This is a genomic window from Streptacidiphilus jeojiensis (assembly GCF_042510965.1).
GTDB classification, from domain to species: Bacteria; Actinomycetota; Actinomycetes; order Streptomycetales; family Streptomycetaceae; genus Streptacidiphilus; species Streptacidiphilus jeojiensis.
Genome location: NZ_JBEUKS010000003.1, coordinates 641,071 through 697,709 on the forward strand (window position 1 = coordinate 641,071; position 56,639 = coordinate 697,709).

49 protein-coding genes (1 of these 49 running past the window's edge) are annotated in these 56,639 nt (G+C 69.8%); 18 read left to right on the plus strand and 31 right to left on the minus strand.

From position 1 onward, the window contains the following. Positions 1-57: the start of a sensor histidine kinase gene (locus tag ABUW04_RS11905; protein ID WP_380564554.1), read on the minus strand. It extends 1,185 nt beyond the left edge of the window; 57 of the gene's 1,242 nt are visible here — the first part of the coding sequence; the start codon lies at positions 55-57; its stop codon lies off the left edge, out of view. Between the two features lie 266 nt (positions 58-323). Between ABUW04_RS11905 and ABUW04_RS11910 the strand changes: the two genes are divergently transcribed. Further along, positions 324-698 carry a hypothetical protein gene (locus ABUW04_RS11910; RefSeq protein ID WP_380564488.1) on the plus strand — a complete coding sequence of 125 codons (375 nt, stop codon included), beginning with the start codon at positions 324-326 and terminating at the stop codon, positions 696-698. A gap of 290 nt (positions 699-988) precedes the next feature. On the opposite strand, the gene ABUW04_RS11915 is transcribed toward ABUW04_RS11910, so the two are convergent. Then, entirely contained in the window at positions 989-1,741 is a 753-nt protein-coding gene (locus tag ABUW04_RS11915; RefSeq protein WP_030261357.1) for an SDR family NAD(P)-dependent oxidoreductase, read from the minus strand. A gap of 416 nt (positions 1,742-2,157) precedes the next feature. On the opposite strand from ABUW04_RS11915, the gene ABUW04_RS11920 reads away from it, so the two are divergent. Further along, on the plus strand, positions 2,158-4,131 hold the full coding sequence (locus tag ABUW04_RS11920; protein ID WP_380564489.1) for a hypothetical protein: 1,974 nt from the start codon (positions 2,158-2,160) through the stop codon (positions 4,129-4,131). Between the two features lie 47 nt (positions 4,132-4,178). On the opposite strand, the gene ABUW04_RS11925 is transcribed toward ABUW04_RS11920, so the two are convergent. The 3 genes from ABUW04_RS11925 to ABUW04_RS11935 form a co-directional block, all read right to left on the minus strand. Beyond that, positions 4,179-4,325, minus strand: coding sequence for a hypothetical protein (locus ABUW04_RS11925; protein ID WP_157623990.1), 147 nt, complete (start codon positions 4,323-4,325; stop codon positions 4,179-4,181). Positions 4,326-4,483: 158 nt separating this feature from the next. Beyond that, positions 4,484-4,867 carry a limonene-1,2-epoxide hydrolase family protein gene (locus ABUW04_RS11930; protein ID WP_380564490.1) on the minus strand — a complete coding sequence of 128 codons (384 nt, stop codon included), beginning with the start codon at positions 4,865-4,867 and terminating at the stop codon, positions 4,484-4,486. 46 nt (positions 4,868-4,913) lie between these two features. Beyond that, positions 4,914-5,822: an NADP-dependent oxidoreductase gene (locus tag ABUW04_RS11935; RefSeq protein WP_380564491.1), complete on the minus strand. Its 909-nt coding sequence runs from the start codon at positions 5,820-5,822 to the stop codon at positions 4,914-4,916. A gap of 87 nt (positions 5,823-5,909) precedes the next feature. On the opposite strand from ABUW04_RS11935, the gene ABUW04_RS11940 reads away from it, so the two are divergent. Next, positions 5,910-6,443 (plus strand): MarR family winged helix-turn-helix transcriptional regulator, encoded by a 534-nt coding sequence (locus ABUW04_RS11940; protein WP_380564492.1) that lies wholly within the window; start codon positions 5,910-5,912, stop codon positions 6,441-6,443. Between the two features lie 79 nt (positions 6,444-6,522). Here ABUW04_RS11940 and ABUW04_RS11945 read toward each other — a convergent pair whose 3' ends face one another. The 3 genes from ABUW04_RS11945 to ABUW04_RS11955 form a co-directional block, all read right to left on the minus strand. Continuing rightward, entirely contained in the window at positions 6,523-6,972 is a 450-nt protein-coding gene (locus ABUW04_RS11945; RefSeq protein ID WP_380564493.1) for a PPOX class F420-dependent oxidoreductase, read from the minus strand. 83 nt (positions 6,973-7,055) lie between these two features. Next, entirely contained in the window at positions 7,056-8,324 is a 1,269-nt protein-coding gene (locus ABUW04_RS11950; RefSeq protein ID WP_380564494.1) for a CopD family protein, read from the minus strand. Between the two features lie 156 nt (positions 8,325-8,480). After that, positions 8,481-10,010: an FAD-dependent monooxygenase gene (locus ABUW04_RS11955; RefSeq protein WP_380564495.1), complete on the minus strand. Its 1,530-nt coding sequence runs from the start codon at positions 10,008-10,010 to the stop codon at positions 8,481-8,483. A gap of 335 nt (positions 10,011-10,345) precedes the next feature. On the opposite strand from ABUW04_RS11955, the gene ABUW04_RS11960 reads away from it, so the two are divergent. Continuing rightward, positions 10,346-10,756, plus strand: a complete 411-nt coding sequence (locus tag ABUW04_RS11960; protein ID WP_380564496.1) for a hypothetical protein — start codon at positions 10,346-10,348, stop codon at positions 10,754-10,756. A 430-nt stretch (positions 10,757-11,186) separates the two neighbouring features. On the opposite strand, the gene ABUW04_RS11965 is transcribed toward ABUW04_RS11960, so the two are convergent. After that, positions 11,187-11,831, minus strand: coding sequence for a flavin reductase family protein (locus ABUW04_RS11965; RefSeq protein WP_380564497.1), 645 nt, complete (start codon positions 11,829-11,831; stop codon positions 11,187-11,189). Positions 11,832-11,889: 58 nt separating this feature from the next. Here ABUW04_RS11965 and ABUW04_RS11970 point away from each other — a divergent pair, with 58 nt between their 5' ends. After that, the gene (locus ABUW04_RS11970) at positions 11,890-12,627 is read left to right on the plus strand and encodes an ArsR/SmtB family transcription factor (RefSeq protein WP_380564555.1); all 738 of its coding nucleotides are present in this window, start codon (positions 11,890-11,892) and stop codon (positions 12,625-12,627) included. Positions 12,628-12,662: 35 nt separating this feature from the next. Here the strand turns inward: ABUW04_RS11970 and ABUW04_RS11975 are convergent, their stop codons facing one another. Beyond that, the gene (locus ABUW04_RS11975) at positions 12,663-14,276 is read right to left on the minus strand and encodes an LCP family protein (RefSeq protein ID WP_380564498.1); all 1,614 of its coding nucleotides are present in this window, start codon (positions 14,274-14,276) and stop codon (positions 12,663-12,665) included. Further along, a complete protein-coding gene (locus tag ABUW04_RS11980; RefSeq protein ID WP_380564499.1) occupies positions 14,269-14,811 on the minus strand; it encodes a DUF6542 domain-containing protein in 543 nt (180 codons plus the stop codon). The genes ABUW04_RS11975 and ABUW04_RS11980 overlap by 8 nt, the downstream gene beginning before the upstream one ends. Positions 14,812-15,085: 274 nt before the next feature. Here ABUW04_RS11980 and ABUW04_RS11985 point away from each other — a divergent pair, with 274 nt between their 5' ends. Beyond that, positions 15,086-15,697 (plus strand): GNAT family N-acetyltransferase, encoded by a 612-nt coding sequence (locus ABUW04_RS11985; protein WP_380564500.1) that lies wholly within the window; start codon positions 15,086-15,088, stop codon positions 15,695-15,697. 114 nt (positions 15,698-15,811) lie between these two features. On the opposite strand, the gene ABUW04_RS11990 is transcribed toward ABUW04_RS11985, so the two are convergent. The 5 genes from ABUW04_RS11990 to ABUW04_RS12010 all read right to left on the minus strand — a co-directional run bounded on the left by ABUW04_RS11990 (position 15,812) and on the right by ABUW04_RS12010 (position 20,866). Beyond that, positions 15,812-16,300, minus strand: a complete 489-nt coding sequence (locus ABUW04_RS11990) for a DUF4265 domain-containing protein (RefSeq protein WP_380564501.1) — start codon at positions 16,298-16,300, stop codon at positions 15,812-15,814. Positions 16,301-16,431: 131 nt separating this feature from the next. Next, positions 16,432-17,007, minus strand: coding sequence for a hypothetical protein (locus ABUW04_RS11995; protein WP_380564502.1), 576 nt, complete (start codon positions 17,005-17,007; stop codon positions 16,432-16,434). 1,598 nt (positions 17,008-18,605) lie between these two features. Next, complete coding sequence (locus tag ABUW04_RS12000; RefSeq protein ID WP_380564503.1) at positions 18,606-19,127, minus strand: class F sortase; 522 nt, start codon at positions 19,125-19,127, stop codon at positions 18,606-18,608. Positions 19,128-19,352: 225 nt separating this feature from the next. Further along, complete coding sequence (locus ABUW04_RS12005) at positions 19,353-19,886, minus strand: hypothetical protein (protein ID WP_380564504.1); 534 nt, start codon at positions 19,884-19,886, stop codon at positions 19,353-19,355. Between the two features lie 296 nt (positions 19,887-20,182). Continuing rightward, complete coding sequence (locus ABUW04_RS12010) at positions 20,183-20,866, minus strand: DUF4328 domain-containing protein (protein ID WP_380564505.1); 684 nt, start codon at positions 20,864-20,866, stop codon at positions 20,183-20,185. A 430-nt stretch (positions 20,867-21,296) separates the two neighbouring features. Here ABUW04_RS12010 and ABUW04_RS12015 point away from each other — a divergent pair, with 430 nt between their 5' ends. Beyond that, on the plus strand, positions 21,297-22,409 hold the full coding sequence (locus ABUW04_RS12015; RefSeq protein WP_380564506.1) for an ROK family protein: 1,113 nt from the start codon (positions 21,297-21,299) through the stop codon (positions 22,407-22,409). Between the two features lie 33 nt (positions 22,410-22,442). On the opposite strand, the gene ABUW04_RS12020 is transcribed toward ABUW04_RS12015, so the two are convergent. Beyond that, entirely contained in the window at positions 22,443-23,600 is a 1,158-nt protein-coding gene (locus ABUW04_RS12020) for an ROK family transcriptional regulator (RefSeq protein ID WP_380564507.1), read from the minus strand. Positions 23,601-23,800: 200 nt separating this feature from the next. Between ABUW04_RS12020 and ABUW04_RS12025 the strand changes: the two genes are divergently transcribed. Beyond that, positions 23,801-26,980: a beta-glucosidase gene (locus ABUW04_RS12025; protein WP_380564508.1), complete on the plus strand. Its 3,180-nt coding sequence runs from the start codon at positions 23,801-23,803 to the stop codon at positions 26,978-26,980. 105 nt (positions 26,981-27,085) lie between these two features. Here the strand turns inward: ABUW04_RS12025 and ABUW04_RS12030 are convergent, their stop codons facing one another. Next, positions 27,086-27,658 (minus strand): TetR/AcrR family transcriptional regulator, encoded by a 573-nt coding sequence (locus ABUW04_RS12030; RefSeq protein ID WP_380564509.1) that lies wholly within the window; start codon positions 27,656-27,658, stop codon positions 27,086-27,088. 96 nt (positions 27,659-27,754) lie between these two features. Between ABUW04_RS12030 and ABUW04_RS12035 the strand changes: the two genes are divergently transcribed. Together ABUW04_RS12035 and ABUW04_RS12040 are read left to right on the plus strand one after the other, a co-directional pair. Beyond that, a complete protein-coding gene (locus ABUW04_RS12035; RefSeq protein WP_380564510.1) occupies positions 27,755-28,714 on the plus strand; it encodes an NADP-dependent oxidoreductase in 960 nt (319 codons plus the stop codon). A gap of 125 nt (positions 28,715-28,839) precedes the next feature. Then, positions 28,840-29,991 (plus strand): damage-control phosphatase ARMT1 family protein, encoded by a 1,152-nt coding sequence (locus ABUW04_RS12040; protein ID WP_380564511.1) that lies wholly within the window; start codon positions 28,840-28,842, stop codon positions 29,989-29,991. A gap of 224 nt (positions 29,992-30,215) precedes the next feature. Here ABUW04_RS12040 and ABUW04_RS12045 read toward each other — a convergent pair whose 3' ends face one another. The 4 genes from ABUW04_RS12045 to ABUW04_RS12060 form a co-directional block, all read right to left on the minus strand. After that, complete coding sequence (locus ABUW04_RS12045; RefSeq protein ID WP_380564512.1) at positions 30,216-31,565, minus strand: sensor histidine kinase; 1,350 nt, start codon at positions 31,563-31,565, stop codon at positions 30,216-30,218. After that, the gene (locus ABUW04_RS12050) at positions 31,562-32,251 is read right to left on the minus strand and encodes a response regulator transcription factor (RefSeq protein WP_380564513.1); all 690 of its coding nucleotides are present in this window, start codon (positions 32,249-32,251) and stop codon (positions 31,562-31,564) included. Before ABUW04_RS12050 ends, ABUW04_RS12045 begins: the two co-directional genes overlap by 4 nt. Beyond that, the gene (locus ABUW04_RS12055; RefSeq protein WP_380564514.1) at positions 32,252-34,414 is read right to left on the minus strand and encodes an MMPL family transporter; all 2,163 of its coding nucleotides are present in this window, start codon (positions 34,412-34,414) and stop codon (positions 32,252-32,254) included. It lies immediately after the preceding gene. Positions 34,415-34,729: 315 nt separating this feature from the next. Next, positions 34,730-35,707 carry an aldo/keto reductase gene (locus ABUW04_RS12060; protein ID WP_380564515.1) on the minus strand — a complete coding sequence of 326 codons (978 nt, stop codon included), beginning with the start codon at positions 35,705-35,707 and terminating at the stop codon, positions 34,730-34,732. A gap of 98 nt (positions 35,708-35,805) precedes the next feature. Between ABUW04_RS12060 and ABUW04_RS12065 the strand changes: the two genes are divergently transcribed. Then, a complete protein-coding gene (locus tag ABUW04_RS12065) occupies positions 35,806-36,399 on the plus strand; it encodes a TetR/AcrR family transcriptional regulator (protein WP_380564516.1) in 594 nt (197 codons plus the stop codon). Positions 36,400-36,487: 88 nt separating this feature from the next. On the opposite strand, the gene ABUW04_RS12070 is transcribed toward ABUW04_RS12065, so the two are convergent. From ABUW04_RS12070 to ABUW04_RS12085, 4 genes are all read right to left on the minus strand, one after another. After that, the gene (locus tag ABUW04_RS12070) at positions 36,488-37,318 is read right to left on the minus strand and encodes an alpha/beta fold hydrolase (RefSeq protein ID WP_380564517.1); all 831 of its coding nucleotides are present in this window, start codon (positions 37,316-37,318) and stop codon (positions 36,488-36,490) included. Between the two features lie 57 nt (positions 37,319-37,375). Further along, the gene (locus tag ABUW04_RS12075) at positions 37,376-37,876 is read right to left on the minus strand and encodes a hypothetical protein (RefSeq protein ID WP_380564518.1); all 501 of its coding nucleotides are present in this window, start codon (positions 37,874-37,876) and stop codon (positions 37,376-37,378) included. A gap of 444 nt (positions 37,877-38,320) precedes the next feature. Then, on the minus strand, positions 38,321-38,953 hold the full coding sequence (locus ABUW04_RS12080) for a TetR/AcrR family transcriptional regulator (RefSeq protein ID WP_380564519.1): 633 nt from the start codon (positions 38,951-38,953) through the stop codon (positions 38,321-38,323). 98 nt (positions 38,954-39,051) lie between these two features. Beyond that, complete coding sequence (locus ABUW04_RS12085) at positions 39,052-40,710, minus strand: MFS transporter (RefSeq protein WP_380564520.1); 1,659 nt, start codon at positions 40,708-40,710, stop codon at positions 39,052-39,054. Between the two features lie 103 nt (positions 40,711-40,813). Here ABUW04_RS12085 and ABUW04_RS12090 point away from each other — a divergent pair, with 103 nt between their 5' ends. Beyond that, positions 40,814-41,458, plus strand: a complete 645-nt coding sequence (locus ABUW04_RS12090) for a TetR/AcrR family transcriptional regulator (RefSeq protein ID WP_380564521.1) — start codon at positions 40,814-40,816, stop codon at positions 41,456-41,458. Here ABUW04_RS12090 and ABUW04_RS12095 read toward each other — a convergent pair whose 3' ends face one another. Beyond that, entirely contained in the window at positions 41,459-42,184 is a 726-nt protein-coding gene (locus tag ABUW04_RS12095; protein WP_380564522.1) for an LmeA family phospholipid-binding protein, read from the minus strand. 197 nt (positions 42,185-42,381) lie between these two features. On the opposite strand from ABUW04_RS12095, the gene ABUW04_RS12100 reads away from it, so the two are divergent. From ABUW04_RS12100 to ABUW04_RS12120, 5 genes are all read left to right on the plus strand, one after another. After that, positions 42,382-43,995, plus strand: coding sequence for a protein kinase domain-containing protein (locus ABUW04_RS12100; RefSeq protein ID WP_380564523.1), 1,614 nt, complete (start codon positions 42,382-42,384; stop codon positions 43,993-43,995). A gap of 108 nt (positions 43,996-44,103) precedes the next feature. Then, positions 44,104-45,249 (plus strand): VOC family protein, encoded by a 1,146-nt coding sequence (locus tag ABUW04_RS12105; RefSeq protein ID WP_380564524.1) that lies wholly within the window; start codon positions 44,104-44,106, stop codon positions 45,247-45,249. Positions 45,250-45,298: 49 nt separating this feature from the next. After that, positions 45,299-46,237: a fumarylacetoacetate hydrolase family protein gene (locus tag ABUW04_RS12110; protein WP_380564525.1), complete on the plus strand. Its 939-nt coding sequence runs from the start codon at positions 45,299-45,301 to the stop codon at positions 46,235-46,237. A 29-nt stretch (positions 46,238-46,266) separates the two neighbouring features. Beyond that, complete coding sequence (locus tag ABUW04_RS12115) at positions 46,267-48,276, plus strand: acetoacetate--CoA ligase (protein ID WP_380564526.1); 2,010 nt, start codon at positions 46,267-46,269, stop codon at positions 48,274-48,276. An 82-nt stretch (positions 48,277-48,358) separates the two neighbouring features. After that, positions 48,359-48,625 carry a DoxX family protein gene (locus ABUW04_RS12120; protein ID WP_380564556.1) on the plus strand — a complete coding sequence of 89 codons (267 nt, stop codon included), beginning with the start codon at positions 48,359-48,361 and terminating at the stop codon, positions 48,623-48,625. 74 nt (positions 48,626-48,699) lie between these two features. Here the strand turns inward: ABUW04_RS12120 and ABUW04_RS12125 are convergent, their stop codons facing one another. The 4 genes from ABUW04_RS12125 to ABUW04_RS12140 all read right to left on the minus strand — a co-directional run bounded on the left by ABUW04_RS12125 (position 48,700) and on the right by ABUW04_RS12140 (position 54,932). Continuing rightward, complete coding sequence (locus tag ABUW04_RS12125; protein WP_380564527.1) at positions 48,700-49,722, minus strand: alpha/beta fold hydrolase; 1,023 nt, start codon at positions 49,720-49,722, stop codon at positions 48,700-48,702. A gap of 50 nt (positions 49,723-49,772) precedes the next feature. After that, on the minus strand, positions 49,773-51,368 hold the full coding sequence (gene mhpA / locus ABUW04_RS12130; protein WP_380564528.1) for a bifunctional 3-(3-hydroxy-phenyl)propionate/3-hydroxycinnamic acid hydroxylase MhpA: 1,596 nt from the start codon (positions 51,366-51,368) through the stop codon (positions 49,773-49,775). A gap of 695 nt (positions 51,369-52,063) precedes the next feature. Further along, on the minus strand, positions 52,064-53,971 hold the full coding sequence (locus ABUW04_RS12135) for a magnesium transporter MgtE N-terminal domain-containing protein (RefSeq protein WP_380564529.1): 1,908 nt from the start codon (positions 53,969-53,971) through the stop codon (positions 52,064-52,066). Positions 53,972-54,710: 739 nt separating this feature from the next. Then, complete coding sequence (locus tag ABUW04_RS12140; RefSeq protein ID WP_380564530.1) at positions 54,711-54,932, minus strand: hypothetical protein; 222 nt, start codon at positions 54,930-54,932, stop codon at positions 54,711-54,713. 433 nt (positions 54,933-55,365) lie between these two features. Between ABUW04_RS12140 and ABUW04_RS12145 the strand changes: the two genes are divergently transcribed. Beyond that, positions 55,366-56,463: an extracellular solute-binding protein gene (locus ABUW04_RS12145; protein ID WP_030265952.1), complete on the plus strand. Its 1,098-nt coding sequence runs from the start codon at positions 55,366-55,368 to the stop codon at positions 56,461-56,463. The last annotated feature ends 176 nt before the right edge of the window (positions 56,464-56,639 follow it).

A 56,639-nucleotide genomic window follows, 5' to 3' on the forward strand; every position in this document is an offset into this window, starting at 1 on the left:
GAAACCGGCGTCCCGCCGCGCCCGCAGGACCGAGCGCCGCAGCCCGGGAGGAATCATCACAGCTCGAACCTAGAACACCACACCCCGTGCGTGCCATGCGCCCAGGACCCGGTCCGATGGTGAAACCAGTACCACCAAGGAGCTGACTCACCGAGCGACAGCCGGGCCGCCCGCCAGAGCCGTCGCCACCCGACAGGTCGCCATGCACGTCTTTCAGACCGCCGAGTACACAAAATGAGTGGGGGACTTCTGAGGTATGTGGGACCGTGTGGCCGGGATCGGGGCGCACATCGGCACCTGTCGTGCGAGAGCGGGGAGGCACAGTGACCAAGCTCATCAGCCTGGCTGACGACGATCCCAGTTGTGACTGGTTCGCAACGTCCGGTCTCTTCGATTGGACCGTGGGCTTCCTGCGTTCGAGGGTGACCGATCCCGCCGTCAGTGAGCAGATGCGCCGCGACGCGGCCTCCGGATACCTGTTCGTGGCAAGCCTTCCCCCCTCGTCCAGGGCGGAAGTGATGAGGGCGCTCCGGAACGAGCTGACCTTGGCCGTCGACACCAAGCTCTATCCCATGCCGCACCGTCGTAACGACGGCCAATTCGCCGATCGGGTCAAGCAACTGGCCACAATAGCCATCCGGCTCGCCGAGCAGGAGTCCGCAGGAGTCCGAGCGGCGGAGCCTGCCCCCAAGCGGTAGCAGGACTCCCTCAGCGGCTTGGCTGGCCAGTTCCAGCCTGACATTACTCAGGTACACCACCATGACCGATCCGCACGACGCCTCCGACCTCGACGCCTTCGACGAGGACTTCGGCCTGTCCGGGCTCACCAAGGAGGGCGTTGAAGGCGTACTTCATGCCCGTCAGCGAGGTTCGGTACCAGCGCTTCCTGACGCTCGGCGAACGGTTCGGCTACCACGAGCTGGTTGTCGACGACGGGAACCTGAACACCTGGTCGGACCTGGTGGACTGAGCCGGGCATGGGGTCCCCTCAGGGCTGCAAACCGCCGTCGACGGCCAGGATGTGGCCGGTGATGAAGGAGGCGTCGTCGCCGGCCAGGAAGGCCACGGCCCCGGCGACGTCCTCGGCGGTGCCCAGCCTTCCCAACGGCGTTCGGGCCGCGGTCTGGTCCAGGACGGCGCGGGGATACGGCGCCAGCATGTCGGTCTCGATCGTTCCGGGCGCGACGGCGTTGACCCTGATGCCCTGCGGGCCCAGTTCCTGGGCGGCGCTGAGCGTCAACGCCGCGATGGCCCCCTTGGCAGCGGCGTAGGAAGCCATGCCCGGTACGCCCAGGGCGGCCACCAGCGACGTGAGCAGCACGATCGAGCCGCGTCCGCGCGGAGCCATGATCCGCGCCGCGCCCTGGAGCACCGCGAAGGTCCCGAGCACGTTGACCTCGACGACGCTCCGCACCTCGGGGGCCGGGATGGAGCCGAGAGCGCCGACGCCCATCACTCCGGCGTTGGCGACCAGGATGTCCAGTTCGGGGTGCTCCTCGGCGATCCGTGCCATCAGCGCCTCGATGCCGGCCGGGTCCGTCATCTCCAGCGACAGCCCGATGGCCGTGGTGCCGTGCCGCGCCTGTACCTCCTCCGCGGCGGCCTTGGCGTGCTGCTCCGAGCGTCCGGTCAACAGCACCGTCGCACCTGCCTGCGCGAGCCGGTGCGCGGTGGCCCGGCCGATGCCCCGGGTTCCGCCGGTGACCAGAGCGGTACGCCCCTGAAGGTGGAGTGAGGTCATGGAGGCCCTGCCTTCCGGAGACGGTCGCGGTGGTGCCTCAGATGGTCGCGTGGTGCCCGCGTTCCGTCCAGGCGCATGAGCCCGCGCTCGGGGTACCGACGGTTCAGCGGTCATGCGCCCCGGCCGCCCGCTGCCGGATCAAGCCCACCGCAAGCCACACCCGGCCCGGGGCTCCTGACACCCCTCGGCCGAAGGACCGCTCTGCTGGTCCACAGGGAAGCCTCCAGGGAGAGAGCGGGGAGCGGCTACAGCGAAACCGTGGATCAGCCCGTACTGCGGGAACAGGAGCACAGCGACGGCCAATGCGGCACGAATTCGCGCGACAGGACGGCGGGTTTCCTGGACCATGACGGTCGAGCCGGAGGGGGACTGCACGACATGGTGGACAGGACGGGGTTCCGGTGACGGGAAGGCCGTTGGACGGGCTGGATTCTGTGGCGTGGCACGAACTGGAGACGGCACATCCGCGCGAAGCGGCCGACGCGGTGCCGCGGGCGCTTCGGCTGCTCGCCCTGGCGGGTCCGGCGGCGACGGAGGAGCACTGCTATCCGCTTCATTCCTCCCTGGTCCCGAGGAACGAGGAGCGGCCGCCGTCCGCGGCGGCAGCTGCCCTGCCGTTCGTGGTCGCCCTCGCTGCCGACCCGGCCATGGGCGCCCGGGTCGCCCTGGTCGAGTTGCTGGTGGCGATGCGGGCACCGGCTTTGGCTGACGAGGACTGGACGCGAGCGTGGGCGCTGCTGGCGGATCCGGACCCAGCGGTGCGGCGCGCGGCGCTACCTCTGGGCGCCGGGATCGTCCGGCTGCTGGAGCGGTGGCGGGTGGAGACCGACCCGACGGTCCGTCTCCCGCTGCTGCTTGCCCTTGGCGGGACGGAATGGGGTGGCGGCGTCGCCGTCCACCAGGCGAGGGCGGCACTGGCACAGGTGCTGGGCGGGGACGATCCGGTGTGGTGGGTCGCGGCCGTGCACGCCTCCGCGGCCGTCGACCGGGATCTGCCGGTCCGTCAGCTGGACCGGCTGATCGAGGTGTTCACCGATCGCGCGCTGCGACCGCGCTTCGAAGAGGTCTGGTACACCCCTGCCGTCGAGGGTCCCTGGACCCGCGAGGACCTGGTCTGGTCCACCGCCCGACTGCTCGCTCACGATCCCGACGCTGAACTGTCCTTCGCTGTCCGGTTGTTGGAGACGGGGGGCCGGCTGGGGGACGTCGAGCTGTGCCAGGCGGCACTGGATCTCGGATGGCGGCTGTTGACCGAGCGGCGTTCGGCGGAGGCTGCCCTGCTGCCGCTGGCCGGCGGCCTGCTGAACTGTGCGGACGGCGCGGTCCGGCTGCGGGCCGCGAACATTCTGGCGGTACTGGGCCCGGCGGCCACCCCGTACGCCGACCGGCTCGCCGAACTGCTCGACGACGACGGGGCCGACGAGTACCTCGACGGAACGGTTGGCGAATTCGCCCGCTGGGCCCTGACCCGGATAGGTGACCCGCGCGCCCTGCCTGGTCTGATGGAGCAACTCCGTGCGCAAGGGGAGGAGCAATTCCGCAGCTACGCCACTGGTGAACCGAGACGGCCGGAGATCGCCGACGTACTGATCCCACTCCGCGAGCACGTGGACGTTCTGCTGCCTGCGCTGCGGGAAATGATGCGGCAGGACTGGCCTCGAGGCGGCCTGCCCTCCGGCTCCCTCGCAGCCCTGGAGGCGTGGGGCCAGGCGGCGTTGCCGGCCTTGCCCGAACTGCTGCCCTTGCTGGCCGACACCCGGACCTCGCTCAGAGTGGCCGGGATCTTGGGAGCGATGGGCCCGGCGGCTGCCTCAGCTGCACCGGCCCTGCGCACCTGCAGGGTCCTGGACCATCCGGCCAATCACAGGTCGATTGCCACGGCTGCCGCGCGCATCAGCGGGGATCGTGCGGCGGCACTACGGTTTTTCGGAGACGCGGTCTTGGCGGCCGAGGAGCCCGAGTACGGGCCGATCGGCGCTCTGGCCGACTTCGGCCGCGACGCGGCACCTTACGCGGACAGGGTCCGGCTCGCCATGGAGCACGGTCCGCGATGGCTCCGGCTCACTGCCGCGATCACCCTGTGGTCGATCACGGGCCGGACCGAACCGAGCCTGCAGGTTCTGGAAGAGTTCGTGCTGCCGATTGCGGACGGTGGTGGCGCCTTCGGGTTCATCCGCGACGCGCTCCGGGCCCTGATCCGCATGGGCGAGCTCAGCCCGGCGATCCGGGCCGCGCTGATGACGGCTCAGCAGACCGACCGTCGTCTGACCATCAATCGGGTATCCCCCTTGGACGGTGGATACCCGATGGTTCTCCAGGATCAGGAACTGCGCGGCCTGGTCGAACAGGCCCTTGCGTGCACAAGCCCGCGCTCGGGCGAGACAGGCTGAAGCCTCCGGAAAGTCCGGAGAGCGGGCCGGTGGCGCCGCCGCCACGGTCATTCCTCTTGTCGCCAGGCCGCCATGAGGCGCTTCCAGGCGCGAAGCAATTCCCCGGCTTGGTCAATGAGCAGTTTCCCGGCGGTCAGCGCTGCGGCCAGAATCCCGGCGATGCCGAGCACCCACAACGTCACCTGATCAAGCATCTACGCGCTCCCTGCCCATGCGGCAGGCTGAGGGCGGGCAGGCCTCAGCCTGGCACCGTGGTAACGGACCACGCTGCCTGCTGAGGTCCTGCTCGACGCTCAGGACACTCTGAATTGCGATTCCACAAGCGAACTACTCGAGCGGATGAGGTCCGGCCCTATCCCATCCGGCTGGTGAACTGATTCATGTCGAAGTAGTCGCGCCAGGAGTTGATCTTGCCGTCGGTGACCTCGAAGGTTCCCATGACCGGCAGTTCGAACGTCTTGTCGGTGAGCGTGAAGACATCGACCCGCTCGGTCATCACGACCGGTCCGTTCGCTGCGATGTTGATGACGCGGAAGTCGATGTGCTCGATACCGGGCGGGCCGGGGCGGATGAACGAGTCGATGGTGTCGGCGATGGCCTCCCGGCCGGTGATCGGCGCCAGCGGGATGTTGTGGTAGACGGCGTCGTCGGTGAAGAATGCGGCCAGTTCGGCGGCCCCGGCGTTGTCCGACCACGCCGCGCAGAACCTGCGCACTACCTCGATCGGGCTCTCCATCCCACTCCTCCCACGGTCGATCCGAACAGTGCGCTGCGACGTGCCGCTAAGCGGTAAGGATGATCTTTTCGTGCGCTGTGCCCGCTTCGAGGAGGGCGTGCGCCTGGGCGGCGTCCCGCATCGGAAGCAGTCGCTGGGCACGCAGCCGCAGGTGCCCGGAAGCGAGAAGCGGCATGGTCTGCTCGACCGCGTCGGGGGCGCGGTCCGGGGTGGGGGCGGAGAGGGCGACGCCGAAGTCGGCTGCGTGCTCGTCCGCGAGGGTGATCACGCGGGCGGGGCCGCCCGCCAGTTCGACGGCGTCGCGCAGGCCGCCCCTGCCGGCCGCGTCGAGGACGGCGTCCACTGTGCCGACGTGCCCGCGCATCTGCGCGAGGAGCGCCGGTCCGTAGCGGACCGGGATCGCACCGAGATCCTTGGCGAACTGCTCATCACTCGGGCCGGTGGCGCTGAAGACGGTCAGGCCCTGGGAGACCGCCAGTTGGGTGGCGATCACCCCGACCGAGCCTGCGCCGCCGAGGACGAGCAGCGTCTCGCCGGCGGCGACCCCGAGCTGGCGCAGGACGCCGACGGCGGCTTCGGCCGAGGCGGGCAGCGCCGCCGCGTCGGCCCAGCTGACGGTGGCCGGCTTGAGGGTCCAGGCCGAGGCGAGGGCGTATTCGCCGTACCCGCCGAGCGTGGGCAGTAGGGCGGCGACCTCGTCACCCGGAGACACGCCGGTCACGCCCGGTCCGAGGGCGTCGACGGTGCCGGCGGCCTCGAAACCGAGAACAGCGGGGTCGGGCAGCGGGAAGACTTTCCGTAGGTCGCCGCGCCGGATCTTCAGGTCGGTCGGGCCGACGCCCGCCGCGTGTACGCGGATCCTGATCTGACCGGGTCCGGGCGCGGGCAGGGCGACTTCCGTCCATACGAGCGTCTGGGGCGATCCGTATCCGGTGAGCACTGCTGCGTACGGCATGGGTACCTCCTGCTCCCGGCGGTCCGCGCGCGATGATGTGGGAGCGGCGCGCCTCGACGGTGGTGCTGGACAGAAAGCTTAGGTGACATGTCACGCAATGACAACAGTGGCGCGCCGGCGCCCGAGGGCGGGTGGCTCGACGGTGAACAGCAGCGGGCCTGGCTGGCGTACATCCGGGTTCAGCTGCGGCTGACCTATGAGATGAATCGTCAGCTGCAGTCCGACAGCGACCTGTCGCTGCCGGACTACGACGTCCTGACGGCTCTGAGTGTCGCCGATGGGGGCCTGATGTCGATCAAGGTGCTGGCCGCGCAGATCGGCTGGGAGCGCAGCCGGGTGTCACACCACGTACGGCGCATGGCCAACCGGGATCTGGTGAGCTGCAGCCTGTCTGCCAACGACCGGCGCGTCACGGAGGTGACGCTGACCCGGCACGGCAGGAAGGTGCTCCAGGACGCGGCTGTGGGCCATGTGGAACTCGTGCGTCGCCTGTTCTTCGACGGCTTGCCGCGCGAGCTGGTCGGGCCGCTCAGCCAGGCCCTGGAGAGCGTCTACGCGAACACGATCGCCCAGGGCACGCTCCCGCCGCCGGTGGACTGGCGCCCGCCCGGGGGCGAGTGACCGGTGGCGGGCGCCGGGCGCGAGTCGGCGACTGCCCCCGCTGCGCGCGGAGCGGGGGCGCGCATCGGCCCGGTTGGGTTCAGCCGCGGCCGGTTTGGCCGTAGGCACGGTCTACATGGAGCTTGAGGACCAGGCGGCGGTCGGCGACCATGGCGCGGCGGTAGTCCTCCCAGTCGGGGTGGTCCTCGCCGCGTACGGAGCGGTAGAGGTCGATCAGTTCCTCGACGGTGGCGTCATCGGGGTCGGCGGCGACCGGGGTCAACTCCGCGGTGCCCTCGGCGACGGTCCAGGACCAGCGGTCCGAGCTGGTGACGTGGTAGCTGGCGCGCGGGTCGCGGCGCAGGTTGCGGGTCTTGGCGCGGTCATCGGTCAGCGAGACCCGGATCAGGCGCTGTTGCGGGTCGTAGTGGTGGGTGACGTTGGAAAGCTGCGGTCGCCCGTCGCGCTTGAGGGTCACCAGTACGCCGCCGTCGCTGTCGGCGAGGAGTTGGAGCAGGGCGTTCTCGGTCTTGTCTGCGTCATCGGTCATGGTGGGAGCAACCGCCGCCGGTTCGGAGGGATTCCTCACTCGGCGGCGGAGGGACAGCAGCTCCAGTCGTTCCTGACCACGGCTCAGCCGGCCTCGGGCACCGGTCGCGAGGCAGGCGTCGGTGCGATGGCGCCGGTGCGGCGGCGGGAGAGGTTGCCGGAGACGCGGTAGCCGCCGGCCATCAGGGCGATCACGGCGAGGGTCTCGGTGGTGCCCCAGGCCCAGGTGGAGGCGGTTGCCTGCTTGGCGGCCAGCTTGGGCAGTGGCCGGGTGTCGCCGGATGCGGCGCCGGCGGTGGCGTGCTTGGCCAGGTCGGCCTGGTAGGCCTGGTTGCGGGCGGAACCGTGCAGGAAGGGGGCGACGAACAGGACCGCCAGTGCCAGCAGCACCTCGACGCCGACCACCACGGGGAAGGTGCGCAGCAGCACGGTGGTGAGCGGGCGCTGGTCGCCGGCGGCGCGCAGGGCCTCGATCCGGGGGTGCAGCCAGAACTGGTTGAACATGCCGAGCAGCAGCAGCCCGCCGAAGATCAGGATCTTCACGCCGAGCACCCGGCCGTACATGGTGGTGAGCAGCTGGGTGGGGCCGTCCACGTGCTCCCAGTACAGGAACAGGCCGGACAGGGCGATGGCGGCCACGCAGCCCATGGCCCAGGCGGAGAAGCGCCGCAGGGTCGCGGACCAGAAGGCGGTGCGCTGCGCGGCTGCGAGCGGGCCGGGGAGTGCGCCGGGCAGTGCGACCAGCAGCAGGCCTGCCAGTCCGCCGAGCCAGACGCCGCCGCCGATCAGGTGCAGCATCCACATCAGCGTCTCGAAGGCGGTGCGGCCCCAGTCGTCGGGCGTCTTGTCGGGGAACTTGGTGGTGCCGAGCGCGACCGTACCCGCCGTCAGGCCGGCGCCGAGCAGCCATCGGCGTCCGCGGCCTGCGGCGATCTGCCGGACCGTCAGCGGAGCCAGCAGCACGGCTCCCAGCAGGGAGAAGGTGACCTCCAGGCCGGACAGCCGGCCGTCGTTGCTGCCGTCGTAGAGGGAGTTCCAGGCGGCCGCGTAGTCGTAGCCCCCGCTCTCGGCCGCGCTGTGGGCGAGGTCGGTGAGCACGGCCGGGACGGCGAGCAGGCCGATGACGACCGCGGCCCGGGCGAGCCGTACGGTCAGGTTCGGAACCGCGTCGGGCGCGGTTCGGGCGGCTGCGGGGCCGACGGCCAGCAGGGCCAGGGCGGTCAGCCCGACGAAGCCCATCAGGGTGACCCAGGTGGTCCATGCGACAGCGCTGTCCGCGAACGGGCCGAGCGGTGTCGAGGGTGCGGCTGCCGCGAACTGCGGCAGGGCAGGGGGAACCAGGGACAGGGGCATGGGTGGCCGACCTCGCTAGTGCAGGGGAGCAGTGAGCTTAGGTTAGCCATACCTAAGTACGCGGCGCCAGTGCACCCCCTGTCCGGTGCCTGTCCGATTGATGTGGATGGTCGGCGCCGTCCAGGCGCGCCCGGATGCAGGCGCGCCGGCGGCGCACTATTCGGGAGTGCTCGTCAGTTTCTGGTAGGCCCTGATGGGCTCCTCGTCCTGCCCGTCGCAGATCGCGCCGATGTAGCCGTCGGGGCGGACCATGATGCGGCCCGACGTCAGGCCGAAGCGCGATGCCGCACGGCGGTCCGGGTCGGCGACCACGGTGTCGAAGCCGGCGACCGCGGCATCGTTGTCCGCCAGCAGGACCTGCCGGACGCCGGGGAGTTCTGTGGCGGCCGCGAGCGGGCCGAGGGTGACCAGGACGTGTCCGGTCTCGGCGGACAGCACCCTGCGCAGGTCTGTGCCGGACACGTCGGGCAGGTGGTCCCCGCTGCGGACCCTCGCGTGCGCCACTGACCCCACGACGGCCGGGCTGCCGTGGTAGGTCAGCGTGGTCTCCTCGGCCTCGTCGGCGAGGGCCTGGCGGGCCGGGCCGATGCCCGTGGCCGTGTGCAGCACGGCATTGCGCAGCTTCTGGGCGACAGGGTTCGCCAGCGTGCTCAGGTGCGTGAGCCTGGTGCTGAATTCGATGACGCGTGCCGCGACCGGGTGGCGTTCGGCGTGGTAGCTGTCGAGCAGGGTCTCGGATGCGGTGCCCCGGTGGGCGGCGGCGAGCTTCCAGCCGAGGTTGAAGGCGTCCTGGATACCGGTGTTCATGCCCTGCCCGCCGGCGGGGCTGTGGATGTGGGCCGCGTCGCCGGCCAGGAAGACCCGCCCGTACCGGTACTGAGGGACCTGGGCATGGTGGACCTCGAAGCAGGTCAGCCACAGCGAGTCGTGGATCCGGAGCCGCCCGGGGGCCCGTTCGTCGGCGATGCGCTGCAGCCACGCCTGGCTGGCCTCGTCCGTGGAGGCGGTGGGGATCTGGGCGATCAGCCGCATCCGGTCGCCCTTCATCGGAAAGACCATCAGCGGGCCGTCGTGCGCGGAGAAGAAGGTGTACGTCGAGCGCGGATCGAAGTCGTGATCGGCGTGCACGTCGCCCATCAGGAACCGCTCGCCGTGGAACGAGCCCTCCAGCGCGGATCCGACCTGGTGGCGCACCGCGCTGCGGGCGCCGTCGGCGCCGACCAGCCAGGAGGCCGCGACGCTCTGGTCGCCGCTGTCCGGGCCGCGTAGGGTCGCACGTACCGTGTCCGCGTCCTGCTCCAGGCCGACCAGGGCGAGGCCTCGTTCCACCTGGACCCCGTGCTTGGCCAGGTTCTCGGTCAGGATGCGCTCCGTCTCGGTCTGCGCCGTCAGGACCGAGTAGGGGTGGGGGCTGTCGACGATGTCCAGGTCGACATGGGTCAGGACGCGTCCCGACGCGTGGATCTCGATGCCGGTGGCCTTGATCCCGGACGCGACGACGTCGTCGAGCAGGCCGATGCGGTCGAGCATTTCCAGGCTGCGGGCGTGGACGACGATGGCACGTGACTCGGTGGTGGGTGCCGGGAGCGCGTCGACGACGCGGACCGGTACGTCCCGCCGCGCCAGCTCGCCCGCCACCGTGAGACCGACAGGGCCTGCGCCGACGACGAGAATTGGGTCACTCATACCTGGGTCCCCCCGACTGGGGCAGCGGGCGCTGCCGGTGGGCCCGGACAAGGGATGTGATCACCTCGACCGGGGCGTGGGAGAGGCTAGTGGGAATCACCCCCGATCTGCCACACGGCGGGTCCAGGACCAGGCCCATCACGACAAGGCACGTCCCGCGCCCGCGCCCGGGGGCGGGCGATCGGGACGCTGCTGAGCCACTGGCATATGCCGAGAAGCCGTTGATCCTTCGGGCGAACCGGTAGCGGGGCGGGCCGGGGCAGGTCAGACTGAACGCGGGGGTGCATACCGGGCAATCCGGTACCAGTGGCGTGCCCCCGAAGAGGGGGATCACCGTGGCAGCACCCGTACCACCCACCGAGTTGACGATCCGGGCCTTCGAACTCGCCGGCGACGACGTCCGGGACTGCAGCTGGGCCTGGGAAGACCGCAACAGCACGACGAAGAAGTCGATCAGAGCAGAGTTCAGGGACGGGACGGTCCTGATCATCAACGTCCACCCAGCGGTCAACCGCCACCCCTGGACGTTCGGCGGTGCGTACATCCGCGATGTCCAAGGCAGCGAGGTGAACATCGACGCGAATACCTCGGTCGACGCCCGCACGGAGATCGGGGCGCTCATCAGCGAAGTGTTCGGCGACGCGATCAACGAAGCCGTAGCCAACGTCAACGCGAACAGCCGGGCGTCGCAGTCGGCCAACTGGCGTGAGAAGCCCGGCAGCAGCGGACAGAAGCCGAAGAGCTGATGCCGCGGTCGCGCATCCCGGGAGGGCGCCCATGGGGATGCGCGACCGTCGCGCTCGTGTACGGGCCCGATGCGTGGAGGTGGCCGCGAGACCCGCAGCAGGGGGTCGCAGGTGCCCGGGATAGGGTGCCGTTGCCCCACGTACCTGCAGGAGCCCTCCATGCCAGTCGTCCGCACACTCGGCCTCAGCCTCGCCGTCGGTGCCCTTGTAGCCGTGCTCTGCGAGCTCCTGTTCACCTTCGTGCAGGGCGTGCCCGCACACCGGGCGTGGGGTGTGAGCCTGGGCCTGGGAGGATGCGCTGCCGTGGTCTACGGGGCGACCCGGGCCTCGGTTGCGTGGAGGTCGCGGTGATCGCGGCCTGACCAGGGTGGTTCGAACGCGGGGCCTCCGCCCGTCCCGGGGACACCCGCCCAAAGCCTGGCCATCACCGTCAGCGCGGTGTCTGGGAACGGAAGCTGTGGCCGAGCTCGGGGCCGAGTCCGTAGTAGTGGCGGAAGTTGTAGATCAGCGGACTCCACAGGGCGGGGTCGACGTGCTGAGAGCCGGGCACGACAATGCGCGGATCTGCGTGGACCTCGAGCACCTGGGCTTCGATGATGAGGAAGCTGCCGGAGACGTCGGGCTGGACCCGGGCGGCACGGGCCTCCAGTTGCAGGGGGCAGTCGGCGACCCGAGGTGGCCGGACCAACGTGGAGGGCATCGGTCGCAGGCCCGCGGCCGCGAACTTGTCGCGCTCGGATCGGAAGGTGCCCTGCTTGTTCACGGGCACCGGAGTGCGCCCGGTCAGCGGCGCCAGCCGCTCCACCGCCGACCACTGGGTCGGCGCGGGCAGGTTGATCACGAGCTCGGGTCGGCTGCGGAGATTGTGCGCGGTCTGCCCCTCGACCCCCACGCCCAGGACGATCACCTGGCCCAGTGCCCAGGCCGAGGACATCGGCGCAAGGTTGAACGAGCCGTCCTCGTTCTCCGTGGAGAGCAGCACGACCGGTGTTCCGAAGTACAGGATGCTCGGTGTGATGGTCACGTGATCCGCCGGAGTCCCGACGGGCGCGCCGCCCGGCGTCAAGGTGTTCATGGGACTCGACCGTAGGACGGGGACGCTTCGGCGCGCGCCGAAGGATCCCAGGTGGATGATGGGCGATGTGAGCATCCGTGACGCGCATGTCGAGGGCCCGGACCTGGCCGCCCTGGCCGGTCTGCTCGCCGACGGTACCCGCGCGGGGTTCTGCCTGGCGCTGCTGGACGGCCGGGCATGGACCGCGATCGAGTTGGCCCGCCATGTCGGCGTGGCCGCCTCGACGGCGACCGAGCATCTGAACCTCCTCGTCGCCGGGGGCTTGCTGGCCCAGGAGCGTCAGGGCCGTCATCGCTACGTTCGGCTGGCCGACCCCGCTACGGCGGAGCTGATCGAGAAGCTTGCCTCGATGGCACCTCGACGCTCCTCCGCACCCCACTCGCTCCCGGCCGTCAACCGGGCGCGGGCGCTGGCCCGCGCCCGCACCTGCTACGACCACCTCGCCGGCGCCCTCGGCGTCGCGGTCACCACGGCCATGACCGATGGGGGACTGCTGGACTGGGAGCAAGGGCTGACGCTCACCGGCAAGGGGACCGCCTGGCTGGAGGAACTCGGCATCACCCTTCCGTCCGACACACGGCGTCCGCCTGTCCGCTCCTGCCTGGACTGGACCGAACGCCGCCCCCACCTGGCCGGAGCCGTCGGCGCCGCCGTATGCCGTCACGCCTTCGACTCCCGCTGGATCACCCGGATCGGCACCAGCCGCGCCGTCGCTCTCACCGACACCGGCCGGCGCGCGCTCCGGGAACACCTCGGCCTGTCCGACGACTGGTCCCGTGCCGACCCGAGTTCCTAGCCCCGGTGACTAGATAATCGCTGGGTTTCCGCCGGTCAGTCGACGCAGGGGATGCCGCCGGCCTGCACGGCCGCCCCCTGCATCGGGACGGCGACCGGCGCGGTGGTGCCGGTGCTGCTCGCGGCAGCGGGATCCGAACCGCTTCCGCTTCCGGTGCCGGTTGTCGTGGGCGGGTTGAATCCGGCCCCGAGGATGACCTCGACATGCCCGGCCCGCACCGCGGAACTCGCGGTCGCGGAGGCGACGCCGAGCTTCCCGGCGATCTGCTGAGCCGCGGTGTCGGCCCCGGTTCCGTACAGCACGGTGGTGTGCGAGCGGGCGCTGTGCGAGGCCACCTGTCCGGCGGTGTAGCCCAGGGCGACCAGCGCCTTGGACTCGGCGGCGGCGCCGCCGGTGACCCCGGAGCCGTTCAGTACGTCCACCACCGCCGGGGCGGCTCGGACCGTTGCCGGGGCGGAGCTGCCGGGGGAGGAGGCGGAGGGTGCCGGGGCCGGGTCGTGGCCGATCAGCTGCTGCATGATGCGTTTGATCTGACTGGGGCTGACGGTATTGACGTCCTCCCCGTTCTCGCGGGCGAACCCGGTGATGGGCAGGGTGTTGAACACCACCTTGCCGCCGGTCAGATTGGGGGCCTGCTGGGCGAAGTCCAGAATGTTCCACTGGTTGTCCAGCACGATGTCCTTCTTGACCACGTCCAGCAGAGCCTGCATCTTGCCCAGGTCGCTGAACAGGCCTTCCTGCTTGAGCTTGTACTCCACCGAGGAGATGAACGCCTGCTGGCGGTGGGTGCGGGCGAAGTCCGATCCGCCGCCGTTGGCGGCGGTGGCCGCGATGTTGTGCCGCTGGCGCACGAACGACAGCGCCTGGGCCGCGTTCAGGGTGTTCAGTCCCTTGTGGAAGCTGGCCCCCGAGCCCTGGCCGCTGATCGCCGGGTCCGAGGTGTCCTCGTTGAGGCACACCGTGATCGGCTGCACCGCCTGCGCGATGTCGTAGAAGCCCATCAGGTTGACCTCGGCGAAGTGGTCGATCCGCACCCCCAGGAAGGCCTGCAGAGTGGTGAGCGTCGCCTCACGCCCGGCCTCCCGGCTCTGCTGCTCCAGCGCCGCCCCGGTGACGCCCTGGGCTTGCAGCCTGGTCTCGGCCGCGGACTTCGCCAGGCCGTAGGCCTCCTTTATCTTGTGCATCCCCTGCGATGATCCGTCGCCGTTCAGCGTCTGGACGTAGTCGTCGCGCGGAATGGAGAAGGCCTGTACCTTGCCGCCGCCGGCCGGGATGTGCAGCAGGATCAGACTGTTGGTGTTGTACCCGCCGACATCGCTGGAGCCGCCGGCGTGCAGCTCGTCCTGGACGATCCAGTCGGGCAGGTTGTTGCCGTTCATGTCCTTGCGGCTGTCCAGTCCGATCAGCAGCAGGTTCACCGAGTTGTCCAGCGCCTTCGGCGGGGCGTTCCTCTGACTGACCGAAAGGGCGTCCGAGGTCTTCATCCCCGTGGTCAGCGAGTGGTAGGTATACCAGGACACCCCCGCGGTCAGCAGCACCCCGGCCGACGCCGCCCCTGCCACAGCTCGGCCCACCAGCAGCAGCTTGGAGCGCCCGCTCGCCCTGCGGGGTGCCGCCCTGCGGGTGCGTTCCGTACGTTGGTCAACCATGTCCCTGCTCCTTCGCACGCCTGTCCCGCACCGCTCGGACCACCGTCACCGCAACCGCCGCACCCGTGGCGATCGCCATCACCGGGAACGCCTGCGCGGTCCATCCCAACAGCTCCGTCGCCAGCTTGGCGGCGGTCGTGGACCCGGCCGGGGCCCCCGCGGCCCTGGCAACGAGCGCGACCAGCAGCACCACGACCGGAGTCGCCGTCACGATCCACCACAGCGCGCGTCGTGCCACCAGCAGCGCCGAGGCCACCGACGCCAGCACGGCGCTGATGGTGAACAGCAGACCCAGCCCGCTGCCGGTCACCACCGACCCCAGCAGCGGGACCAGGATCAGCACCAGAAACCCGATCGCCGTCGGCGCACCCGGCTCAGGGCCGGCCTCCGCCGCTGCGCGCCGCGCCTGTGCGCGCCCCGGCCGGCGCGGCTCGGGCTCCAGCCCTGAACGCCCCTCGGGGCTCTGGCCGAAGTCGACCGCGCCTGGGTGCGCGGAGTCGTCCGGATACTCGTCGGCGAAGAGCGGACCGCTCATCTGCGCCACCTGCTGACCGATCCGGCCAACCGGCCGGGGCGGAGCGCCCGCTCCGCCCGGTCCGGCACCGCCCGGCCAACCCCATGAGTCCGCCATAGCCCCCATCCTTCACACGATGCTCGCGCCATCACCCGCGTTCACAGCGGTATGACGCCGTGCACGCCAGAATAGTTGCATGGTCGCGCAAGTTCGCAATCAACGCGGCGGCATGTCGTCTCCGAGGCGTTGTCAGTGCGTCGTGAGACTTTCGGGGCGACGACTGGGAGGGGACGCCATGACGGATTTCACGGTCAAGCCGCTGGGCCCGGAGACCTGGGACCTGTTCGCTGGGCTGGCCGAACGGCACAACGGCGTGTGGGGAGGCTGTTGGTGCACCTGGTTCCACCGCGGAGTGGGCAAGGACTTCAAGGAGGATCCCGCGGGCCCCGAGGGCAACCGGGAGTGGAAGCAGGCACTGGTTCAGCGGGGGCGTGCGCACGCGGCGCTGGTGTGCGCCGACGCGGTCGCGGTCGCCTGGTGCCAGTACGGCTCTCCGGACGAACTGCCGCACATCTACTTCCGCAAGGAGTACGAGGCCGACCTCGCCGAGCTGCCTCGCTACCGTCTCACCTGCATCTTCGTCGACAAGAAGTATCGCCGCAAAGGTGTTGCCGCTCTCGCCGTCCAAGGAGCCCTCGACCTGATCGCCCAGGCCGGCGGCGGTCTGGTGGAGGCCTATCCGCATGATCTGCAAGGTACGAGGACGTCAGCCTCGTACCTCTACAACGGAACGCGCACCCTCTACGAGGGCCTCGGTTTCGCGTACGAGCGGCCCGTGGGGAAGAAGAACTGCATGATGCGGCGCGCTGTCGAGCCCCTCGACCCGTTCCCGGACCTGATCGGGTGAGGCGCGTGGGAGAGGTCGCCTTGTCGGGCGGCGGCCTACGCGTCAAACGCGGCTATGGCCTCGGACCTGTGCCTGAATGGTCTTGCCCAGGCGCCGAGGGTTCGGGTGGGTCCGCTACCCCGTGGCACCAGCCCGCCAGGCGGCGGTGACGCACCCTTCCTCCCAGTGCCACCACTCCTTCGACTCGCCGTGTTCCAAGAGCTTCCGAATCCTCGGGAGGTCCGCATCTGGTGGGATGTCCAACGCGACCATCCGGTACTGCTCGATCCCCTCACCGGTCGTGCCGAGTCGGCGGAAGTCCTCCAGCACGCTCTGCCGGGCAGGGATCGAGCCCCCGTCCTTCAGCACAATCAGCCGGATCGTGCAATTCTCCGACGCCTGGACCGTTTCCATGGCCCAGCGCACGCCCTCTTCGTCAACCTCTACCCGGATGATGTCGTCACTGGCGACACCACGCGCGAACCAAGGGATGTTGACGAGCCGCACGGTCCCGTCGCCAAGGTCAACCGCCCACAGACTTTCGACGCTCGCCGGCGGCCAGCCATCCTCGTCCACGTCCATCCGGAAGTGGACCTTCACATGGTCCTCGCTGATGCTTGTCACTGCGTCATCATCTACCCAGGCATGTCAGCGCTGAAGAGGGTTCCCAGCGGCGAAGCGATTCCCAGCCGACGAAGCCACCGCTCGCTGGTCTGATCTCTCACTGGACTGACCCGCCGCCGGGATAGACGGCCTTACTCTTCCCGACCGTCACGGTTTGTCAGCAGGCAGACCACGCCTCCCGGGGTAGGAAGTGGGGCAGGTCGTCCAGGGCCTCGCGAGGCACGAACACCGGCCGTGTCAGCAGGTGATCTCCGGCCCGCTGCACATCGACCACGACGCCCAGCGACTCCGACCCAGGAACACCCGCGGCCATGTAAGGAGAGTTCGGCATTAGGCTCACGGGCCTCGGCGCGGTCGAGCATCCACTGCTCTACGACGGAGGGAATCCTGCCGACGGTTGCCATGCCGTCAGCGAGGACCTGCGGGCCGCGGAGCGCGTCTACCACCACGCCCGCCAGACGTTCCTGCCGGTAGTAGAGCTTCAGCTCGAACTTCCGATACTCGCCCTCAACAACCATGGCCATGGGCTCGGCCGCAGGAAGGTGAAGCTTGTGCCGCTGGGATTCCCCCGTAAGGCCGCTCAGCACCTCCACTACCTCGCCGGGGCTCATACCGAAACGCAGTGGCCCCACAGTCACGAACGGATCCAACATCCAGTGCTGCTGCTCGTCATCCGGCACCACATCCCACCACTTGAACATGGCCATGGAGAGTACGGCAGCGACTCAGGCCAGAGGCGACTGGAGCATGATCCGCCGGACGGGCCTGGCGATGCCGTGCCTAGCGAGCGTGCCTTCACCGTCAACACCACACCCACCACCTCACTCTGCGGACCGGTGCCGTAGAGGAATAGTTCTGAGAACAGGTAGCGGCCTATGCGTCAAACGCGGCTATTATCCATGGCTGGCCGTTATGATCCCCACCGCCCGCGCTCCCACTGTTCCCGGGGCTAGTCCAACGAGTTGAGCGGCCCTAAGCCGCTCGGCGAGGCCTCTGGGTACCCGCTTATAGCACATGACATCCGTGACACGTTGAAGTCTTGAGGAAGCCCTGTGTAGCCACCTTTCCTCCGGCGGCATCCACATGCTGGAATGTCTACTGCGGATTGGCGTTCCGGTTTCAAGTGTGATTCAAGTCACACTGCAAACAAGGTCTTGCTTCCTACCTGCGACGACGCGGTGTGGCGGTGTGGTAGTTGGGCCGAAGGGGTGCTCGGATCGCAGTGAAGCATTTCGCAGTCGCGCCTTTTTGGGCCAGGATAGGCACGTCGCCTAGATCTCATGTGAACTGCGTCACATGTTCGGCGTGCCGATACGTCTGGTAGGCCCTTTGGTGCTACTGGCAAAGAAAGAGCCCCACCCCCCGAGTCTTTGGTGGACAGAGGGTGAGGCAATTTCGCAACGCAAGGGCCCCGGTCGTCATCCACGGCCGGGGCCGCGCGATGCTACAGGTGAGGAAGGATCACCTCCCGCGCGATCCTGTAGATCGCGTACGCGGGTCCGATCAGTCCCCTAGCGAGCCACAGGGCCCGCCAGGCCTTCTTGCTTGTGCTGCGGTCTTCTGACTCGTCATCCTTGTGGGAGGTCATTCGCCCGCCCCTTTCTTGGCCCAGCGTTCGTGGACCCCGCGGGATTCCCACGAGCCGATGACGCACCAAGTCAGGTAGTCGGCAACTGTATCCGCACGTGCGGGCGCCTCATCCGCCTCGTCAGGCCTGATGGGTGGCGGCACACGGTGTCGGACGAGCGAAGGTCTAGACCGCGAGTTGCGGCCGGTCATGGCGTTGGCCTGCGCGGGTGTCACCTGTGATTGCAAGGCACCCAGTGCCATCGGGGGTGCCACAGACTAATGCGGGTGCTATGCCAGGCCTCCCCAGTGTGACGCATGGCATATTGACGTCGGCTGGCAACGCGCGTAGATGCCACTCTCTGTTGCGGAAGTGGTGCGGATTCCTTGCTGTCGTCACTGCGTGCGATGGAGCAACCTGCGTAGCCACCCTCTTTCGGGGTGTCAGCTCCCCAGCGGGCAGGGCTAGTTGAAGGTCTGGCGCTACCGGCCCCGTCGGCGGCGGGGGGTGCCAAGTGAATGATCTAGTTACGGGAAGTCATGCAGGCATCGTTCTATAAACAGATTGCGGCTTATGCGCTAAACGCGCGTATTGCCTATTAATAGACGATTTAACCCCTGCTGCCGGTCATCGGCGATCCCGCCGCTCCCGGGACTCCCCGTATCACCTCGGATCGAGCCGACGCCCCCCGGTTCGCAGATGCCAGCTTCGGACTCCGTCTAGGAGTCATGCCATCGCTCACGGGACTGACCCCGTTGAGACGAGGTCGGCGAAGACGACGAGGTTGCCCAGGTAGGTTTGCGCGACGCGGTCGTAGGCACCGCCGCAGGTGATGAGCCGTAGCTGCGCGTTGGCTGTGTGACCGTAGACCTCCGCGGTTGGGAAATCGGACTTGGTGAAGACTACGAGATGGCGTATCCGGAAGACGGCCGTGCTGCCGTCGGCCCGTTGGATCGACATGCTGTCACCCGGCGTGAGCATGGACAGTCCGGCGAAGACCGCGGGTCCGGTCCGCGAGTCCAGATGACCCACGATCACGGCGGCCCCGAGCATGCCGGGCGAGGGACTCTTCGGCCACCATCCGACCGCAGTGTCGCTCGCCGGCGGCTCCAGAGCTCCGTCTCGATTCGTCGTGACTGTCCCCACGCTCGCATCCACTCCAATGACGGGGATGCGCAGCCGGACGGGTGCAGAGACCGGTGCGACACCGCGGGCAGGGCTAGGTACCGTGGCGATGGCGGTTTCCGCGATCTGCGGCACGCTCAGACGGTGCGGCGGCTCTGCCGGAAAGGCGGAGGCGGCGTCCGATGGGGGGTCCGAGAAGACGCCCGCCGGAAAGAGCCCCCACGCCACGCAGGCCGCCGCCACGGCGAACCAGAATCCTGGACGGACAAAGAGCCGCAGAGCCGCTCTCAAGTGCGGTGATCGCCGTCTCATACGCCAACCGGCGGGACTGCAACCACCACTGCTCATGCTGGCGGACATTTAGCGCCGGTTGGCGGCGCGGCGCTTGCGTACGACGAGCACACTACCGAGGCCGGCCGCCAGTGCACCTGCTGCCAGGCCGGTGGGCAGCCCGAGGCTACTGTCCTGGGTGGGCGCGGCCTGCCGGCTCGCGGCCAAGGCCAGCCCGCCCCCACCCGCGGCGATCCCGCCAAGGGGCACGGTCGCCGTTGTCCCGCTCGTGGATGTGCTGCTCTGCCCGGTCGCGGTGCTCGCGGTGGTTCCCGAACCTGCGGCGGTGGTCGAACTGCTGCCGAGCCAGCGCAGGAACTGACCGTCCTGCACGCACTTGATCGCTTCGCCGTCAGCCGCCGTGGTCGACTGTCCAAACTCGGCCTTGCTGCAGAATTCACCGGCTGAGTAGCAACCGCCGGAGGGAGTGGTGATCGAGCAGGCGGCCGCGACTGCCCGCGTGGGCACGACGGCGTGGGCAGCGGATGCGGACACAGGGATGCTCAGGCCGGCGGCAAACACTGCGATCGCCGTAGGTATGAGACGACGCACGAAAACCTCCATGAATACGTTGAGTGACTAGTAGTAGACACAAAGTATTTGAGAGGCTCATCCCCCGCGACCCAGGAGATCCGAACAGGGATAGAACCGCTGCGTGCTGCTGCATCTCCACGGTCCGATGCCACCGTTCATGGGGGAACCCCGACGCGGCGGTCAACAACACGCACACCTCGTCACCCGCTGCGCCGGATTGCCTATGGAGTAGTTCTGCGAACAGGTAGCGGGCTATGCGTCAAACGCGACGATTGCCCGTGTTGCCGGGCCGCATGCGCGGAAGCTACCGCTCGCTGGACTGGCCCTCACATGGCGGCCAGGCTCCCCTGGACTCCTTGAGGACGAGCACTGGGAAGCGGTGCCGATCGCGCCGCATGCTCCAGCATGCTGCTGAGACGTCGGATGACAGCCAGCGTCAAGCAGGCGGCGATGGCGAACAGGGCGTCACAGACCATGACCTGCTGCATCTGGTCGATGGCCTGGGCTGCGTGGGCTCCGTTCCGAACTCGCAGCATCGTCCCGGAGGACCCGAAGGCCACCAGGATCGAGACCCACCAGAGCATCAGCAGCGGGTGGCCGCGGCGGTGCCCAGGGCGTCCAGCGGCCCACAGGTCATTGAGGAACATCTTGGGGACGAACAGGTTCGCGACCGGGAGCCCCCACCCGAAGATCAGCCAGGCTCGGCTGCGTCGTTGTCCTTCAGGCCAGATGCCGTCGGCGAGTCCGCGCATGCGATCCAGCCACGCGACCAGCAGCAGGATGGATGCGACGAGCATCGCGTTTCGCCAGCCCATGACATTGTCGAACCACATCTCGGCCCTCATCAGCGCGTCGGTGCTGTAGGTCGTGGATTGCGGAGGCGCCGCCAGCAGTAGCTGGTACCGATGCCACGCCGCCGCAGCTGCCGCCGCATTCGCCAGCACGCACGCGACCAGCGCAGCGCACAGGATTCGCTGCACCCACGAGTGAGCCCCCACGGGCTTTGCCATCTCCCACCTCCGAAGTGCCTGACCACATCTCCGCAGGTAGGCAGGCTGGTCATCCAACCTTATGGAAGATCACGGGCATAGCTCCGGAGACACCGACAGCCTCAATCGAGAGGCATAGTTCTGCGAACAGGTAGCGGCCTACGCGCGGCGTCCCGACTCCCCGTTCTCAACTTCCCGGCGAACCAGCAAGATAGACGGAAGTAGACACCAGGGAACACAACCGAGGCTCAACCGTAGCGGCAGCGGACCCGACAGCCGCGCTGCGGCGCCAACAGGGGGAGCTGCCGCGCCCGGAGCGCGCACGCCTCGCCGCCGAGGAACGAGGCGCGCCGGGGCCCGGGGGCACTCGGCGCGCAGCGAGAGGCTCCGGCCCCGACTCGACGAAGACTGGAGCTTTGACGGTCCTGGACTGCTCACAGAGGGGAACTGCATGACTGGAGTGCGCGGTCCACGTACCTCGACCATCCTGCTGGAGGCTGTGGTCGCCGACTGCTTCCAGCACGGCATCGCCCTCAATCGTGCGGAGATCGCCGAACGGACCGGACTGTCCAGGACGGTCGTCACGTCACTGGTGAGGACCCTGGTCGCCCGGGGGACGCTGTCGATAGCGCGCAGTGCCCACCTGGCTGGTCCCGGCCGGCCCGCGGTGGCCTACCGGTTGAGCACCGCGGTGGCGCCGGTTGCGCTGCTGCGTCTGGACGACAAGGGCACCTCGGTGACCCTGGCTTCCGATTCCGGCCCCATGTCCACCTTGCGGACCCAGGTACTCCCAGGAGACGCGTCCTGGTCGCGGCAGGTGTTCGACCTGCTGACGCTCCCGCAGTCCACGCCGGTGCGCCGGGTCGTGATCGCCGCGCCGTTCCCGGTGGCTCCGCGCAACTGGGGCAACGGCGAGACCCGATGGCCCGAGCAGGTCGCCCACACCCTCCTGACCAAGGTCCTCGGCGACGTGGAGGTGGTCCTGGTCAACGACGCGCACCTGGCGGCGCTGGGCGAAGCGGTCCATGGCGCCGGCGAGGGCACCCAGGCCGGCATCCACCTGAGCGTGCGTCACGGCATCGGCGCGGGGCTGGTCTTCGGCGGGAACCTGTACACCGGCGCTGACGGCACCGCCGGTGAGATCGCCCATGTACAGGTGGTGCCCGATGCGCCGGGTTGCGGCTGCGGCAACACCGGCTGCCTGGCATCCCAAGTGCGGTACAAGGAGGCCGACCTGGCTCTTTCCGCGTTGTGCGGACGGCCTCTGGACCCGGCCGAGGCCGACGCGCTGGTCGCTGCCGGCGACGAGGGCGCGGTCGGCTACTACCAGGACCTGGCGGAACTGGTCGCCCGGGCGCTGGCCGGGCCCGTGACGGTGCTGGCCCCCGAAGTCCTGATCATCGACGCCGCACTCGGCCCCGCGTACGTGCCCTTCAGCGCGGCGCTTGCCCGCGGCCTGGCCGAGCACTGCCCGCCGGGCCAGCTCGACAGCCTGCGGCTGCTGCGCGGCAGGCTCTCCGACGCTCAGGCGTTCGGCGCTGCAGCCTTCGAACCCGGGACCTGAGCCGCACGGCGAACGCGCCGGGCGCGGAGCAGGCTATACGCGCGCCAGGTCCGCAGCCATCCTTGCGGCGCCCACCAGCTCGGCGTCGGAACCCAGTTGGGCACAGACGATCTCCAGAGAGGCGGCGATCGCGGGCTGGGCGTTGCGCTGCACACTGGTCGCCACACCCTCCAGCAGCGAGCCGCCGGAAGTCCCCAGTTCCCCGCCGATGATCAGGGCCGCCGGGTTGAGCAGGTTGCACAGCACCGACAGCACCTCGCCCAACTTGCGGCCGCCCTCGTCCAGGATCCGCCGGGTGATCGGGTCGTCCGCCTGGTCCAGGCGCAGGGCGGAGGCGTCGGTGTGCGGATGGGTGTGGGCCAACTGGGCCCGAATGGAGGCCACCGACACCACGGCTTCCAGACAGCCGCGGTTGCCGCAGCGACACAGCTCGGTGTAGCCCGGCAGGGGCGTGTGCCCGATCTCCCCGGCGAAGCCCTGCGACCCGCGGTAGGGCGCGCCGCCCAGCACGATGCCCGCGCCGATGCCGTGGGAGGCCTTCACGTACAGGAAGTCCTGGTAGTCGCGACCCGCACCGCTGCGCAACTCGCCGTAGGCGCCCAGGACCGCGTCGTTCTCCACGTGCACCGGGACGCCGACGCGGCGGCGCAGTTCCTCGCGGGGGTCCAGGCCGACCCAGCTGGAGAGGATGGTGGGGGAGCGCACCAGCCCGGAGGCCGCGTCGAGGGGGCCGGGGATCCCGGCCACGACGGCGGCCAGATCCAGGAACCCCGTCTCCTGGCGCAGTTGCGCGAGCATCTCAGCGGCCAGGTCCAGGGCCGGTTCGGCGTGCAGGTCGACGTCGAGGTCGGCGCGCCGCTGCGCGGTGATCCTGCCTGTGGGGTCGATGACGGCGGCCTTGATGTGGGCGTGGCCGAAGTCCAGTGCGGCGGCGGGCATGCCGTGTGCCACGGTCCGCAGTGTTCCGGCAGGCCTGCCGCTGCCGGTTCCCGGGCCCTTGCCGCCGGGGCCTTCCTCGATCATGCGGCCTTCGGCGATCAGGCGGGAGACGGCGTGGTTGACGGTGCTGCGAGGCAGGCCGGTCGCTTCGACCAGATGTGTGCGGGTCAGGCATCGGCCGCTCTCGACGGCACGGTAGATGTCCTCCCGGGTCCGGTTGCGGGGGGAGTGTCGGTCGGATGCCACGTCCATGTGCAGAGCTTAGGACCTGCACCGGGATCGGCCAATGACGAGCCAAACAATAAGACAGCAAGTAACCCAAAACCCTGAGTCGCACTTTCTTTTAGCTTATTGACGGTCAAAAAGGTGGTTCATAGCCTCCTTCTTGCCTGACCACCCCCAGGCAGGACTGAGAGAGGACGTCAATGAACTCCGCTCCCTCGCGTCGACGTATGAAGCCCACGTTCGTGGCCGCGGCCGCCTCGGTCGTCGCCGCCTCGCTGATGTTCGCCGGAGTCGCCCCCGCGTCTGCGGCCAGCACCGATCCCACCCCCAACGCACTGGAGCAGGCCAACGCCACCTTGTCCCGCACGGCGGCGGAGCAGGGCATGGTGCTGCTGGAGAACCACGACCAGGCCCTGCCGATCGCCCGCTCGGGCAACGTCGCGCTGTTCGGCGTCGGCGCCTACCAGACCGTCAAGGGCGGCACCGGGTCGGGCAACGTCAACAACCGCTACACGATCTCGGCCCGCCAGGGACTGGTGAACGCCGGCTACCAGGTCACCACCGGCAGCGCCTACTGGTCCGCGATGACCAGTGCCTACGACACCAAGTACGGCAACACGGCCAGCAGCAGCCCGTTCGGCGTCACCATCGACTACTCGTCGGTCGAGCAGCCGCTGACCGCGGATACGGTCAAGCCGACCGCGCCGACGGACACCGCCGTGTACGTGATCGCGCGCAACTCCGGCGAGGGCGCGGACCGTTCCTCGGGCAAGGGCGACTACCTGCTCGGCGACACCGAGCGCGCGAACCTGGAACTGCTGGGCCGCACCTACAAGCACGTGGTGTTGGTCATCAACTCCGGCGGCATCATCGACACCACCTTCTACAAGCAGATCAACGCCGCGGAGAAGGACCCCTCGGGCGGGCTCGCGCTGGACTCGATGCTGCTGATGAGCCAGGCCGGCCAGGAGAGCGGCAACGCCCTGGTCGACGTCCTGAACGGCACCACCGACCCCTCGGGCAAGCTCACTGACACCTGGGCCGCCGCCTACGCCGACTACCCCGCCTCGGCCACCTTCGGCAACAACGACGGCAACACCACCACCGAGCCGTACAGCGAAGGCATCTACGTCGGGTACCGCTACTTCGACTCCTTCTACAGGACCATCAACGCTGCCAATCCGGCCGCGGCAGTCAACTACCCGTTCGGCTACGGGCAGTCCTACACCGACTTCCGGATCCAGGCCGAGCACGTCTCCGCCGGCGCCAAGCAGGTCACGGTGAAGGCGAAGGTCACCAACACCGGGCGCCGCTACAGCGGCGCGCAGGTCGTGCAGGTCTACGTCTCGGCACCGCAGAACGGCCTGGACAAGCCCTACCAGCAGCTGGCCGGCTACGCGAAGACCGACAACCTGGCCCCGGGCGCCTCGCAGACGGTCACCGTCAGCTTCGACACCTCCTCGCTGGCCTCGTACGACACCGCCCGCGCCGCCTGGGTCCTGGACGCCGGCGACTACGTGGTGCGCGTGGGCGACTCCTCACGCAACACCCACGTCGCGGCGACCCTGCACATGGGCAAGCAGGTCACCACCGAGCAGGACAACAACGAACTCGACGGTGCGAGCACCACCGGCGACCTGACCAGCGACCCGGCCAACTTCTACACCTACCCGGCGGAGAAGAAGGAGATCGCCAACGCGCCGCGGATCAGCCTGGACCCGCGATCCTTCCGCACCGCCGACGACTCCTCGGCCTACGAGCAGAACGTCGGCGTCGACTCCACCTCCCCCTACTACGCCATCGACGGCTCCAAGGTCTCCTCCACCACCGTCTACCTGGACAAGAGCCAGAAGAACTGGGAAGGCACCGGCGCCCCCTACCAGCCCAAGACCGGGGAGAAGGTCAGCTACGTCAGGACCAGCCCCACCGCCACCCTGTTCGACGTCGCCAAGGGCAAGGTGACGATCCAGCAGTTCGTCGCCGGGCTCTCGCTCACCCAGCTGGCCAACCTCGTCGAGGGCGCCAGCAAGGGCGGCACCACCCCGTCGGCGGTCGGCGCCGCCGGCTACACCACCGGAACCCTGGAGAACCTCGGCGTCCCCGCGCTCACCCTGTCCGACGGACCCGCCGGACTGCGACTGACCCAGCAGATCGCCGCCACCAGCACCACCCCGGCCGAGTACCAGTACGCCACCGCCTGGCCGATCGGCACCCTCCTGGCGCAGACCTGGGACCGCGACCTGGTCAAGAAGGTCGGCACCGCCGTGGGCCAGGAGATGAACGAGTTCGGGGTCTCCACCTGGCTGGCGCCGGGCATGAACATCCACCGCGACCCGCTGAACGGCCGCAACTTCGAGTACTACTCCGAGGACCCGCTGATCGCCGGCCTGACCGCGGCGGCCACCACCGAGGGCGTGCAGAGCAACCCGGGCGTCGGGGTGACCGTCAAGCACTTCGCCGGCAACAACCAGGAAGCCAACCGCAACGCCGTCAACGACGTCGTCAGCGAGCGGGCGCTGCGCGAGATCGAACTCAAGGGCTTCGAGATCGCCGTCAAGGCCGCCCAGCCGATGGCCGTCATGAGCTCCTACAACAAGGTCAACGGCAGCTACAGCTCGGCCAACTACGACCTGCTCACCGATGTCCTGCGCGGCGAATGGGGCTACCGGGGAACCGTCATGACCGACTGGGGCGGCAGCCACAACCCCGTCGCGACCATGTACGCGGGCAACGACCTCATCGAGCCCGGCGGCAACCCCGGCGAGATCGTCAACGCCAGCAAGAAGGTGGCTCCCACCGTCGACATCGACGGGCTGCCCGTCTACAACAAGACCACCCAGACCTTCGGAACCTTCAGCTTCACCAACTGGAACCTGCAGCTGGGCGGCTTCACCCTGGCGGCAGGCGGCGCCACGACGATCTCCACCACCGTCGACGCGCACACCGACCTGTCCAAGACCCCGCTGTCCGGTGTGACCACCACGGACGCGATCAACAACCAGGTCTTCACCCCGAACCCGAAGTTCACCTCGGTCGACGAGGCCTACCAGGCCGTGCAGGCCCTGCTCGCACCGACCTCCACCGCGCTGACCGCCGCCCAGAAGGCCGGCATCAGCCTCACCGACGTGGTGCACGCCACCGCGGGCGACGCCACCACCCCGGTCACCGCCTACACGGTGACCCTGACCGGCAACTACCCCGCCGTCGGCTATCCGATGCGCCTGGGCGACCTGCAGCGCAGCGCCATCCGCGTCCTGACCACCGCGTCCCGCACCGAGTCCTTCCAGCAACTCGCCCAGGAGCAGGGCGTCAAGGGCATCAAGGTCGGCCCCTACGGCAAGCTGTTCACCAATCTCGACCCGACCGTCACCTCCTCCAAGGGCGAGGTGAAGAACCCCCGCCACTGACCTGGCCCCACCCGGCAAAGGCCCCAACGGCCGTCCGGGCCGCGGGCAACCGGCGGGCGGATCGCCCCCGCAACGATGCAGGGGCGATCCGCCCGCCGGCGCGCCTCAGGGACGGAATTGCAGGCCGTCCAGCAACAGGTCCAGGAGGCGGTTCGCCCTGGCGTCGTGCTCGGGCGGACGGGCCACGGTGAAGATACCGATGAGGCCGGCGGCGATGTCCTCGGCAGTGACGTCGCTGCGGAACTCGCCCCTCGTGCGACCGGCCTCGAGGAGGCTGTCGATCGCCGCGAGCAGCTCGATCTGCGTCTGGCCGTGGGAGATGCCCCCGGACTCGATCAACGCGAGCAGCGTGTCGAGCATGCCGTTCTTGGCCGCGATCCAGGTGCCGAACAGGTCCATCCAGCGTCGCAGCGCCACGGGCGCGGGGTACTGGGCGAGCAGCTCGCGGGCACCGGCGGTCAACCCGGAGACATGGTCGCGGTAGATCGCTTCGACGAGGTCCTCGCGGGTGGGGAAGTGGCGGTAGAGCGTGGCGATGCCGACACCGGCCTCGCGGGCGATCGCGCGCATCGACGGCTCTGTGTCGGAGGCGATGAACGCGCGGCCGGCCGCCGCCAGGAGCTGGTCGCGGTTGCGGGTTGCGTCCGCTCGTCGTGCGCGACTCTCCGACTCATTCAAAACGGATCACGCTCCGGTTATGGTACGGTTCCCTTAGAAACGGAGCATAGTCCGTTTCTGCTCCCCTCGTTCCGACACCCAGGGAGACAGAGCAGCATGCAGGAACCGAGCGTCCACACATCCGCGGCCACGAGTAGGGCCGTCCTGCTCGACTCATTCGGCGGCCCCGAGGCCCTGAACCTGCGCGAGGTGCCCGCGCCACAGGCCGGGCCCGGTCAGATCCGCGTTCGGGTCACCGCGGCCGGACTGAATCCGATGGACTGGTTCATGACCTCCGACGCGGACACCGCCGCCCGCTTCGGCCTGAGCCTGCCCTGCGGCTTCGGGACCGACTACGCCGGTGTCGTCGACCAGGTCGGCAACGGAGTGACCGGATTCGCGGTCGGCGACCGGGTCTTCGGCGGCGCCATGTCCCGTGCGGTCGCAGACCACGTGGTGATCGACGTGGCAGGGACCATCGCCGCGGGCGGCTCCGTGAACCGCACCCCCGACGGTGTCGAGGACCGCACCGCCGCCACCCTGACCGTTGCCGGCTGCACGGCCGCCGCGGCCCTGGCCGTCGTCGCCCTCGGGCCGGGCGACACCGTGCTCATCGGCGGCGCGGGAGGGGGTGTCGGCGTGTTCGCGGTGCAGCTCGCCCGGCTCGCGGGCGCACGGGTGATCGGCACCGGGTCGGCGACGTCGGCCGATGCGCTGCGCGCGCTGGGAGCCGAGCCGGTCGCCTACGGCGATGGCCTGGCCGACCGGGTTCGGGCCCTAGCCCCCGGCGGCGTCACCGCGGCGATGGATCTGCACGGGACCGAGACCGCGCAGACGGCACGAGAACTCGGCGTGCCCGACGACCGCATCACCACCATCGCAGCCCAGATCGACGGGATCACTCCCGCGAACGGTGCCAACGCCGCTCCCGGCGCCATCGAGGAGATCGCACGCCTGGTCGCGGAGACCCAGCTCCGCGTGCCCATCGCGGCCACTTTCCCGGTGGAGCGGATCCGCGCCGCAGTCGAACTCCAGGCCGGCCGGCACGTGCCCGGCAAGGTCGTCATCGACCTCTAGGCAGTCAGGCCGAGCCTGTCGTCGCCAGGCGCTGCCTGACGTCATCGACCGCCGCATGGATCTGCGGGGGCGGCCCGCAGAATGGACCTCGACCTGAACCGCCGTACGAGAGGACCAGCACCACCATGCTGCAGCAGGCCCCGGTGATCGTGTCGAGTCAGTCGCCCTTCGCCACAGCGGTTTTCACCACCCGGCACCCGGCACTGATCGACCGGCTGACCGATGCCTGGCCCTACACGCCGCAGCAGCACCAGGCGCTGGCTGAGCTGGCACAGGAGAACGTCGACGGCGTCATGCAGCCGCTGCCAGAGGGTGCCGTCGGGGCGGACCGGTGGAAGCGGTGGGGCGAGGGCTACTACGGCCGGCCCTGGGTGGAGGCCCCGTTCCTGTGGGCCGAGGCCTTCTTCTACCGGCGGCTGCTGGAAGCGGTCGACTACTACACGCCGGGCCCGTGGCGAGGCGTCGACCTGTTCGCTCCGTTCAAGCAGGCCGAACTGGCGGGTGAGGTGGTGGGGGCAGAGATCGCGGCCCTCGACGACCTCGCCGGCCGCGCGGAGCAGGAACGCGGCCAGGCGCTGCTGCTCGGCAGCCTGTGGGGCAACCGCGCCGACCTGGCGTTGCAGATCACCGCCGGTCGAGGCGGCCAGGCGAGCGGCCTGGTGGCCGACGACTCAACAGTGCTGTGGGACCTGCTGCACGCGAGGCCCGGGGGAGCGGTGGCGCTGGTCGCGGACAACGCGGGCAGCGAGACGGTCGCGGACCTGGCTCTCGTGGACCACCTGCTCACCACCGGCCTGGCGGAAGAGGTGGCCCTGCACGTGAAGCCGACCCCGTACTACGTCTCCGACGCCACGCTCACGGACGTCGCGGACTGCCTGCGCACCCTCCTGGCGAGCAAGGGCGAAGGCCGAACGGTCGGCGAGCGGCTGCGGACGGCGGCCCGGGCGGGCCGGTGGCTGGTACGGACCGACGACTTCTGGTGCTCCCCGTTCGACTTCACCGCGATGCCGACGGAACTGTGCAGCGAGCTTGCAGCCGCCACGGTGGTGGTGTTCAAGGGCGACCTGAACTACCGGCGTCTCGTAGGGGACCGGTGGTGGAAGCCGACCACCTCGTTCGCCGCGGCGACCGCGTACTTCCCCGGCCGGGTCGCGTCCTTGCGAGCGTTGAAGTCCGACGTGATCGTCGGACTGGAGCCGGGCGAGGTGCAGGCGCTGGAGTCAACGGATGAGGCATGGCGGACGTCCGGGTCCCACGGCCTGGTACAGGTGCGCTGAGAGCCGTCCGGCGCAGACCGGCGCCGTAGGCCGAAGCCAGGCCGAACACCTTCGGGCACCCGCTGACCCTGGGTTCGCAGACCGGGGCGCGGCTGCGCCGCTGCGAGGACGCCAGCTTCCAACTGACGGGCCTGCGGATGCACCTGACCTGTCGTCATCTGTGAGGAGCCGCTTCGTCAGGGGTCAAGGTAGGGGTGTCACAGGGGATACGCTCGCGTTGCGCGTCAGTCGGCGGCGCGAGGCAGGATGATGCGCACCATTGCGCCGCCGCCCGGCGCGTCCGAGATCGTGATGGTCCCGCCGTGTGCGGCTGCGATCTCCTTCGCTAGGCCGAGGCCGAGGCCGCTGGTGCCGCTCCCGCGCTCGCGGCTCGTATCGAGGCGGATGAAGCGGTCGAAGACGCGATCGCGCTCCTGAGCCGGGATCCCCGGGCCGTCGTCGGCGATCTCGATCGCCAGGGTGTCCGGCGCGACCGTGTCGATGCCGAGCGTCACCCGGCTGCGGGCATGGCGGATCGCGTTGTCGAGGATGTTGCGCACCAGCCGCTCCAGTTGCTCGGCGTCGCCGAGGACGTCTGCTTGTGCGGTGGCCGGCCGGAGCACGACGGGTACCCGGGTGGGGGCGGTGCTCGCGCAGACCTCCCGGAGCAGCGGCTCGACCGCGACCCGACTGCGTGCCTGGACCAGGTGCCTGTCGTCGCTGCGGGCCAACAGCAGCAGTTGCTCGACGAGGGACTCGAGCCTGGAGGACTGGCGCATGACGCGTTCGGCGATCTCACGCCACGGTGCGCGTTGCGGGTGGGCGAGGCCGACTTCGAGGGTGGTGCGGATGGCTGCGAGCGGGGTGCGCAGTTCGTGTGAGGCGTCGGCGACGAATCTGCGCTGGCGTACGGCCGAGTCCTCGATCCGGGCGAGCATGCCGTTCATGGTGCGGGCCAGTTCGCCGATCTCGTCGTGGGCGGTGGGTTCGGGCACCCGGCGGGAGAGGTCGGCTGCGCTGATCTCGGTGGTGGTACGGCGGATCTGCTCGACCGGTCGCAGCGCCCTGCCCACTACTAGCCAGACCGTGCCGCTCGCCAGCAGCAGGATGGTCGGGATGCCGATCAGCAGGAGCCGGGTGAAGGTCTCGTTGATCTGGCCCAGGGATGTCGTCGTCGTCAGGGTGACGATGTCGACGCTGCGCCCGTCCACGGTGGTGTGCGTCGCATAGGCGCGTAGTTCTCCGCCGAGTCCGCGGTCGGCTGCGGACTGGCGCACGGGCGTGTCGCTGCCGGGCGCCAGTGTGTAGACGGCCCCGTACTCGGCCAGGCCGCGGGTGGCGGCCAGGACGGTGGTCCCGTCGGCGGCGAGTACCTGGGCTTCGGCGTTCGCGTCCAGAGGCGAGGCGGGCAGTGGGCTGGGCCACCGGCCGGACTGGCCGGACTGCTCGATCTGCGTGGCGTACGTCCTCAGTTGGTTGTCGATGGTGGTGCGCGCGGATCCGAGCTGGACCAGGTACATGATCACCAGGCCGAGCGCGACCGCGGCGGTCAGCGCCGCACCCGCCACCACCGTCACCCGCGTGCGGACGGTCACTGCTGCTCCCCGCGCTGCTCTCCGCGGATGACGTAGCCCTCACCGCGCACGGTCTCGATCAGCGGCGGGCCGCCGCCGGTCTCGATCTTCCGGCGAAGTCGGTGGACGGTGACCTCGACGACGGAGGGCCCGCCGTCGTAGGCCGCGTCCCAGCAGTGCGCGAGCAGTTCGGCCTTGGACACCACGCGCCCGCGGTGGCGCAGCAGGCGTTCGAGGACGGCAGCCTCCTTCGCGGCGACCTCCAGGTCCCGGCCGTGGAGGCTGACGGTGCGGGCGGCCGGGTCCAGCGCCAGGCCGGCGGCCTCGAGGACCACCGGCCTGGCGGCCAGTCCGCGGCGGGTCAGTGCGCGCAGGTGGGCCAGGAGCACCGGGTAGGAGAAGGGCTTGGCCAGGTAGTCGTCGGCCCCGGAGTCGAGCCCTTCGGCGTGGTCGAGGTCCTCGTCCATGGCGGTGAGCATCAGGATCGGGGTCCACAGGCTCTTCTCGCGAAGCCGCCGGCATACCTGGTAGCCGTCCATGCCCGGCAGCATCACATCCAGGATGATCACGTCGGGCGACGTCTCCTGCGCCTTCCAAAGTCCGTCGACGCCGTCGTTCGCCAGGTCCACCACGTAGCCCTCGGCCTCAAGCCCCCAGGCGAGCGACGCGGCCATGTCCGGCTCGTCCTCGACCACCAGTACGCGCATCTACCCAGCATCCCCGATCGGCTGCGGCCGCGGCGCCCGCTCCTCGTGCGGCTGCGGCGTGTCGGGCGGGATCCGCAGCAGACGGGCGCCCCACCCCGGCATCCACCAGTTGAGCGGTCCGAAGAGCGAGACCAGCGCCGGCAGCAGCAGCATCCGCACGACCACGGCGTCCAGCAGCACGCCGGCGGCCAGCCCCGCCGCGATCTCGCGCACGGTGATGTCGTTGGCCGTCGAGAGCGAGGCGAGCGCGAAGAACAGGATCAGTGCCGCGCTGGTGACCAGCCGGCCGGTGTGGGAGATGCCCTCGAGGATGCCCTGCCTGGTCGAGCCGGTGCGCTCGTAACCCTCACGGACCCGCGAGAGGATGAACACCTCGTAGTCCATGGAGATGCCGAACAGGAACCCGAAGATCAGCACCGGGGCGAACCTGTCGATCGCGCCGTAGCTGCGCGCACCCCACAGCGCGTGCATGCCTAGGCCGTGCTGGAAGACCAGCACGAGCAACCCGTAGGAGGCCGCGACGGACAGGGCGTTGAGCAGCACCGCCTTCGCCGACAGCACGATCGACTTCAGACCGCGCGCCAGCAGCAGGAACGTCATGAGCGCCACGACCGTGCACAGCAGCGGGAACGCCCCGTAGGAGGAGCGCGTCACAGCCAGGTTGAGCGCTTCCTCCCCGCCGACGAGCACGCCGTGCGGGACGGTGCGCTGGATGTCGGCGAGCGCGGTGCCGCCCTGCGAGGTGCCGACCTCGGAGTCCGGCATCGCGAAGAGCATCGCCGACCCGTCCTGCCGCCAGGTGTCCCCGCTCGGGGCGACCACCCCGTGCAGGCTGGGCAGCGAGGAGAGCGCGGAGGCCACCGACGCCGCGTCGGCGGCATGCGGGACATAGAGCGGCACCGTGGCCAGCGTGCCCGCGGGGAACCCGTCGGCCTCCAGCTCGTGCAGGCCGTCGGTGTAGGTGCCGCTGGTCGCCAGGCTGCTCGTCGTCGGCAGGCTGATGTTGATGGTCGCGGCGACGCCCGCCAGGATGCCGAGGATGCCCAGGCCCACGACGGCCGCCAGTACCCGGTACCGGATGACCAGCTTGGCCCACCCGGTCCAGAACCGGCTCGCCCCGCTGGAGGCGCGTCGGCGCGGCCAGTCGAGTCGCGGGCCGATCTTCGACAGGACCGCCGGCAGCAGCGTGAGAGCGACCAGGGTGGCGCTGGAGGGGATGAACAGCCCGGCGACGCCGATGCCGCGTACCAGCGAGTTCGGCACCAGGATGAGTGCGAACAGGCCGAGCGAGGCGACCATGCCGCTGAACCACACCGAGTGCCCGGCGCGCTTGAGCGCCTGGTGCACCGCCTGCGCGTTGTCCCGTCCGGCCGCGCGCTCCTCGCGCCAGCGGGTCACCACCAGCAGCGAGTAGTCGATCGACAGGCCCAGGCCCAGCAGTGCGACGATGAACTGCACGGACGGGTTGATCGGCGAGGACGACGGCATGACGTAGGTCAGCGCGTAGATCAGCAGCTGCATCGTCAGCACCGAGATCAGCGCCATGAGCAGCGGTAGTGCTGCCAGCAGCGACCCGAACACCCAAGCCAGCACGACCAGGGCGCCGAGCGCGCCGATGATCAGCTCACCCGTGACCGTCGAGTTGCCGCCGCCGGTGGTGTTCCCGGTGTCCAGGGCCCGCAGGCTCGTGCCGTTCACGCGAAGCGCGGGCGCGGCGGCCTTGGCTGCCTTGGTGATGGCATCGATCTGATCCGTCGACATGTCGTCGTTGGCGTTGGGCGGGTACGCGATCACGACGGTGCTCGTGCCGCCGTGCCCGACCAGGGCCTGCGCACCGGTCGCGGCGTACGACACCAGCCGCATCCCCGGCTCGGCCTTCGCGATCGCCGCGTCGACGGCGTGCAACTGAGCGGCAGCAGCCGGACCGGAGACCGTCTCGCCCGCGGGAAGGCCGAGGACGAGCACCCCCGGGTCCGAGGTCGCACCGCCGTAGCGCGCAGCGATCTGCGCATCGGCCGTGTACGCCGCGCTGTTCACATGAACGCCGCTCACCAGGCGGCTCGACACGGTCGGCGCGACGACGATCCCGATGACGGTGATCACCAGCCAGGCCACCATCACCTTCCACCTGTTCCGGACCACCCAGGCACTGAGTCTTTCCACCGCTTACTCCTCAGGTCGGTTCGTGCGACCTGGAGCCTAGGAATCGGCACCTTACATCCCGCTTACGTGCAGGTCCGGGGGCCGTCGTGACGCTCACTCCCAACTGCTCGCGGAGGCCCGGAAGACGGGCCAGCCGATCTCGGTGGCCCCCTGGGCGGAACCGGGACCGGAACACCTCGGACACCCCTCGCCGGCGGCCAGGGAGCCAACCGCTTGCCGAGACTGGTGACGGGCGCAGGGCTCGGCCGTGACGGCGGCTGAGCCCTGCTGTCCGTATGACGGGCTGTCCGGTGCCGGATCGGCTCTGGCTCCGGGTCAGTTCCAGGTGGGGACGTGGCCTTCGGCGTAGCGGGCGCCGTATCCGCCGGTGGGCAGGATGTGGCTGATCGCGGTGAGGTCGTCCTGGGTGAGGGAGAGTTGGGCGGCTTGGGCGTTCTCCTCGATGCGGGCGGCGCTGCGGGTGCCGGGGATGGGGACGATGTGTTCGCCCTGGGCGAGGAGCCAGGCCAGGGCGAGCTGGGCGACGGTGGCGCCCTTGGTGGCGGCCAGGGCGGCGAGCCGGTCGACGGCGTCGAGGTTCTTCTCGTAGTTGCCGGGCTGCCAGCGGGGGTCGTTGTTGCGCATGTCGGTGGCGTCGTACTGGCCGGCGGGCTTGGCGGTGCCGGTGATGAAGCCGCGGCCGAGCGGGGAGTAGGCGACGAAGCCGATGCCCAGTTCAGTCAGGGTGGGGAAGAGCTGTTCGGCGTCGCGCTCGAAGAGGGAGTACTCGGTCTGCAGCACGGAGACCGGCTGCACGGCGTGGGCGCGGCGGATGGTCTGCGGGCCGGCCTCGCTGAGGCCGAAGTACTTCACCTTGCCCGCGTCGATGAGCTCCTTGACGGTGCCGGCGACGTCCTCGATGGGTACGTCGGGGTCCACCCGGTGCTGGTAGAGGACGTCGATCTGGTCGACGCCCAGGTGGCGCAGGCTGTTGTCGGCGACCTTGCGGATGTTCTCGGGGCGGCTGTCCAGGCCCAGGCCCTGCTGGGTGCGGGCGAAGCCGAACTTGGTGGCCAGCACCACCTGGTCGCGGAAGCCCTGGACGGCCTTGCCGACCAGGGCCTCGTTGTTGCCGGTGCCCCAGCCGTAGAGCTCGGCCGTGTCGAAGAAGGTCACGCCCAGTTCGAACGCGCGGTGGAGGGCGGCGATGCCGGCCTGTTCATCGCCGGGGCCGTAGGCCATGGTCAGGCCCATGGCTCCGTAGCCGAGGGCCGAGACGGTCAGGCCCTGGGTGCCCAGTGTGCGCTGCTGCATGGAATCTCCCGAAGTCAAACCAAACTGTTCGGTTTGACCCTACGCCGCTAGCTGCCCAGAAACCAAACCAAACGGTTCGGTCGGGTAGCGTGGAGTGCATGACCCCTACCAGGAGCAGCGCTGACTCCGCCCGCGAGCGCATCCTCGCGGCGGCCCTGGCCGAGTTCTCCCGGCACGGGATCGCCGGAGCGCGGGTGGACCGCATCGCCAAGGCCGCCAGGACCAGCAAGGAACGCTTCTACGCCTACTTCGACTCCAAGGAGGAGTTGTACCGGCACGTCTCGGCCAAGGAACTGGCTGCCGTGGCAGAAGCGACCCGACTGGACCCCGCGGACCTGCCCGCCTACGCCGGCCGCATCCACGACTACTTCCTGGACCACCCCGAGCACTTCCGTCTCATGCGCTGGGGCCAGCTGGAGCTGGACGCCAACGGACACGGAGCCGACGACGCCGTCCGGCAGTCCGTCGCCGGCAAGGTCGAGCAACTCCGCAGAGCCCAGGAGACGGGCCGGCTGGACACCGCCTGGGAGCCGATCGACATCCTCGTCTTCGTCAACCAGATCGCCATGGCTTGGGCGTCCCAGCCCGACCTGCTGCCACCTGACCCCGACGAGCGCGCCGAGTTCCTGGCCGCCCGTCGAGCAGCGGTCGTCTCCGCCGTCGCCGGTCTCTTCCCGGCACACGCCGGCTGACCACAGTCGATCCACCGCCTCCTGATGTCGTGGTGCAGGGCCTGGGCAGCCCAGGCCCTGCACCCGGTGCGGTGCGGATCGGGTGTTGCTAGTCGAGGAACCTCAGCAGTTGGTCGTTGACTTCTTCGGCGTGGGTCCAGCACAGGCCGTGGTCGGCGCCCTCGATCGGTGCGTAGGTGCTGTCCTTGATCAGCGCGTGAGTGGCCGGCCCGCAGGCGTCGATGGGCAGGATCCGGTCCGCGGTGCCGTGCAGGATGAGCACGGGGATGTCGATCTTCGGCAGGTCGGCGCGGAAGTCGGTGTACCAGCTCGCCACGCAGGCGATCGTGCCGACAGGCGAAGCGGAGACCGCGGCGTTCCAGGCGTCCTGGACTGCTTCAGCGCTGATGCGGGTGCCCAGGTTTTCGTCGAGGTTGAAGAAGTTCTTGTTCCATTCGGTGAAGTAGGCGAACCGGTCGGCCGTCAGCGCGGCCGCGATCTGGTCGAACGCCTCCTGGGGCACACCGTCCGGGGTCTGCGGGGTCTTGAGCAGATACGGGGGGACGCCGGAGATGATCGCGGCCTTGCGGACCCGGGCTGAGCCGTAGGTGCCCAGGTAGCGGGCGATTTCTCCGCCGCCCATGGAATGTCCGGCCAGGTCGATGTCTTGGAGGTCGAGAGCGGTCAGCAGGGTGTTCAGGTCTGAGGCGAAAGTGTCGTAGTCGTAACCGGTGCTGGGCTGGCTGGAGCGGCCGAAGCCGCGGCGGTCGTAGGTGATCACGCGGCGTCCCTGTGCCAGCAGGGCCCGTTCCTGGCGTTCCCAGGCCCGGCCGCTGAGCGGGAAGCCGTGGATCAGGACGATCGGCCGCCCTTGGCCGTGGTCCTCGTAGTACAGCTCGATCGGTGTGGAGTTCTCGTCGCCGACGGTGATGCGGGACATCCTCTGCTCCTTCGTGAGACGCGCCGGGCCAGGGAACCGGTCCCGGCTGAGGCTTGCTCATGCAGGCCGGATGTAGGGGAAGTCCGGGAGGCGCAGTGCCTGGGCGGTGGCGGGGGTCAGGCCCGACGGCACCGCGGTGTTGAGCACCAGCGAGAGCATTGCCTCGGGTGCATTGTCGGCCAGGGTGCGACCGTTGCGCGCGGCGAAGCCGTAGCCGGCCGGGGTGCCCAGGACGTAGGGCAGTACGTCGGGGAAAAGCTCGCCGGCCACGGTGTTTCCGTAGCCGTCCGGGGCAGCCGATGTGCCCGCGGCGCGTACGACGGCGGCAACCTGGTCGGCGATCTGCTTTCCAGCGGCCGCGGCGTCCTGGGAGGAGTGGCGCGTGTTGGCGGGGTTGGTGAACTCGACGTCGGTGGGCCAGAAGATCGGCCACATCATCGGGTCGGAGTTGACGTTCACCACGAACGCGGTGCTGTCCTGGCCGGGGAAGACATACAGATCGTCGATGAGCAGTTGACCGCTTTGTGCGGCGAGAGGGGCGTCGAGGTGGTGGGACATGTAATCGCCTCGCGGAGTCGAGTTACCGGTCGGCCCACGGTGGTCGCAGCGTTGCTTCGGTGGGGGAGCCGACCGAAGTGCTGCGGTCCCGCTGGTGCTACGGCCGTCGCCACTGTTGACGGAGACAGGGTCCTTCGGTCGGCAGGCGATGCGGTATCCGAAGACACCCTGATAGTGATGATTCAATCAGTAGCGATGAAAGTAGTCAACTGTCTTCGATGGTGTCAGAGAGCTCTCGGGAGCTGGCCCCATGGTTGACGCAGCTTCAGGGCCTGGACTTCCAGCCCGGACCCATGGCGGATCCGGCGAAGAGTGCCGGCCTCAGGCGCAGGGACGTGCTCTTCCGGCAGCACCGCGGCCGACCATAGGCATCGCGGAGAGCGTGAGCACCGGCCGGTGCTCCGGTGATGGCCTCGGACTCGGCGCGCGGCTGGCCGCGCGGGGTCAGGGGAGCTGGGGCAGGGGGCGGGTGGCGACCTCGTGGGCCTCTTCGAGCGGGAGGCCCAGGAGACGGAGGATCAGCTCGGCCATCTGCTCGCCGGCCTTCGCGTCGATGCCGGCGGCGGTGTTGAGCTGGAGCAGTCCGATCATCGCGCCGCCCACCGCGCTCAGTGCCACCTTCGTGTCGTCGAGGACGAACCGGCCCGATGCCCTGCCGACCTCCAGGTCGCGCAGGGCACGCGGGCCCAGGCCGGTGTCGGCGTGCACGTGGGGGAGTCCCCGGAGTCGGACGATCTGGGTGACCTCCGGATGGGTGGCCGCCAGGATCAGGGTCAGGCGCACGGAGGCGGAGATGGTCTCGGCCGGGTCGTCGATGTGCTGGGTGACGCTGTCGAGGAGTTGTCCGTACTCCTCCAGTGCGTCGGCGACCGCGGCGTCGAAGAGCTCGGTCTTGGTGGCGAAGTGGTTGTAGAAGGTTCCGAATCCCACGTCCGCACGTGCGGCGATCTCCTGGATGCTCGCCGAGGTGTCTCCGGACTCGGCCAGGATCCTGCGTGCCGCGGTGACCAGTGCCTGACGGGAATGGGCCCGACGGCGCTCGAAGCGGTTGGCAGTCTGCGGGGTCGGCTTCTGCATGTGCTCACCTTAGAGCACGTACTTCACAATTGATGAACCTGTCAGAGGTGGCAGGGATTCAAGGGCTCAGGGGTCGCCGGGGCGAGGAAGCGCACCGCTCATGCACTGCGTACACCGTGGGCGGTGCCCTGGGTTTCACCGGTGTCCGTCTCCGTGTCCGTGTCCGTGTCGGTGGCGCCGACGCGGCCGGGCTGCTCCTGCTCCGAGGACGACCGCCCCGCGGACGGCATGACCAGGGCCACGACGACGGTCCCCACGGCCATTGCGATGCCGCCGATGAGGCTGGTGTGGGCGACGGCGTCGGCGAAGGACTGGTGGGCGGCCGAGACCAGGGCCTGGGCCTGTGTCGGGCCGCCCTGCGGGTTGTGCGCGATGTGCTCGGCCACGCCCAGGGCTCCGCCGATCGAGTCCTTGGCGGTGTCCAGCGCGGTGCCGGGCAGCTTGCCCGCGACCGCGTCGGTGAGCCTGTCCCGGTAGGTGGTGTTCAGGACCGAGCCGAGGATGGCGATGCCAAGTGCGCCGCCGAGTTCGAGCGCGGTGTCGTTGGTGGCGCCGCCGACGCCGAGATCGTGCTCGGGGAACGCCTCCATGATCGTGTCCGTGCACGGGGACACGCTCAGTCCGATGGCGAAGCCCAGCAGGGCGAACGGGGCGACGAAGTCGGTGTAGCCGGAGCCCGGGTCGATCCGCATCAGCAGCAGGACACCGGCGGTGCCGACGGCCATCCCGGCGACCACCATGGGCTTGACGCCCAGCCTGGGGGTGAGCCGTCCGGTCACCGCGGCTCCCACGAACACCGCGCCGGCCAGCGGGAGCAGCCGTATGCCGGTGTCGAGCGGGCTGTAGCCGAGGACGAACTGCAGGTGCTGGGTGGAGTAGTACAGCGCCCCGAAGGTCCCGAAGAAGAACATGAGGACCGCGATCATGGAGCCGGAGAAGCTGCGGATCCTGAACTTGCGCACGTCCAGGATCGGGCGCGGGTGGCGCAGTTCCCAGGGGACGAAGGCGGCCAGGCCCACTGCTGCGGCGACCGCTCCGGCGAGAGGCCCGCCGCTCCAGCCGAAGCGGGCGCCTTCGATGACGGCGTAGACCAGGGCTCCGACGGTGACGACGGACAGCAGGCCACCGATGACGTCGATCCGTCCCCTGCCTTCGGCGCGGGAGGGCGGCACCAGGGCCATCGCGAGCACGATCGCCACCGCGGCGACGGGCACGTTGATCAGGAAGGTCGATCCCCAGGCGTGGTTCTCCAGCAGTCGGCCCGCGAGCAGGGGGCCGAGGGCGATGGCGAGCCCCGAGGTCGCGCTCCAGGCGGTGATGGCCTTGGCCCGCTCGCTGCGGGGGAAGGTGGCGACGAGTAGGGAGAGGGTGGCGGGCATGATCAGTGCGGCGCCGATGCCCATGACGGCGCGGGCGGCGATCACCGCGTCGGCCTGGTGGACGAGGCTGCCCATGACGGAGCCGGCGCCGAAGATCAGCAGGCCGGTGACGAGTCCGCCGCGGCGGCTGTACTTGTCCCCGACCGCGCCGAGCATCAGCATCAGGGCGGCGTAGGGGACGGTGTACGCGTCGATGACCCACTGCAGTTGGCTGGCGTCCAGGCCCAGGTCGCGGGTGAGGTCGGGGGCGGCGACGATCAGCGAGGTGTTGGCCATCACCACGATCAGCAGGCTGAGGCACAGCACGAACAGGGCGGCCCAGCGCTTGGGGTAGGGCCCGGCCATCCGGGAGACGGGAGTGGAGGCGATCAGTGGCATAGCGGGTCCTTCGTGCGGAGCAGAAACTTGCACATCGATGTGCATATTAGTTTCCTGCGCACGCATGTGCAAGTATTGCTGGAGAGCCGAAGAAGGAGATGCCGTGACCACCCCCGCGCCCAGCGCCCCGCTCAGGCGGCACGCCCGCTCCAATCGCGCGCGCATCCTGGCGGTGGCACGGCGGGAACTGGGCTCGAGCCCGGATACGACGCTGGACGAGATCGCGATCGCGGCCGGTGTGGCCCGGCGGACGCTGTACGGGCACTTCCCCGGCCGTGAGGCCCTGCTGGAGGCACTCGCCGAGGAGGCCGAGCAGGCGCTGCGCGACGCCCTCGAGGACGGGCCGGCCCTGGACGGGCGCCCGGAGTACGCACTCGCACAACTGGTGCTGCGGCTCTGGGGAGTGGGCGACCGCTACCGGATGCTGATCTCCGTCGCCCGGCGTGATCTGGGCGTGGAGCGGGTCGAGAAGCTGCTGGAGCCGGCCCGGCATGCGGTGACCGCGGTGCTGGCGCGCGGACAGGAAGAGGGCACGTTCCACCGGCTGCTGCCGGTCGACGCCCTCAACGCCGGCCTGGAGGCCCTCAGTATGGCCCTGCTGGAACGCCTGGATCCGGAGGAGTTCCAGGACCTCCCGGGAGCCGTGGCCATGCAGAGCCTCGTCGCCGCGGGCGTACCTGCGCTTGCGGCCCAGGAGGTCGTGGGGGAGGTCCGCCGAGAGGCCCCCGGCGCACCCCCCGGCGCATGATCAGACCCGGGCGTCCGAGGTGCCGGCGCCGCTGTCGGGGGTGAAGGTGACATCACGTCCCGTCAGGTCCACGTTCACCCCGGAGGCGTCGGTCGTGAGGCCTTGGAGCTTCAGCCCCTGAGGGAGGTTGCGGACGGTGAGCGGCTGCTCCAGGGCCCTGGTGACCATGGACGCGACGCCGGGGGGCAGGTCGCCCACGACACGGGGGTCCCGGAAGGCGATGCCGGTCGGGCCTGCGACGGCGAGTTCGGCGGAGACGGTGACCTGCCCCAGCAGGGGCGCGTCCGCGGTGGCGTCCACGCGTCCCGGGTCGCGGTCGGGCGCGATCCGCAGCCCCAGGGCGTCGGAGAGGTCGCGGTAGGACAGGGACGCGGTTCCCCGCACCGAGTCGATGTGGGCGGCCTGTGCGTTGCCGTACGCGCGCAGCCCGTTCAGGTGCAGGCTCAGGCCGGTGATCGGGACGGGGCGGGAGCCGGAGGCCGGTATCTCGCCCGAGCTGAGGTCGACGTGGGCCAGCTGCCCCGAGAGGACCTGGGTGAGGACGGGTATGCCGCCCACGTGGACCGAGGTCGGACCGGCTGCCCCGGTGGCCTGCTGGAACGCCTCGGCCGTCCGGTGCTCCACCCAGGCGTCGGTGAGCCGGTCCGCGAAGCCCGCGGCCGCCACGGCGCAGAGCAGGCCGAGGGCGGCGAACCGCCGGGCGCGGGGCTTCGGTATCAGACGCATCATCATCGTTCCTTGCTGCAGGGGGAGTTGGGGTGCCCCAGGCTGGCCGGCCCCCGGGGTTGCACGACGCCCGCGGTCGACCCGGGGCCCGGCCCACAGTAGATACTTGCACGTTCATGTGCAAGTATTGGCGGATCATCCGCCCCTGGAGAGGTAGGGCACCGCACATGGAGAGGATCACTCCCCACCAACGGGGCATGGCCGTGATCCCCGAGGACCGCGCCACGACGACGTCCGGGAGCAGCCGGGCCGGACCGATCGGCGGCCGCTACGCCCTGCGCGAGGTGATAGGCCGCGGCGGGATGGGCGAGGTGTGGCTCGGAGAGGACCTCCTGCTCGGCCGACCGGTCGCGGTCAAGGTGCTGCACGCGGAACTGTCCTTCGACGAGACGGCCCTGGCCCGGTTCCGCCGGGAGGCGCGTTCCGCGGCCTCCCTCAACCACCCCCGCATCGCCACCGTGTACGACGCCGGCGAACTGCCCTGGACCCCCCCGAGGCCCTACCTGGTCATGGAGTACGTCGACGGGCAGACCCTGGCCGAACGCCTGCACCAGGGTCCGCTGCCGGTCCACGATGCGGTCGGGTTCACCATCGGCGTCCTGGACGGACTGGCGTTCGCGCACGCGCGCGACCTGGTGCACCGCGACATCAAGCCCGCCAATGTGATGATCACCGACGGCGGTGGGGTCAAGGTGATGGACTTCGGCATCGCCCTGGCCCTGGGCGGGCCGGACACCACCAGGACCACCACGGGCACCGTGATGGGAACCGCCGCCTACATGTCCCCGGAGCAGGCCTGCGGACGGACCACGGACTCCCGCTCGGACCTGTACTCCACCGGCTGCCTGCTCTACGAACTCCTCACCGGCCGCCCGCCCTTCCGCGCGGACAGTGCTCTCGCCCTCATCTACCAGCACGTCCATGAGACCCCCGAAGCGCCGAGCCGGCTGCGGCCCGCCGTGCCGCCCGAACTGGACGCCGTCGTCCTCGGCGCACTGGCCAAGGACCCGGGCCGGCGCTGCGCCGGCGCCGAGGACATGAGCGCCGCCCTGCGGGGCCTGCGCCTGCCGACAGCCCTGCACCTGCCGCAGGCCCCGCGCCTGTCGACGGACGGGGCGGAGACCGTACGGCTGGGACGCTCCGGTGCGACCGCGCCGGCCGCCCGGCCGCCCGACACCCTGCTGGAGGAGCCCCGCCCCGGAACCGGCCACCGCGCCCGGGTCCTCGTCGCGACGGGCGCACTCCTGGCCGTCGCCGCGGCCGCGGTCCTCACCGGGGCCACGCAGGCCGGGCCGGGGCAGCCGTCTGCGCAGCAGGGGCGCGGGACACCCGGCGCGACCGCCCCCGCCTCCGCCCCCACGACCGGGAACGGCTCGGCCGGCAACCGGTCGACGACGTCGAGCACCGGGCGGGTGCGGATCCCGGGCGATCTGGTGGGCCGCAGGGTGGGGCCGGCGGAAGCGGAACTCGCCGGACTCGGCCTGCGCTTCGCCCTGGCGCCCGGCTCTCCCGCTGGAACGGACACGATCGTGACCGGCACGCTGCCGCCGGTCGGCACCGAAGCGACCGTCGGCGACACCGTCGTCCTGCTTGTCGCCGAGACCGCCACGGCCTCGACGGCACCCTCGTCGACCGGCAGGAGCCCGGCGTCCGCTTCGCCCTCGGCGGCGTCCCCATCGTCCTCGGCGGCATCACCTTCGCCTACGGCGGACCCGCCCTCACCGTCGGCGACCTCCTCGACGCCCACCGGGGCCCCGCCGCGCAGCCCTGCCCCGCCGCTCCCGCCCCTGGCCGTTCCGCCACCCGGATAGACAAGTATCAGTTCTGATAGATGCATCATTTGTTGCCGCGCACACCTTGACGATAAAAAGGTCATGCCTGATGATTTCATCATTGCAGCAATGTTGCTGGGAGGCACCATGTCTGACACCCGCTCCAACGGGGCCGTCGCCACGACGGCCCACCAGGACCTCCACAGCGAGCAGGGCGCCCTGCGCGGGGAGCATCCGGGCCGGTCCAGGAATCCCGTGGTCAAGGTGGCGGACCTGGCCTGGCTGGAGTTCGAGAAGCCCGACCTGGACCGGGCCGAGGTCTTCGCCTGGGACTTCGGCTTCCAGATCGCCGCGCGCACCGAGAACGAGCTGTGGCTGCGCGGCACCTTCGCAGGCTCGCCCTGCACGGTGATCCGCCGCGGGCGCACCTCCCGCTTCATCGGCCCGGCGTTCCGCGCGGCCGAGCGGGCCGACCTGGACCGGCTGGCCCGGGCCACCGGCACCGAGGTGCGCGGCGCGGGCGTGCCCGGCGGCGGCAGTGCGGTCGGCCTGCTCGACCCCTCCGGCCTCCCGGTACGGGTCGTGCACTGCGCCGAACAATTGCCCGAACTGCCGGGACAGCAGCCGCTGCTGCTCAACTCCGGCACGGAACAGCGTCGTACCGAAGCCGCTCAGCGCCCGCCGCGCGAGCCGTCCCGCATCCAGCGGCTGGGCCACGTGGTGCTGGAGACCCGGGTGTTCGCCCAGGCCCTGGACTGGTATCTGGACACCCTCGGGATGATCGTGTCCGACTTCCTGTTCCTGGACGGGCAGCGCGAACGCGGTCCGTCCATGGCGTTCCTCCGCTGCGACCAGGGCGCCCTGGCCGTGGACCACCACACCCTGGCGATGCACCTGGGGCCGGGCAACGGCTATGTGCACTCCGCCTACCAGGTGACCGACCTCGACGCGATCGCGGCCGGCGGCGAGTACCTGAACGAACGCGGATACAAGCGCAGTTGGGGAATCGGCCGGCACATCCAGGGCAGCCAGCTGTTCGACTACTGGCGCGACCCCGACCGGCTGATGCTGGAGCACTTCGCCGACGGCGACCTGTTCTCCTGCGACCTCGAGCCCGGCTGGGCCCCGATGTCGACGAGCGGGCTGGCCCAGTGGGGCCCTCCCGCCACCAGGGACTTCGTCGGCGCGAACCCCTCGCCGCAGCGGATCCGCGATGTCATCGGAGCCCTGCGCGGCGACAACGAGGTGGACCCGGCACGCCTGCTGGCACTGCTCCGCGCCGCCAACTCCTGACCCCCGCGAACTCCTGCCCCCACCCACCCCTTTGACGAAGGCCACGACCATGAGCACCAACATCCTGCGCAGCGCCGAGGGCTGGTGGGTCGTCCTCGGCGACCGTGCCGTCCCGGTCGACACCGCGGCCGTCACCACCGCCGAACTGATCGCCGACCGGGCCGCGGTACGAGCGGCGGCACGCTCCGGCGGGGCGGGCACGTCCCTCACCGACCTGGTGCCGCTCGCCCCGGTGACCACCCCCTGCCGGGTGGTCGCCCAGATGGTCAACTACCGCAGCCACGCCCGCGACTCCGGCTTCACCGGGGACATCCCGCCCGCCTTCTTCCGCAAGGCGTCCGGCTCGCTCAGCGGCCCGCGCCAGGACATCGTCCGGCCGGCGCATGTGCGGCTCCTGGACTACGAGGTCGAACTGGGCCTGGTCATGGGTGCTGCGCTGCCGGTGGGCAGCGTGGTCGAGGAGGCGGACCTGCCGTCGTACATCGCCGGACTCGTGATCACCGACGACGTCAGCGCCCGTGACGTACAGCTGACCCGGACGCAGTTCTACGAGAGCAAGTCCTACTCGACCTTCACACCGACCGGGCCCTACCTGGCGCTCCTCGAACCGGAGGACTTCGCCCGTCTCCCGGACCTGCGGCTGCGGCTGTCGGTCAACGGTGACCTGCGCCAGGACCGCCCGCTCACCGACATGATCGTCCGCCCGGCCCAGGCCCTCACCCTGCTCGCCCGGTTCCAGGCCCTGGACCCCGGAGACCTGCTGCTGACCGGCACCCCCGGTGGCACCGCGCTGAAGGCCCCGCCCAAACCCGTCGAGAAGATCGGCGCACTGCTGCCGCCCGCGGTGAAGTGGAAGGTCTTCTTCAGGAGTCAGGCCAGGAATCCGCGCTACCTGCAGACCGGCGACGTGATCACGGCGACGATCGGCACCGCGGACGGCCGGATCGACCTCGGCGAACAGCGCACGCCCGTCACCCACGCGAAGTAGCGCACCCACAGCAGGAGGAGAGCCGCACCATGACCGCGCCGCACCCCGACCCCCGCACCACACCTGACCCCCGCACCACGCCGGACCCCTTCACCACGCCCGATCCGCAGACCGTCGCCGACAGCCGGATCATGGACTTCGCCCGCCGGGTCGGCGTGGACGGCACCGACTACGCCGCCCTGCACCACTGGTCGGTCACCGATCTGGCGGGCTTCTGGGGGGCGGTGTGGGAGTACTTCGCCATCGACGCGGACACCCCGTATCAGTGGGTGCTGGGCCAGGAGACCATGCCCGGCACCCGCTGGTTCCCCGGTGCCACCCTCAACTACGCCCACCACGCCCTGCGCAACCTGCCCTCCGGCGATCCGGCGATCATCGCCCTGGACGAGACCGGCTCCGGCTACGAGGTGACCGGGGAGCGGCTGCGAGCCCAGGTCGCCTCCGTCGCGGCGACCCTGCGCGACCTGGGCGTGGGGAAGGGGGACCGGGTGGTCGGCTACCTGCCCAACACCCCGCACGCGATCATCGGGTTCCTGGCAGCCGCGAGCCTGGGCGCCGTGTGGTCGGTATGCGGACAGGACTACGCCGCCAAGGCAGCTGCCGACCGGTTCGCCCAGCTCGAACCCACGGTGCTGATCGCCGCCGACGGCTACCTCTTCAACAGCACCGTCCACGACCGCCGGGACGCAGCCGTCGAACTCGCCGGCGCGCTGCCGACGTTGAAGGCGACGCTGCTGGTGGACCACGTGGGCCTGCCGTGGCCGCCGGGGGCGTACCCGTCCCTGGCCGTCCCCTGGGAGGACGCAGCCGGCCGCACCGAGGAACTCGCCTGCACGCCGGTGCCGTTCGACCACCCGCTGTGGGTGGTGTTCTCCTCCGGCACCACCGGCCTGCCCAAGGGCATCGTCCACGGCCACGGCGGTGTGCTGCTGGAGCACCTGAAGACCCTCGGCCTGCACTCCGACCTGGGCCCCGGCGACCGGCTGCTGTGGTACACCACCACCCACTGGATGATGTGGAACCTGGTCGCCTCGACACTGCTGACCGGCGCCACGACATGCACCTACGACGGCAGCCCGGCGCCGTTCGCCCACCTGGACATCCTGTGGGAGCTGGCCGCACGCCACCGGGTGACCGTCTTCGGCACCAGCCCCCAGTACCTGCTGGGCATGGCCAAGTTCGGGATCGACCCGTCCGGACACGACCTGTCCTCCGTCCGCGTGGTCGGCTGCACCGGCTCCGCGCTGCCGGCCTCCGCCTACCCGTGGGTCCGCGACCACGTGGGCGAGCACGTGCTGCTGGCCTCCACCAGCGGCGGCACCGACGTGGTGTCCGGCTTCGCCGGCAGCGCGCCCAACACCCCGGTCTGGGCGGGGGAGTTGTCGGCGCCCAACCTGGGTGTGGCGCTGGCCGCGTTCGACGACGCGGGCAACCCGGTCACCGACCGGGTCGGCGAGCTGGTGGTCACCCGCCCCATGCCGTCGATGCCGCTGTACTTCTGGAACGACCCCGACGGCAGCCGCTACCACGATGCCTTCTTCACCACCTACCCCGGCGTCTGGCGGCACGGCGACTGGATCACGGTCACCGGACACGGCTCGGTTATCGTCCACGGCCGCTCCGACAGCACGTTGAACCGCAACGGCGTCCGCCTCGGCAGCGTCGACATCCACGATGTCGTCGAACGCCTCCCCGAGATCGCCGAGGCCCTGGTCATCGGCGCGGAGGAGCCCGGCGGCGGCTACTGGATGCCGCTGTTCGTGGTCCCAGCGGCCGGCGTGACCCTGGACGACGCCCTCAGCGAGCGGATCCGCGACGCCGTCCGGACCGGCGCCTCGCCGCGCCACGTCCCGGACGAGATCATCCAGGTGCCGGGCATCCCGCACACCCGCACCGGCAAGAAGCTGGAGGTGCCGGTCAAACGCCTGCTCCAGGGCGCCCCGGTGGAGCAGGTCGTCGACCCGGCCGCGGTGGACGACCCCGAACTCATCGACCACTACGCCCGCCTGGGCGCCGCCCGCCGGGAGCGCTCCGCATGACCACCGCACAGGTCGTCCTGGCGACCGTGCTCTGCCTGGCCTTCATCCCCTGGGCCTGGCGAAGATCGCCGCTGTGGCGTTCATGCGCCGGGCCGCGGCGCACCTCGGCATGTCACCGGGCCGGTACCGGGCCATCGGCGCCCTGGAACTGGCCGGAGCCGTCGGGCTGCTGCTCGGACCGGTCTGGGGCCCGATCGCTCTGGCCGCCGCGACCGGGCTGGCCCTGCTGACGGCCGCGGCTGCCGCGGCCCACCTGCGCCACGGCGACCCGCCCGCACGAGCCCTGCCCGCCGTTGTGCTGGCCCTGGCAGCGGTGGCCTACATCGCGTTGGCGGCGGCCGCCGCCTGACCCGTCGTCGCCCCCGGGCCAGACGAACCGCCCGGCGTCGGCGGAACCCCCCGGCGTCGGTCGAACGCCGGGCGTCAGACGAACTCCGGGCGTCGGAGGAACTCCCGAATGACGGCGACCGTTTCCTCGGGAACCTCGAAAGGCCAGAAGTGGCCGGAATCAAAGAGGTGCACGCCGCTTCCCCGCGGGAGCTTCGCGACAACAAGGGGGTCGGTGTAGAACTCGCGGGGCTGGACCGGGTCGTCCGCTCCCTGCAGGAGCAGCACGGGGCACCTCCACCGGGGGATGAGCCGGGTGCGCCGCTCGATCCACTCCTGGCGGAACGACGAGGAGTTGAAGTACCGGGGAACCGCCGTACTGATCCCGTCGTAACTGAACTCCTGCACGGTCCGGACCAGGTCCGACGCCTTCACTTCGCGTTCGGTCAGCAGGGTGTAGGCGGTGACGACCAGTCGTCGGGCGTCGGCCAGCACGGAGGGGGCGTCGGGCGAGGTGAACATCTCCTGCTGGGGATGGAGGTCGGGGTGGAGGTGCCACAGGTGCTGCTGGCCCCGGCCGTAGCGGATGACGCGGTTGCCCGCGCGGGCCGCCAGGTGGTCGCCGACCGGGGTTCCGCGGTCGTGCGTGACCAGGCTGAACCGCTCGATCCGGAGCCGGTCCAGCAGGGCTTCGAGCTGGATGGCGACTCCCTCCTGACGGTAGTCGCCGGTGCCCTTCTCGGACTGGCCGTAGCCCTTCAGGTCCACGGCCAGGCAGCGGTAGTCCAAGCCGAGGGCTTCGAGGGCGTAGTGCCACTGCCACCATGAATCGGGCACGCCGTGCAGGAAGACGACAGCAGGGGCATCGGCAGCACCGGCCTCCACGTAGTGCCAGCGCACGGTTTCGCCGTCACCGGGGGCCTCGACGAAGCGGTGGGTGACGGTGACCTTGCCCAGTCGCTCCTCGTCGCCGTCCGCGTCCGGTGCGCGTGGCGGTGTCGGGGGAAGTTCGGCCAGGAGCCGGTCCACCCCGGAAAGTCTGCCGACGGCCTGCTCCAGTCCGCCGCGGATCCGCGGCGGAGGCGTGGTGTACTCGTGCTCAGTTACGTCGTACGACACGGTGGATCATCCCTCCAGAGACTTCCGGTCCGGGCGCTCCGAACCGCTCTTCACCGCGCGGCGCTCCCGGACAGGGGAGCGGACGCGGTCTCCTCGACCGGCCCGCGGGCGGTGCACAGAACCGGCGCCCAGGCGGCGGCGCCGGTGAAGCCCCGGCCGCCGGCCGGGACGACGTCCATCACGACGCGGTCGGGGCGCACCAGGACGGCGTCGGCGCGGCCGCGCCGCAGCCAGGCGGCCAGGGTGCCGTCGTCGTTGAGTGCGGCCACCGGCACCGCCCGGACGCCGAGCCCCTGGACCAGCGCGTTCAGCGAGGGCGAGGGGTCGGCGGCGGTCAGCACGGCGAAGGAGTCGCCGAGCACCTCGTCCAGACGGGCCCGCCGCCCGTCGGCGTCGACCCACGGCTGCGGGCAGTGGGTACCCACCAGTCGGCTGCCCCGGCGGGTGCGGCGCCCCACCAGGGGCCCGGCGGTCAGGGCCGGGCTGAGGTCCCGGCCGGCCGCCTCGGTCAGACCGGGTATCCGGCAGGCCACGGCCAGCAGCCTGCGGCGCAGCGCGGCGGCGCCGTCCTGGCCGCCGGTCATGGCCCAGCCCATGAGCACCGCCAGCCGGATCACATGCCGTGCGTGCGGCTTGCGCTCGCTCTCGTAGGTGTCCAGCAACCGCTCGTCGCCGCCCTGCCGCAGGACCCGGGCGAGCTTCCAGGCGAGGTTGTAGGCGTCGCGCAGCCCCGAGCACAGCCCCTGTCCGATGAACGGCGGCATGAGATGGGCGGCGTCGCCGAGCAGGAACACCCGTCCGCTGCGCCACCGGTCGGCGGTACGCGCCCGGAAGGTGTACTCCCGCTCGCGAACGACCTCGAAGTCCCCGTCGTAGGAGGGCGGCAGCCACGGAGCGACCAGCTCGCGGACCGGCTGCTGCCCGTCCCGCAGCCGGAACTCCCAGCGGTAGCGGTCCTCGCCGACGCGCATGAAGGTCGCCGGCCGGTCCGGATCGCAGACCTGGTCCACACCCTCCCAGCAGCGGACGTCGGCAGTGGTCCGCACGTCGATGACGGTCCAGCGCTCTTCGAAGCGCAGGTCCTCCCACGCGGCGCCGATGGCCTGGCGGGTGAGGCTGTTCGCGCCGTCGCAGCCGAGGACCGCCTCGGCCCACAGCTGGTGCTCCCCGTCGTCGTCGCGGTAGGTCACGCGTACCGGGCCCCCGGTGTCCGGCCCGATGCCGGTGACCTCCGCCCCGCTCCGCAGTTCGCACTCCGGATGCCGGGCCAGGGTGTCGCGCAACAACCGCTCCAGGGCGGGCTGTTCGAACATGCTGGTCTGCGGATAGCCGTGCGGGCCGTGCTTACTGCGGCGGAACTCGGCCATCACCCGGTGCCGGGCGTCGAGCAGCCGCAGCCCGTTGCCGGTGCGTGCCATCGCGGCGAAGGCCTCGCCGACCCCCGCGGCCTGGAGGATCCTGCGTACCTCGTCGTCCACGACGAGGGCGCGCGGGAGCGGGTAGACGTCCCGGTGGCGTTCCAGCACGATGCTGCGCACTCCGCGCCGGGCGAGGAGGAGGGCTGCGGTCACACCCACCGGTCCTGCGCCGACGATGACCACGGGCACGCTCGCGACGGCGGGTGCGGTCGTACATGTTTCACACATGGTTCTCCTCCCGGCAACGCTGCTGTAATGATGAAACTATCAGTTCTGCTGGATCAATCGTCAATAGAGCAGTCAATGAAATCTGATGCTTTCATCAAAACTGCCGCACGGTCCCCGTCTCCTTGTCGGGTGAACGGTGCGCTGCTCCCGTGGAGAACCCACCGGCTCCCTCGGGCTGCCGGAGCGAGGAAGCGGATGCGGCGCGGGGATCCTGGTGCGCCGAGGGTGTGTACGTCCCGCGGATGTCGTCAGGACATCGTGGTCCTACGGCTGGTGTGGGTGGTGGCCGGGTCTGCGGCGTGGAAGTCCTGTGCCCTCTGTGTCGAGCCGTAGGGTTTCCCGGCAGCGGTGCCCCGCAGGAGTAGGCAGCCGATCCGGCGGGCGTAGGGGCCCCGGGTGGTTGACTGCAAACGGCCTCGGTCGAGAGAACCATGCACACGAGCGGGTGGTGGTCGACTGAGCGTTCGAGTCCGGGTCTCAAAGGTCAGGGCGCCCGGTCACAGTGGACTCCGAGGACATCGGTGTCGTGGAGACCTGGGATGAAGTCGACCAGCTGCTGGCCCGGGCCAAGGTTGGCGACGACGCCGACCTGATCTTCTGGGGGCGGCCCGGATCACTGGGGCTGACCGTGGGCGGCGGTTGGGGACCGGCGCTACGAAGGTCGCTGGTATCCCCGGGCCGCGCCCCGGCTTGGTTCAGTTTGGATCGGAACGGAGCTGAGCTCGTACAGCGGAGGCCTGGTCCGATGCCATCCGATGCATCGCGGCGGAGGCCTGGTCCGATGCCATCCGACGGATCACGACAACGGCGTCGCCTGGCTGCATGTGACTGAGCACAGTGCCGGTCCAGACCAGGTCCATCCATCTCAATATCTCCACGACCTGACCTGGGGCCATGTGGCTGAGCATGGCGGCGGCCCGTTCAGGGTCCATCGGACGGAGTGGGGATTGATCCTCGTCGGTCGGACGGAGAACTCTGGCGGCGTGCTTCGGATCCATTCGGTCCAGTGCAGCAGCTGCAAGCCGTGGATGCAGCCAGGTGAGCGCCCTGGCGGCCCGGACCGGCTCCATTCCGCTGAGTGCAGCCCCGACCGGTGCAGGGGACAGCTTGATCGTGCGTTTGTACTCAAAAAAGCTGCTTCTGTACCACGAAGCCGCTATGTCAAGGGAGTCATGTCGACGGCTGTCAGGCTGGCGTGGGCCCGGAATCAGACCGACGCTGCGTTCGTCAAAGAACCTGTTCCAGGGTTGCTCACGTTCGATGAGGAGGAGTATGGCCGCGATCCGGCCTGAGTCCATCCAACCCAGAAGGGAGACCAGGAGCTTCGTCTCCATCTCGGCGAAGGCGACTGAAGCCCTGTGCGAATCCATCATGTCGCATGCGGCGGCGGCATCCGCTGGGGCCATCGCCTCAAGCGCGGGGCTGATCCGCTCAGGTTCCAGTCCGTCGAGTACCCGGCCAACCTCGGGAGGGGGCATCCTCTGGAGTACATGACCGAGTTTGTCTGCCTCCATTCGACGAAGCGCGACCTTGGCTCGCTGCGGACCCAGCCCAAGAATGATCTCCGTCGCCCGGTCGGCGGTCATGCTACTGAGGGCTGCAGCGGCGGGACCTGACGCCATCTGCTTGATTGCAGTGGTAGCCGGGCTCGCGTCCATCAGGTCAACGATGCCGGCAGCGGTTTGCGAGTCCATCACTTCGAGTGCCGCAGCAGCGTCCCCAAGGTCCATCGCCGTCAGCGTGATGGCGGCGCGTTCGCGATCCATCCGACGAAGGGTAATGGCTGCTTGGTTGGCGTCCATCTGCTCGATTGACCGAGCGGTCTCTTTGGGATCGGTTGAATCGATCATCCTGGGCGCTGGGTACGCTACTCCGCTCGCCACGCTGGTGCCCCGGTCGGCCTCCGCCTCCCAGATATTGACGGTCTGCGCCTCTGGGAGATCTTCCGCGCTGCCGTTCATTTCGAGTTGGCGTTCGAGTTCTTCGCAGCGCTCCTCGGCCGCGAGGCGGCGTTGATGAGCCGTAGCCAGCTCCGCTGCAAGGCGCTCGACCTCCTGCACCAGAGCCTCGCGAACCCGTTGCGCCTCGGCGAAGCCCTCTTGGTAGAGAGCGAGCTCAGCGGTGTGAGCGCCGCGTTCTTCCTCCAGACGGGCTTCAAGTTCGCGTTCACGCACGGCCGCCTGTGCGCCCCGAAGTCGCGCCTCCTGCAGATTCTCTTCGATTTCACGCTCGCGGATGACTGCGCGCGTAGCCGCGCGGTCGGCATCTTCGAGCTGGTCCTGCAGGAGCTGAACGGCGTGGACGTGCGAACCGCCTGTCGCCAAGGCTTCAGTGTGCAGCGCCTTCATGTGGGCGACCACCTCCTGTGTAGGAGCTGTACCGCCCTGCAGCTCAGTGAAGGCAACCAGGAGTTCACGTACGAAGGACCACGGTGGGATCCGTCCGCCGCTGAGATAGCGCGAGACCTGACTCTTGTGCAGATGGACGCGAGCGCCATAGCGGCCCTGGCTGACTCCCAGGGCGGTGAAGTATGTACGCATCGCCTGGACAAGATCGCGTTGCGGCTGCGGCAACGCTTCGTCGAGCGGCTGAAGCTCCCCCATCGAACACCCCGCTTTTCTGACTGCTCATCAACAGGGTCGCGTTGCCTTAGAGGTGGCAACCCGTCTCCTCTGCCGCAACACCTTGGGCCCATTTCACCCTGGTCAGACACCGACACGCAGCCGATTCCCAGAAAGGCCTCTCCATGCGCCGCTATCTGCCTGACCCAACGACCCGGTGCGGAGCACTGTTCTACGGAGTGAGCGGAGCATTGCTCGGAGGAGGGACTCTCGACCTGCTTCACCACATCCAGTTGATCTGGCATTGATCCGTCCCCCTTGCGAACGGCCGAGCGGGCCCGCCGCCAACCGAGATGCCGGGTTGGCGGCAGGCCCGTTTCCGTTCCGCTGCGCGGCGCTGTTAAGCAGTCGCAACGGGTCGATGTCAACGAAAGGGTCGTCGTCCGCGTCTCGCAGCGGGCGGGCGTACACCCGTTCGAAGGCGCACATCTGGTGCAACACCTTCCCCGGCCACAACGACAGTCGATACGGGGCCGTGGTCAACACTGGTGTGTCTAAGGCCACCTGCGACTTGACGGGCAACCCCGTCGCCGTATCCGTGTTTGTCGACGGGTCCTGGCAGGACAAGAACGGGGTCGGTTGGAACTCGGGAACGACCACCATTGATGTGTAGCGCGAGCGCGTCCGCTCACCCTCGGCAGCGCTTTTCCACGAGGCTGCCGAGGGCGAGTTGCTGTTCAGGGAGTGGCACGACGGGCGTTGCCGGCCTGTGCCAGGGCGCTCAGGGGCGTACCCGGATGACGGTCTTGCCTTTGCGTCGCTCGGTCGGGTTCAGCGCGGGGATGGCGTCGTCGAGGGTCGCGACGGTTCGGATGTGCGTGCGAAGGCGTCCGTCCCGCACCCGGTCGACGATCTCCACCAGCTGACTCGGAACGGGCTCGACGACGAAGTCGATCGCGAGGCCGTCGACGGGGCGGGCCTCGACAGGGCCGACTGCCGACACCAGCGTTCCTCCGAGGCGGATGATGCTCGCCGAGCGGCTTTGGATGTCGCCCGCTGGTCGATGTCGATGTCGATCTCGGCGCGGATCGTCGCGTCGTGGGGCACGGGTACACCCAAGGTGGCCCGAACCGCCTTGCTCCGTTCGACTATCACGCCGGGGTTCATCCAGTCTCCGTCGTTGGATGGCTGGTCCACCGTGCACCTCTGCCTGTCAACCCTGGGGTGGCCGCCGGTACCGTATGTCTACATGAATGTAGACGTTTTGCGTTGACGGCTGTCACTGGAGCCATGGAGCTCGTGGGGATGATGCCAGTGACCACAGGGTTGTGTTCGTCGCTCGTTCATGGAGGCGCCATCACAGCACATCCATTTCGTTTCAGTTGTGGCTCCACAGTTCTAACCGTCGTTACACTTCAGACGTGATGGAGCTTGGAATGTCGATTCAGACAGCGGTATCCGCCCGCAGACGCGCAGCCGTGGCCCTGGCTGCGGGGATCGCCGTGGCCGGCCTGGCCACCGGATGCGGCGGCTCGGCCAGGGCGTCGAGCGCCGGCAGCGCCTCCGCCGCCTCCACCACCTCGGGTTCGTCCGCACCGGTGCCGCTGGTGGTCTACTCGGCGCAGGGCTACGACAAGGCCATGGTCACCGCCTTCCAGAAGGCCACCGGCATCCCCACCAAGCTCGTGGACGACAGCACCGGGCCGCTGCTGGCCCGGGTCCAGGCCGAGCGCGGCAACCCGAAGTGGGGCGTGCTCTGGGTGGACGGCGACGAGGCGTTCGCCTCGATGGACCAGGCCGGGATGCTGGTCAAGGGCTTCGAGCCGAACGTCCGGCTGAACGCCGCCGGGCAGGCGGTCGTCCCGGCCGACAAGAGCTACGTCCCCACCGGGCTCACCGTCACCGCCGCACTGGTCTACGACGCGACCAAGACCCCGAATCCGCCGACCAGCTGGCAGGAACTGCTCACCCCGGCCTGGAAGGGGCAGATCGGCATGAACGACCCCTCCGTGTCCGGACCCACCTACCCCTTCGTCGCGGGCATGTTCTCCCAGCTCGGCGGCACCAGCCAGGGCGAGGCCTTCTACAGCGGCCTGAAGAGCAACGGCCTGCACGTGTTCCAGACCAACGGCGACACCCTGCACGCCCTGCAGACCGGCCAGATCAAGGTCGCCCTGATCCAGAGCTCGGCCGGACTCGCCGCCGGCACCAAGAACCACAACATCAGGACCACCTACCTGCCCAAGGTCACCTCACTGCCCAGCGTGATCGGCATCGACGCCAAGGCGTCCGCCCAGGAGCAGGCCGAGGCAGAGCAGTTCGCCTCGTTCGTGCTCAGCGCCCAGGGGCAGCAGGTGATGCTGACCGGGGATCAGAACGGCGACTCGCTGTACTGGCCGATCGTGCAGGGAGTCTCCCCGCAGGCCGCGCTGCCCCCGCTGTCCTCGGTCCCCACCCAGGCGATCGATCCCAAGACCTGGGGCCCGCAGGAGGGGACCATCAACACCTGGTTCACCGACACGATCGTGCACTGAGCCATGACCGACACCACTACCGACTCCCGGCCGCGCCTTCCGGACGCGGCCGGGACGGCGGCCGCCGGCCGGCCGCCGATACGCCCGCCGCACCTGCTCGGCCGGGCCGGGGCCCGCCTGCGCGACAGCGCTCGGGCGCTGCCCTGGCTGTTGTTCGGCGCCGTCCTGCTCCTGCC

What these genes read in the sequence shown, in the direction of transcription:
- ABUW04_RS12145 (WP_030265952.1), top strand. Translation starts at nt 55,366, where the DNA reads ATGTCGATTCAGACAGCGGTATCCGCCCGCAGACGCGCAGCCGTGGCC.
- ABUW04_RS11940 (WP_380564492.1), top strand. Translation starts at nt 5,910, where the DNA reads ATGTCACGCAATGACAACAGTGGCGCGCCGGCGCCCGAGGGCGGGTGG.
- mhpA (WP_380564528.1), bottom strand. Translation starts at nt 51,368, where the DNA reads ATGTGTGAAACATGTACGACCGCACCCGCCGTCGCGAGCGTGCCCGTG.
- ABUW04_RS11950 (WP_380564494.1), bottom strand. Translation starts at nt 8,324, where the DNA reads ATGCCCCTGTCCCTGGTTCCCCCTGCCCTGCCGCAGTTCGCGGCAGCC.
- ABUW04_RS11985 (WP_380564500.1), top strand. Translation starts at nt 15,086, where the DNA reads ATGACGGATTTCACGGTCAAGCCGCTGGGCCCGGAGACCTGGGACCTG.
- ABUW04_RS12110 (WP_380564525.1), top strand. Translation starts at nt 45,299, where the DNA reads ATGAGCACCAACATCCTGCGCAGCGCCGAGGGCTGGTGGGTCGTCCTC.
- ABUW04_RS12025 (WP_380564508.1), top strand. Translation starts at nt 23,801, where the DNA reads ATGAAGCCCACGTTCGTGGCCGCGGCCGCCTCGGTCGTCGCCGCCTCG.
- ABUW04_RS12010 (WP_380564505.1), bottom strand. Translation starts at nt 20,866, where the DNA reads ATGGCAAAGCCCGTGGGGGCTCACTCGTGGGTGCAGCGAATCCTGTGC.
- ABUW04_RS12135 (WP_380564529.1), bottom strand. Translation starts at nt 53,971, where the DNA reads ATGGGGGAGCTTCAGCCGCTCGACGAAGCGTTGCCGCAGCCGCAACGC.
- ABUW04_RS11935 (WP_380564491.1), bottom strand. Translation starts at nt 5,822, where the DNA reads ATGCCGTACGCAGCAGTGCTCACCGGATACGGATCGCCCCAGACGCTC.
- ABUW04_RS11970 (WP_380564555.1), top strand. Translation starts at nt 11,890, where the DNA reads ATGGGCGATGTGAGCATCCGTGACGCGCATGTCGAGGGCCCGGACCTG.
- ABUW04_RS12095 (WP_380564522.1), bottom strand. Translation starts at nt 42,184, where the DNA reads ATGCGTCTGATACCGAAGCCCCGCGCCCGGCGGTTCGCCGCCCTCGGC.
- ABUW04_RS12015 (WP_380564506.1), top strand. Translation starts at nt 21,297, where the DNA reads ATGACTGGAGTGCGCGGTCCACGTACCTCGACCATCCTGCTGGAGGCT.
- ABUW04_RS12035 (WP_380564510.1), top strand. Translation starts at nt 27,755, where the DNA reads ATGCAGGAACCGAGCGTCCACACATCCGCGGCCACGAGTAGGGCCGTC.
- ABUW04_RS11915 (WP_030261357.1), bottom strand. Translation starts at nt 1,741, where the DNA reads ATGACCTCACTCCACCTTCAGGGGCGTACCGCTCTGGTCACCGGCGGA.
- ABUW04_RS11945 (WP_380564493.1), bottom strand. Translation starts at nt 6,972, where the DNA reads ATGACCGATGACGCAGACAAGACCGAGAACGCCCTGCTCCAACTCCTC.
- ABUW04_RS12040 (WP_380564511.1), top strand. Translation starts at nt 28,840, where the DNA reads ATGCTGCAGCAGGCCCCGGTGATCGTGTCGAGTCAGTCGCCCTTCGCC.
- ABUW04_RS11995 (WP_380564502.1), bottom strand. Translation starts at nt 17,007, where the DNA reads ATGGCCATGTTCAAGTGGTGGGATGTGGTGCCGGATGACGAGCAGCAG.
- ABUW04_RS12105 (WP_380564524.1), top strand. Translation starts at nt 44,104, where the DNA reads ATGTCTGACACCCGCTCCAACGGGGCCGTCGCCACGACGGCCCACCAG.
- ABUW04_RS11980 (WP_380564499.1), bottom strand. Translation starts at nt 14,811, where the DNA reads ATGAGCGGTCCGCTCTTCGCCGACGAGTATCCGGACGACTCCGCGCAC.
- ABUW04_RS12065 (WP_380564516.1), top strand. Translation starts at nt 35,806, where the DNA reads ATGACCCCTACCAGGAGCAGCGCTGACTCCGCCCGCGAGCGCATCCTC.
- ABUW04_RS11925 (WP_157623990.1), bottom strand. Translation starts at nt 4,325, where the DNA reads ATGCTTGATCAGGTGACGTTGTGGGTGCTCGGCATCGCCGGGATTCTG.
- ABUW04_RS12060 (WP_380564515.1), bottom strand. Translation starts at nt 35,707, where the DNA reads ATGCAGCAGCGCACACTGGGCACCCAGGGCCTGACCGTCTCGGCCCTC.
- ABUW04_RS11975 (WP_380564498.1), bottom strand. Translation starts at nt 14,276, where the DNA reads ATGGTTGACCAACGTACGGAACGCACCCGCAGGGCGGCACCCCGCAGG.
- ABUW04_RS12120 (WP_380564556.1), top strand. Translation starts at nt 48,359, where the DNA reads ATGCGCCGGGCCGCGGCGCACCTCGGCATGTCACCGGGCCGGTACCGG.
- ABUW04_RS12020 (WP_380564507.1), bottom strand. Translation starts at nt 23,600, where the DNA reads ATGGACGTGGCATCCGACCGACACTCCCCCCGCAACCGGACCCGGGAG.
- ABUW04_RS11955 (WP_380564495.1), bottom strand. Translation starts at nt 10,010, where the DNA reads ATGAGTGACCCAATTCTCGTCGTCGGCGCAGGCCCTGTCGGTCTCACG.
- ABUW04_RS12050 (WP_380564513.1), bottom strand. Translation starts at nt 32,251, where the DNA reads ATGCGCGTACTGGTGGTCGAGGACGAGCCGGACATGGCCGCGTCGCTC.
- ABUW04_RS12080 (WP_380564519.1), bottom strand. Translation starts at nt 38,953, where the DNA reads ATGCAGAAGCCGACCCCGCAGACTGCCAACCGCTTCGAGCGCCGTCGG.
- ABUW04_RS11965 (WP_380564497.1), bottom strand. Translation starts at nt 11,831, where the DNA reads ATGAACACCTTGACGCCGGGCGGCGCGCCCGTCGGGACTCCGGCGGAT.
- ABUW04_RS12115 (WP_380564526.1), top strand. Translation starts at nt 46,267, where the DNA reads ATGACCGCGCCGCACCCCGACCCCCGCACCACACCTGACCCCCGCACC.
- ABUW04_RS11930 (WP_380564490.1), bottom strand. Translation starts at nt 4,867, where the DNA reads ATGGAGAGCCCGATCGAGGTAGTGCGCAGGTTCTGCGCGGCGTGGTCG.
- ABUW04_RS12075 (WP_380564518.1), bottom strand. Translation starts at nt 37,876, where the DNA reads ATGTCCCACCACCTCGACGCCCCTCTCGCCGCACAAAGCGGTCAACTG.
- ABUW04_RS12070 (WP_380564517.1), bottom strand. Translation starts at nt 37,318, where the DNA reads ATGTCCCGCATCACCGTCGGCGACGAGAACTCCACACCGATCGAGCTG.
- ABUW04_RS12085 (WP_380564520.1), bottom strand. Translation starts at nt 40,710, where the DNA reads ATGCCACTGATCGCCTCCACTCCCGTCTCCCGGATGGCCGGGCCCTAC.
- ABUW04_RS12100 (WP_380564523.1), top strand. Translation starts at nt 42,382, where the DNA reads ATGGCCGTGATCCCCGAGGACCGCGCCACGACGACGTCCGGGAGCAGC.
- ABUW04_RS12005 (WP_380564504.1), bottom strand. Translation starts at nt 19,886, where the DNA reads ATGGAGGTTTTCGTGCGTCGTCTCATACCTACGGCGATCGCAGTGTTT.